This is a genomic window from Mesorhizobium huakuii (assembly GCF_014189455.1).
GTDB classification, from domain to species: Bacteria; Pseudomonadota; Alphaproteobacteria; order Rhizobiales; family Rhizobiaceae; genus Mesorhizobium; species Mesorhizobium huakuii_A.
Window position 1 is genome coordinate 625,398 of record NZ_CP050296.1, and the last position, 57,671, is coordinate 683,068.

Here is a 57,671-nt window from a genome sequence, read left to right on the forward strand (position 1 = left end):
GCGGCGACCTCCAGCATGCCGGCAAGCCCGGCGAAGCCACCGGCCAGCGCCGTGAAGCCGACGATGAGCGGCCCGACGGCCAGCCCCTGCACCTGTGCCGCCCGCACATTGCCACCGGCGATGCGGGCGGCAAAACCCCAGCGGGTCTTTTCGATGAGCACCCAGGACAGGACGCAGGCGACGACGCCGACGACCAGCCCCCAATGCACGTCCATGCCCGGTATGTTGCCGATACGGTAGATCTCCGCCAGCGGTTGCGTCGACGGCTTGTTGAGCGAGGCCGGGTCGCGCAGCGGCCCTTCGACCAGCTGGTTCATCAGCGCTATGGCGATGTAGGCCATCAGCAGGCTGGAGATGGTTTCGTTGACGGCCCGGTAGTGGCGCAGCGCGCCGACGGCACCGATCCAGATGCCGCCGGCGGCCAGGCCCGCCACGCCCATGGCAAGAATGACGATTGGGGAAGGCGCGCCGCTCAGCGTCACGCCGATGGCAGCGGCGGCAACACCGCCGAGCACGATGGCGCCCTCGCCGCCGATGACGACGAGGCCAAGCCGCGCCGGCAGCGCCACGCAGAGCGCCGCCAGAAGCAGCGGTGCGGCCCGCGACAGCGAGTTCTGGATGGAGAACCAGGAGCCGAAACCGCCGCGCCACATGGTTTCATAGAGCAGGACCGGCGACTTGCCGACGAGCGCAATGAACAGGCTGAACAGCGCCATGCCGACGACGAGTGCCGCCAGCGGAATGACGAAAGCCTCCGCCCGCCGCGCGATCCATTCCAGCGCCGCCGGATAGAACCTGGCGCCGAAGAGTGCCGGCACGCCGGCTTCTGTCACCGTATCCGTCATCGCCCCACTCCCCTCAGATCAGGCGGTCGAGCCGACGACGCCCTCGACGAGATAATCCATGCTTTCGAGCTCGATGGCGGTCTCGACGAAGGCCTGGCCCGCGGTGGCGACGACGGCACCCTTGTTGCTCTTCAGCGGCCCCTTGATGACGGAGAAGCCACCCTTCATCATTTCAGCCAGCGTGGCGTCGAACTGCTTGCGCGCCGGCTCGCCGACGGCGGGGCCGAGCGGGCTCATCTTGACGAAGCCGTCGGCCAGGCCGCCGCGGGTGAAGTTGGGCAGCGGCGTGCCGGCGACGAGGTCGTCGACGAACATCTTGTAGACCTTGGCCCAGTTCCACTCGGCGCCGGTCAGGTATTTTTCCGGCGCCAGCGGGCTCTGGTTGGCGTGATAGCCGCAGACGAAGGCGCCGCGGCCGGCCGCGGTCTCGACCACCACCTTCGGGCTGTCGACATGGCAGGTGATGACGTCGGCGCCCTGGTCGACCAGCGCGTTGGTGGCTTCCGCTTCCTTGACCGCCAGCGACCATTCGCCGGTGAAGATGACCTGGCAGGTGATGGCCGGATCGACCGAGCGCGCGCCGAGCAGGAAGGAATTGATGTTGAGCAGCACCTGCGGGATCGGCTTGGCGGCGACGAAGCCGAGTTTCTTGGTCTTCGAGGTGTGGCCGGCAACGACACCGTTCAGATACTGGCCCATGCCGATATAGCCGAAATAGGAGCCGGCATTCATCGGATGCTTGGCCTTGTCCCACATGCCGCCGCAGTGGCGGAACTGCACGTCGGGGAATTTCGCGCACATCGCCAGCATGTGCGGGTCGAAATAGCCGAACGAGGTCGGGAAGATCAGCGAGGCGCCGTCGAGATTGATCATCGATTCCATCGTCTTCTGGACATCGACCGTTTCCGGCACGTTCTCCTCCTCGACGACGGTAATGCCCTCGATGCCCTTCAGTGTCGCCGCCCCCTCGGCATGCGCCTGGTTGTAGCCATAGTCGTCCTTCGGCCCGACATAGATGAAGCCGACTGTGGCGGTGGCGGCAAAGGCCCGCGAGATGGGAAGGGCCGCCGAGGCAAGCCCGAATGCCGCCCCGGCGGCGGAGGTCTTGAGCAATTGGCGGCGGCTAAGCATGAATCTGTCGGTCATCTGAATGCTCCCCTGTAGGACCCTTTCCGGGTCGGTTAACGCCTTCTCAAGAAAGTGCATGCAATCGCCATGCCAGTTCAAATTTATAAATTTATCCAATAAAATCAATGACGGTTGCAACACGCCATGCACAAGCGAGAGGCAATTGCATGCACTTTTTGCCTTGAAAACAGCCAATTTGACATGCAGATTAAAACATAGGCATAGAGGGTGCGACCTGAGTCGGGATCGCGCCGTCTGGCCGCTGGATTTCATGGCTTGGGACGCCGGAGCACGGGAGGCGAAGCGGATTTGTCGGCAAAGCGCGGGTTGATCCGGTCGGGCACGACCGTCGATCAGATGGTGCGGGCGATCGGCGACCGCATCGTCACCGGCGTGCTGCGTCCGGGCGAAAAACTCGACGAGGTTTCGCTGGCCGCCCGCTTCGAGGTGTCACGCACGCCGGTGCGCGAGGCGCTCGGCCAGCTCAGCGCCATGGGCCTCGTCGAAAGGCGACCCAACAGGGGCGCCATCGTCGCCGTCGTTACCCAGGAGCATCTCACCTCGATGTTCGAGAGCATGGCCGAGCTGGAAGGCATATGCGCGCGCTTCTGCGCCGAGCGCATGACCGGCAGCGAGCGCCGCGCGCTCGAGACCGAGCACCAGGCCTCGGCGCGGCTGGTGCGGCTGGGCGCCGAGGAAGACTATGAATATTTCAACACCGAGTTCCACAGCCGGCTCTATCGCGGCGCCCACAGCACCCACATCCAGGAGCTGACGGCGACGACGCGCAGCCGGCTGGCCCCCTTCCGCCGCGCCCAGTTCAGGCTGGCCGGACGCCTGGCCAAATCCTGGCAGGAGCATGATGCCATCGTCACCGCGATCCTGCGTGGCGACGGCGCCGCCGCAGGCAAGGCCGCGCGCGACCACGTCTCCATCGTCAGCGAGGCAAGCGCCGTCTTTGCTGTCGGCGACCAGCCGAAGGCCGCCACCATGCGCCGGTGACGTCAGGCTGAGGGTCCAGCCAGCTTCAATGGCATCGGGGACATGGCCAAGCCGTGTCGCACAACCGGTGCGACAAGCCCCCTCACCAAAACCCGACCAGCGATCTAAGCATCGCAACCGGGCCAACCGCCTCGCGGCACATCTCGCGAAAGCCGGCCCGTCCCGTTGCATCGAGCACATCGTCGTCGATGGCGCGCAGGATGGTGCTCGCGTTGCGCCAGCCGATCCTGGCCAGCGCCGAGGCCAGCTCGGCGCGCGCCGGATCAAACGCGGCGCGCTCATCCATCATGCCCGCAACCTGGTCGAGATCATTGCTCGCGTCGAGCGTGTGCCGCGGATCTCCACCACGCTACGGACGTCGAAAGGCCTGGCAAAGCCGAGGAAATCAGAGATCAGATACAGCGACGTGGCCGCCGATGAGACGAGCTGCTCATAGCACATGAAATGCACCGGGGCGCCGGCGCGGCGAAGCGCATCCATGGCGAAGTAGAACTGGTTCCAGTAATCGGCTGGCGACCGGAACCTGTATTCCATTCGCCTTGCTCCGGTAAAATCCTGCCTGACCTCGAACGGGTTGCTGAGAAACGAGCCGAGATTTCCGTTCGGCTTGAAGATCGTGTCGTTCCTGGCAAGGCGATACCACGACAGAATCTGACTGACGGGATCCTTGCTCATGACGACAATGGGCAAGCCGCCATGGTCGATCTCGCGCCCGCTCATCAACGCGGGGAAGACCCCGTGTTTCCAGAACCCCTGATCGAAGACGACCGGGATTTCGAGGTAGCGTTCAATAAGGTGCTTGGCGAGGTTGGTGCCGGATCGCGGCGTCCCCATCACCCGGACGGCAATATTGCCGGGCCGCTCCCGCGCCCCGCCGAGCGTCGACATATCCACAATGGTTCCCATCACGCCCTGCGAAAAACTGGTTGTTCGGCCGCCAACGGGCCAGGCCCCCTGGCCTGCCCGGCCACCACCCGGTTCGGCCCATAAATCCTCGGCGCTAGATCATCTGAAGCGATGCCTGCGACAGGGTCGACGGCCGCGGCGTGGTCGGCTTCTGCGGCGTGGTCGATTGCCGCCACGTGGTCGACTATGGTGGCGAAAAACGCGCGCTCACGGATCGGGCGGTATCGTGTCGCGATGATGTGGCGCAATTCCGCCAGCCAGACCGGATCCGTGCAGGCCTTGGCGACCGCGGCGCACCAGCCTTCAACGTCGCGCGCGGGGATGGTCGGCATCAGCCCTTGCGTTGCCTCCGTCAGCGACGGAGCGTCCGAAATCAGCACCGGCAGCCCGAAATCGAGGCACTCGGCCGCTCCCAGGCCCCAGCCTTCGACCGCGGAAGGATAGACGCTGAATTCGGCGTCCCGATAGAGTTCCGCCAGTTCCCGGTCGCCGAGGTTGGAGCGGAACTCGACATGTTCGGCAAGCTCGGGATGCTGCGCCATGAAGGCGGTAAGCTCCTCATACATCCAGCCCCATCGGCCGCACAGCACGAGCGTCGGCAGCCGCTCACCCAGCAGCGGCAAAAGCCGGTGCCAGACCTTGAGCAGAAGGATGTGGTTTTTGCGGATCTCGATCGTCGAGCAGTAGAGGACGAATTTGCGCTTCTGATTTTGCCGTTCGACCGACATCTCCCGGTCGGTGACGCTTTCCCTCAGGAAGGCGCCGGGCGATGCAACCGCGACTTGGGGAATCCGGCGCAGGCCGGAGGCCTTGGCATGGCATCTCACCCTGTCGGCGGTGTATTTCGACACGCAGACGAGCAGCTGCGCATTTTCGAGCTGCCATGCCGTGTTGCGGGCGAAACCGCGCGCGTGATGCGGACCGACGAATTGCGGGAAGTCGATCGGAATGAGGTCGTGCATCAGGGTGAAGATGCCGCTTTTGGCTTTTCCCGTGAGCTTCTTGGCGGCCAGTTCGTGCACGCTTGCGCTGGACAGAAAGCATATGGCGTTTTCGTCTTTCAGCGGATCTCCGGTGTCGAGCCTGCTTGGCCGCAGCGCCGACTTCACGATCTTGAAAAGCCGGATGGCCGTCTTGGACAGCTGAAACCTAAGCCCGCGCCTCTTCTCGGAACCCGAGAGGAAGATCGCCGCCACGCGATCGAACTCGCGCCCACAGGCAAAGGGCGCCTCCCGCATGATCGCCAGCACTTTCCACAGCCGCGCCAGATAGGAGTTGCCCTCGCCGCCAATCGGCTGCGGCAAATCACCGTCGACGAGCCGCTTCAGATACCGAAGTTCGGTTTCATCGAGCCTCTGACCCTGCCCCCACGCGTCGACGATGAAGAAGCCGACCGGCGAGCCCTTCCAACGAAGCGCCTGGCGAATGAGCGCCGTTTCGACGCGCGGGATACCCACTGGTGGATGCGGCCCCCAGCGAAACGGCAGGGAGGCATCAATATACAGTTTTTTCAATGGTTTACCTTCGAGGTTGCTTCACCGAAATCAATCAATCCGGAGGCAACAAAATCCGTGGCGGTCAAAGCCGCATCCATTCGGATTGTTTGCCTTTGTTCCGAGGCCCGAGGGTTGCAAATGATCGTCCTCAGGTGTTGATTTCTTCTACGTGGGAAATTTACCCACGTCAAGCACACAGAGTTGACTTGTGGGTAATTTTCCCACATGTTGAACTGTCAGCGACTGTGAGAGGAAAGGAAGCCAGGACATTCCATCGAATTCAGCGGACCGTCCGCCCCCCGCATGGTCCGCGGAAGGCAGCCGTACCCAAAAAAGCTCACGCCCCTACCCCAACGAGCCCCGTACGGCTGTGCCGGCCGGTTCCGTCTATCGCAAAGGACGGACCGGCCGGATTATTGCTTCCGCACAGGAAGTGCGAGGGACTTCCCCCATCCGAAGATGCGCAAAGCTATAGGAAATGGAGGCGCTCAGCGTTTCGTGAAGCGATGAACCGCTCCAATTCCGCTGCGCAATAACGGCCAGCCGTTGGCGCTGCCCCCTCACCTGCCTGCCGGCATCCTCTCCCCGTATAGTGACGGGGAGAGGGACGCTGTCATCGGCGGCTTCGCCAATCTCCAGTGTTGCAAAAAAGGCGCCGCCGTTGCGGCCAGCCCCTCTCCCCCCGTCACTATACGGGGAGAGATGTCCGGCAGGACAGTGAGGGGCGGCGCCAACCGGTGAAGACTGCCGCGTTCCGCCGAGAGAAAGCATGTTGGACTAGGGCCCGCCTGGGCCGCCAGGCCCCCCAGGTCCACCAGGCCCGCCTGGCCCATTCGGTCCGCCGGGTCCACCCGGAGTACCTGGCCCATTCAGCCCGCCGGGAGGCTGACCGGGCAGACCCGGTGGGTTCGGCCCAGGCTGGTTGGGCGACGGCCCACCGGCACCGCGACCACGCGACGCCGACACGATATTGCCCTCGCGATCGAACCCAACCTCGATAAACGCCCTGACGGCACCAGTCGATTTCACATCGCCATTCAGATTGTCGACGGCGACGCCAAGACCCGATTCCAGCCGCTGCCCCCGGCGTTGCAAAAACGTCTCGTAGAGAACATCCGCGACATTGGCCTGCGGAACCGGCGCTTCCGCTTCCAGATGCACCACTCTGTATCCGCCCGTGGCCTTGGTGAGGGTCAGCTGAACGCGCCGATTTGCCAGCGGCGACGAACCGGCTCCGATCTTGAGCTGCCCGACCAGCAACGCGCCCGACCGCACGACCGCCAGGCCGCGAAGCAGATAGGTCTGCTCATCCGGCCTCGCCTCCACCAGGCTGGCGACGATTTTCCCGTCGGGCCGGCGAATGCCGTGAACCGCAACGATATCGCCCACCCCGACCTTCAATCCCTCCGCAAGCTGGCTGATGTCGACCTGCTGTCCCAGCACCCGCATCGATTTGGCTGTCTTGCGCTCGACCGGTCCCACCACCTCGCTGGTGACATGGATGGCTGAGGTCACGATGCGATCGGCCTTTTGCACCACCGCGACGCGCACGATATGCCCGATCTTCAGGCTATTCGGGGCGACGGGGACGTCGTCGATCCAGACCGGCACGTCAGGCTGGTACTGAACCCGCACGCCATTGACGAAAATGCTGCCGAAGCGCTGGATCGTCCCGACGATGCCGGTGCCGCCGATGCCCTGGTCGCCATCGGTCCCGGCCGTCCAGCCGGTGCCGCCAATGCCCTGGTCTTTCGACGGTTCGGTCGCCCGCGCAAGCAGACTGAAAAACACCGCCGGCACGGCGGCTGCGAGCGTCAGGAAACCCCGTCTCGTCGGCCTCCCGCTCATGCCGTCTCTCCGCCGGCATCCTTGTTCTCGGGCGTTTCTTCGGCAACGAGCGACGTGCCGTCGGAGGTGAGGATATAGACACCCCAGTTCCACCGGCTGGTCCCGCCCGGATCGCTCTGAATGGCCTGGTTTGCGTATTTGTTCAGGCGCAGCAGCGTTTCGACCGCGATCTCGCGGCTGTAGGCCTCGAGCGACCTGGCCAGCTCTTCCGACAGCCCGTCATAGTGGACGGCGCGCTCGAGGAAGGGCGGCGCGTCGGCCAGCACGTTCTGGACCGAGGCCGCCGCATGATCCCCGAGATTTCGGGCAAAATAGTAGAGCCGGACCTCGCCGTCGCCGCGCGGCACCATTGCCCCTTCCATCAGCACGATCCGGTCCTTGCCGTCGATTTCGACCAGCTTTCGGTCGAGCCAGTCGTCGAGAACCGCGCGCGGCCTGAGATCGCGGGTTACCGATTCCACCAGACCGGCAAAGGACGGCTCTCCCGCCTCACTCGTTCGCGCCAGCGGCAACGGCACGCCCTTGGCGTCGACGAACTGCGGATCGGCAAGCCAGCGCGCGACGATGGCGCTGGTCCTGGAAACGGAATCGGGCACCACCCGCACCGGAGCGCCCGCCCCTCTCAGCCGGCTGACTTCCTTCCTGTGCACGCCCGTCAGCAGGCTGACCCTCGAGTCGGTTTGCTGCTTGTCCGGCAGCGCGAATTCATGCTCCGCCACATTGACGTAGAGCTGGCGCAGCAGGTCGACGAAGGCCGGAAAGGTCACGCCGCACTTGATGGCCAACCGCACCAGCGGGCGAAGGACCCGGTTCAACGCGTTCTGGACCCCTGCGGCATCCAGATGTTGTCCCCCCGATTTGCTCATTGTCGTCCTTCACTTGCCAATCGTTAAATCGGTCATCCATCCCTCGGAAATTCCTGCCGAAAATAGCTTGTGGGAAATGCTTCCACAAGGGTGCCGACCAAAGAAGCGACATCGGCGATCCTTCTGTCGCGTCAGTTCCGGTTGCCCGCATCCCGACGGGGAACAACGCTTCGACTTGGCCGAAATCATCTTGCGACGCGTTTCACACCAGTTGACACGTGTGAAATTTTCCCACAACTATGTTCCGGCAGATGCATCAGCCAGCCCATGCTCGTCAAGGAGAAACCTTTTGAAGAAGCCTTATGTCAGACCAACCATAGTCCGAGCCGGGGGAATTTTCGAAGAAACGTCTGATGAAGTCACCGACGGCGCCAGCACATACGCCGGAAACGGAAAACATATCGACCCGGTTATCTCGATAACCGCCGATATTGTCTCGTCCTATGTCTCGAACAACCCCATTCCCGCCGCCGAGCTTCCCGACTTCATTGGCAAAATACACGCGTCGATCCGAAATATTTCGGATGGTGTTGCCGATGGCGGCCCCGACGAGATCAGATATGCCGTCCCCGTCAAAAAATCCGTGACGCCCGATTTCATCATCTGCCTGGAGGACGGCAAGCGCTTCAAATCGCTGAAGCGGCATATCGAGACGAACTATGGGCTGACACCGGACCAGTATCGCAAGAAGTGGAACCTGCCTTCCAACTACCCGATGGTGGCGCCAAACTATTCCGCGACCCGCTCGAAACTCGCCAAATCCATGGGGCTGGGCCGCAAATCAAAATAGCCGGCCGGAAGCGGCGCGCCCCCTCAGAGCGCCAGGCTCCCCTGCTCCGCCTCCTCGGCATTGGGGTCGCCGGGCGCCGTGGCCCAGGCGAGTTCGACCAGCGTCACGGTGCGCTTTCCCGTGCCGTCGAGCTGGCAGACGATGAGGCCCTGCTCCTCGATATAGGTCAGGAGACGCCGGGCACGGCGCAGCGAGTGCGAACCGTAGGCGCGTGCGATCGCGGCGTCGCTCGGGCACGGCCAGCCCTCCTTCGCCGCCCGCGCGATCATCATGAACACGCCCTGCATGTCGTCGGGCAGCAGCGAGGCGCGGACGGAAACGTCCCGCCACGCGTCATCCTGCGTCGTCTCGGAGCCGAGGCCGGCGCGGGCGCGCGTCAGCATGCGGCGGAATTCAGCGAGGTCCGGCACCACCGAGGCGAGGCCCTCGATGCGGCAGCGCACCACGAATTCCTGGTAGAGCACGCCGATGACGCGAAAACCCGCATCGGGCTGCGCCAGAATGGCGCGCAGCACGCGGTCGACCCGCTCGCGCCGCTCCGCCAGATCCTCGGCGCTGATTTGCGGCTCCGCCGGTTCGGGGCGGATTTCCAGCGCCGCCGATTTCGCCGCCATCAGCTGGTCGAGCAGGTCTGGTGACGCCACCCGGCGCGGCGTGCGCACCGTCTCGGGCGGCGGTGCCGCCAGGATGATCGCACGGGCGTCCTCGAGCGCTGATTCCGGCATCGCCATCAGCCGCGGCGTGCCGTTGCGCGGGCTGGTGTCGGTCGGGCCGATACGCAGGCCGAGCGGCCGCCGCGACAGCGCCGGCCCCAGCGCCATGAACTGCCCGCGCTCCAGATCGCGAAACGCTTCCGCCTGGCGCCGCTCCATGCCGAGCAGATCGGCGGCGCGCGCCATGTCGATATCGAGGAAGGTGCGGCCCATGAGGAAATTGGAGGCTTCCGCCGCGACATTCTTGGCAAGCTTGGCCAGCCGCTGCGTGGCGATGATGCCAGCCAGTCCCCGCTTGCGGCCACGGCACATCAGATTGGTCATGGCGCCGAGCGAGAGTTTGCGCGCTTCGTCCGAAACCTCGCCGGCCACAGCCGGCGCGAACAGCTGCGCCTCGTCCACCACCACCAGCATCGGATACCAATGGTCGCGGGCGACCTCGAACAACCCGCCCAGGAAGGCAGCGGCGCGCCGCATCTGGTTTTCGGCGTCGAGCCCTTCGAGGTTGAGCACGGTGGAAACGCGGTGGATGCGTGCGCGCTCGCCGGCCGCCTGCAGGCCGCGCTCGGTGTGCTCCTCGGCATCGATCACCAGATGGCCGTAACGCTCGCCGAGCGAGACGAAATCGCCTTCGGGATCGATGATGGTCTGTTGCACCCAGGGCGCGCTCTGCTCCAGCAGCCGGCGCAACAGATGCGACTTGCCGGAGCCCGAATTACCCTGCACCAGAAGGCGGGTCGCCAGCAGCTCCTCGAGATCGAGGTTCGCTGGGGCGCCCGCCGTGGTGTGTCCCATCTCGATCGCAACGGTCATGTCTCGACTCAAAAAGGTCTCCTGCGCGGCATGGGGCTTACCAACCCGGGCGCGGCCCGTCGAGCACCGATGGCCAAGCAGCGGGTGTTGCGCACAGTTGTGAGCAAGGGTGAAGCGCCGGCAAGAGCGGCCGCGCCGGCCGGCGCCTGTGGATAGTAACCACCTGTTCACCATAGGCCGGCGTTGCGATTGCAGAGGCCGGCCATCCGTTTAGCCTGACCTTGCATCGCGCCCCAACGAGATGCACCCCAACGCCCCAAATGGCGGCCGGCGCCTTCAAGTTTCCTTTGTGTATGCGCCGGTCGTCAGTTTTTCCCCAACGCTCTCAGCTTACGCGCCTTGCTGCGGCACCGGCGGCAAATGCGGCGCATCCAGCCCCGCGAAAGGGTCGCGCCAGGCATCGATGGCTTCGAGCCGGCGATACCAGCGCGCGAGCGCGGGATAGTCCTCAAGCGGCAGGCCGGCGACTTCGTTGAAGGGCAGGAACGTCGCCATGCGGAAATCGGCATAGGAAACCCGATCTCCCACCAGCCATTGCCGGTTGCCAAGCGCTGCCTCCAGGATTGCCGCCGTTGTGTCGAAGAGCCTCAGCCCCTCCTCGACCAGTTGATGATCGATTGGGCCTAAGTGATAGCGCTGCTTGGTGCCACGCTCGAAATGCACCATGTCGCAGGCCCGCGCAAAATTCTCCTTGCCCCAGCTCAGCCAGCGGATCATGTCGGGCTCGTCATCACCGGTGCGCCAGAAATCCGATCCGACGTCGCGCGACAGCCGGCAGGCTATGGCGTCCGCTTCCCAAAGGCTGCCGCCCGGCCATGCGAGGATGGGAATGGAAAGGTTGGGATTGAGCGGCCGGAATCGCTCCGCTTGCCCCGGCGCAAAGGGTGACGCGAATTCGAAAGTCACCTGCGCCTCGAGATGGCGTGCCACCGCGACCGCCAGGCGCGGATTGGGATTGCGGCTGAAGTACAGTTTCATTTCGCTGCCAGCCGGCATCGGCTCGACCCTGTCACGCATAAAATGCCTCTCCTTGTCCTGGCGAACATCGCCAGACCTAGGACGGAGGTGGCCGATGTAATCCGACAAAGTGTGGGTTGACCACCATCGATGGCGAGGCGACACTTCATCTCGCACCAAGGCAGGAGGAAATGCGATGGACGAGCCCGAACGGTGGCGCCACATGTCGACGGCGCCCAAGGACGGCAGCCGGATCCTGGTCACGGTCCGTCCCTCCGAACAGGGACCGGCGGAAGTCGACCTCGCCTACTGGGCGCGCGGCGACCAGTTCGCCGGGGAAGGCTGGCGGGCGTCGGATTCCTCGCCCGGCCGCGTCGTCGAATATGCCGAACCGGAGCTGAAATGCTGGATGCCCCTGCCCTCGGCCAATCTCAGCCGCGGCGGCTCGCTGCCGGCGCCCTGGGAAGGCGACGACGCGCAGCAGCTCGACGGGTCGGGGATTTAGCAAAAAGGGCGCAGCTGCCGATCTCCCCCCTCGTGGGGGTTGAGGAGTGGTCCGCATAGCGGACAGAAAGCCAATTGCTTGGCTTTCTGAACGACGAACGTCCGGCAGGACAGAAGTCCAGCTTGGGTTCCTCGCCCCACGAAGTGGGGAGAGGTGGCTCGGCGAAGCCGAGACGGAGAGGGGAATGGCACTGACCTGTGCTGGAATGCTCCGGCATGAGCGCCTGCGCCCTACGAAGGCCCCCTCTCCGACCGCTTCGCGGCCACCTCTCCCCGCTTCGCGGGGGCGAGGAACCCAGATCCTGATATGCCGGCGGGGCAGCGCCCCCCCTCAGTCCTGCCGGACATCTCCCCCACGAGGGGGAGATCGGCAGCGTCATCGCCGGCTCCTCAGAACAAAAAACGACGCCGTCGCCGGGTTCGGGCCGTCGCGTCCATCAGCCGAATCCATGCCGGCGATCGTCTTCAGGTCCTGCGCGTCCAGCTCGAAATCGAAGACATCGAAATTGGCTGATATGCGATCCTGGCGGACCGATTTCGGGATGACGATCAGCCCTTGCTGCAGGTGCCAGCGGATGATCGCCTGCGCCGCCGACTTGCCGTGCTTACCGGCAATGCCCGCGATGGTCGGGTCGCTCAGCAGCCGGCCGCTGCCCAGCGGGCTCCAGCTTTCGGTGTGGATGTTGTGGCGGGCGTGAAATTCCCTGAGCGCGCGCTGCTGGAAACGCGGATGCAGTTCGATTTGGTTGGCCACCGGAACCACGCCGGTCTCGCCGATGATGCGCTCCAGGTGATCCCTGTTGAAATTCGACACGCCGATCGACTTGATGCGGCCGGCCTGCTTGAGCTCGATGAGGGTCTTCCAGGCCTCGACATATCTGTCCCGGCTGGGCACCGGCCAGTGGATCAGGAACAGGTCGATCTGCTCGACGCCGAGTTTTTCCATCGTGTCGTCGAAAGCGCGCAAGGCGGCATCGCGCTGGTGGGCGCCGTTGCGCAGTTTCGAGGTGATGAACAGCTCGTTTCTCGGCACATCGGCGGAGCGGATCGCCTCGCCGACGCCCTCCTCGTTCTGGTAGCCTTCGGCGGTGTCGATCAGCCGGTAGCCGGCCTTAATCGCCCAGCCCACGACTTGGGCGGTGATGCCGTGATCGACCTGCCACACGCCAAGGCCAAGCTGGGGGATGGTGGCGCCGTCGTTCAGCGTGATCTGTGCGGGCATGGTCGGGTCCTTTGCGAAGAGATGTCCGGGCGGTCGCCCAACGCAGCCTATCTAGGCACGCGCTGGGGCGACGACCAGTCGCCGGTGGACAAATTCGCGAGGCTCGACTTCACAGCCCCGATGTCTGCGTCAGGGGAACCGGCTCATTTCGGCCGGCGCACCGCCCGCACCACCCCGGTGGATGTGCTGCCGCAGTAGAGGCGGTCACCGCCGTCGGATTCCAGTCCCGAGACGGTCATGCCGGCCGGCATGTCGAGCCGTTCCAGGAGCTTGCCGGTCTTGGGGTCGACACGACGCAGATCGCTCTCGTCGCCTTCCCAGGTGCCGTGCCACAGCTCGCCGTCCACCCAGGTCACGCCGGTGACGAAACGGCTGGATTCGATGCTGCGCAGGATTTTCCCGGTCTCGGGATCGATCTGGTGGATCTTGCGCTCGCGGTACTGCCCCACCCAGAGCGTGCCTTCGGCCCAGGTCAGCCCGGAGTCGCGGCCGCCGCCGGGCGCCGGGATGGTGGAGAGCACCGCACCAGTATCGGGGTCGATCTTCTGGATGCGGTCATCGGCGAGCTGGTAGAAATACCGGCCGTCATAGGCGGTGCCGGCATGGGCGGCGACATCGATCGAGCGCAGTGGCTGTCCGCTTTGCGGATCGAAGGCATTCAGCCTGTCGCCCGAGGCGAACCAGACATTCTCGCCGTCAAAGCTCACCCCATGTATCCGCTCCACACCGGGAAAGGGTCCGTATTCGCGCAGGATTTCGGCCGGTGAATGTTTCATGTCTTGATCCTCGATTGTGGTCATCCACCCTTCCTAACTGCTTGGCAGCGGCGCCGGGAGTAACAAGGTGGTCGTGAATCCGGCCACTGGCGGCGTCATCCAGCGGCGCGCCCGGCCGTGGCCGAAAGACTGCACCTTGCCGGCCTCGGCGAGCGGCTCGAGCGCCCGCTGCACGCTGCGCTGGCCGGTTCCGAGCGCCAGCGCCAGCGCCGAGCTCGACCAGGCTTCGCCGTCGGCGAGCAAGGCCAGCACCGCCGCGTGGCGTTCCTCGATCGGCCGCGCCAGCACCATCACCGCGCGCGCCTGGCGCGGCGCCAGCGTGAAGCCGCGCTTGGTGGCGCTGATGTCGGCCAGCGCGGCAAGCTCGACGCGCAGCCGGCCGATCTCGACGCGCAGCCGGGCGCGGTGCGATTCATCGGCATGCTTGCCGCCAAAGGCCCGCGCCACGAGCTCCTCGCGCGAGACATCCCCGGGCCAGGCTTCAGCGAGCGCACGCGCCAGCGAAAACAGCACCGGCCGGCTCGCCAGCGAGACCGTCCTGTCCCCGGCGCGCACGGCATAGCGAAAAGCATCGACGACCAGTGCCGTCGATGCCTGCAGCGCCTCGACCTCTTCGAGCAGCAGCGGTCGCTCCGTACCGTGGGTGATCAGCCGCGCCGCCGGCGTTTCCAGCGCCAGCGATGCGGTGGCGACCTCCGCCATCAGGCCGGGAATGCCGGCCTGGCGGGCGGCGTTGCGTGCCCATTCCAGCGCCGCGCGCGCCGGCCGGGTCCGCAGACGCCGCATGGCGATGCCGGCGACGGCGAGTTCATGTGCGGCCCGCGCGGCCGGCGGCAGCGGCGTCGGGTCGAGCCCGGCCAGCACATGCTCGGCCTCGTCGAGCCGGCCGATCAGCAGCAGGCGCCGCACCTTGAGGTGGCCGGCATGCGCCGCGTTCAGCCGGTCGCCATGCTTTTCCAGCGTGGTGCGTGCCGCGTCGAGCGCCTTGGCCGGCCAGCCCAGATCACGCGAGACCAGCGCGATCTCGGCCTCGGCGACGACGCATCTGGCGCGCGCGACGGCCTCTTTCGGGCTGAACGCGCGGGCCGCCCGGCGCAAGAGCAGCTTGGCGCGATCGAAATCGCCGAGCTGCGCCATGGCGATGCCGCGCAGCGCCAGCGCCGGCGCATCTTCGCGGAGCGCGACGCGGTCGAGCGCGCCGAGCGGATCGCCCGCCGCCAGCGCCAGCGCTGCCGCCGTGATCAGCGAGTCCATTCAAATCCCGTCACACTTGTAACTCCCACCCCCGCACCGCCCTAACTTAAATCACCACTGCCGGCCAGCAAGTCGCATCGAGCCAGGGGAGACCTAGCCATGTGGCTGAGGGCACCACCGGCGCGGTTGACGCCAATTCCGGCGCTAGCTAGCCTGAGCATCTCAGGTATTCATATTAAGCATCTCATTAGAGGTAGTTGAAAATGCCTGCAACCGACAATCTCGAACACGCCGCACGGCCCCACCACCCCTGCTGCGCCGGGCCGGAGGATGTAAATCCCGTCGCAGATGTAACTCACCCCACACCGCTTCATCGCTCTAGCCTGGATCCCCAGGTAGCCCGCGATGGCACCACTGGCAAAGGAGAAGACCAATGACCAAGCACATGACGATGCAGACCCCGCCGATCGTTTCCAGGCAGGATTGGGACGCCGCGCGCGAAAAGATGCTGGTGAAGGAAAAGGCGACGCTGCGCGCCAAGGACGCGCTTGCCGCCGAACGCCGGCGCATGCCGTGGATGGAAGTGGACAAGGCCTATGTGTTCGAAGGCCCCAACGGCAAGGCAAGCCTGCTCGACCTGTTCGAAGGCCGCCGCCAGCTGATCGTCTACCGCGCCTTCTTCGAACCGGGCGTCTATGGCTGGCCCGATCATGCCTGCCGCGGCTGCTCGCTCGGCGCCGACCAGGTCGGCCACCTCGCCCATCTCAATGCCCGCAACACCACGCTTGCCTACGCTTCGCGCGCACCGCAGGACGACATTGCGCGGCTGAAGACGCGGATGGGCTGGGAGATGCCCTGGTACACAATCACCGACAGCTTCGACAAGGATTTCGGCGTCGACGAGTGGCACGGCCACAACGTCTTCATCCAAGACGGCGACCGCGTCTTCCGCACCTATTTCATCAACAGCCGCGGCGACGAGGCGATGGGCACGGTCTGGAGCTATCTCGACGCCACCCCGCTCGGCCGCCAGGAGGTCTGGGAGGATTCGCCCGAGGGCTATCCCCAGACCCCGCTCTACAGCTGGTGGAACTGGCACGACAATTACGAAGCCGGAGCCGACAAGAAATGGGCCGAAGTGGCGGCCGCGGGCGAAGCCGCGTTCAGGGATAAGGGCGAGTAGCTGGGACTGACGAGAGCAAGCCCCCTTGTGCCGCGTTGGTCGACCCCCACTCCGTCTCGGCTTCGCCGAGCCACCTGCCGGGGCGAGCCACGGGTCTCGCCCGTCCTTCGGACCCCCGATCGACGGGGTAGAGGAAAGGCGCCTGGCTTTTTGCCGTCAACGCTCGTCCAGCAACGCTCCCTTCCTTTCCTCCGGAGGGGGGAAAGGTGGCGCTGCGAAGCAGCGACGGATTGGGGGAACCACCTGCCAATCAAGCATGGCCCTGATCAGTCACGCCAATCACCCATAGCCTAGACGAAAGTGGGGCGAGGAACGCAGATTCTGACGGGCCGCAACCATTAAGGGATTAAGATTATGAGCGATATCCATTCTGGCACCGGCAGCGCAACCCCTGAAAACACAGCCGCCCTCGGCACAGTCGACTGGCTCTGCCTCGCCGCCGCCCCGACTTTCGCGGTGATGGCACTGCTCTCCTGCCTTCAGGGCAGTGACGCGGCTATGCTGTGCATGGGCGCCTCGCCGCTGACCGGCCCGTCTTTGACCGGGATGCCGGCCATGTATCTCTTGATGAGCGCCTTCCACCTGGCACCCTGGCTGCGGGTGATTTCCGGACGCCAGATCCGATAGGCCCAGCCCCCGTATCGAAACACCCCACACATCGGAGAAGACAATGAAGCTCGTCAGGCTGAGAGCGCCGGGTGGCTTGGACAGGCTCGATCTGGTCGAGGAAGATCCGCCCCAGCCGGGGCCTGACGACGTGATGGTCAGGATCCGCGCCTGCTCGCTGAACATGCGCGACGATTTCGCGGTGCAGGGCAAGACGCCGCTGGCCGATGGCCGCGTGCCGCTGTCCGACGGCGCGGGTGAAGTGATCGCCGTCGGCAGCGGGGTCGATGCGCTCAAGCCCGGCGACAGCGTCGTCAGCACCTTCTATCCATGGTGGCTGGACGGCGACATGACACCCGCCACAAGGCGCGACATTCCAGGCGACAGTTTTGACGGCTTCGCCAGCGAGTATGTCTGCATGCCCGCGCAGGCCTTCACCAAAGCTCCAGCGGGCTATACGCACGCGCAAGCCGCAGCGCTGACCTGCACCGGCGTCACAGCCTGGCGAGGCCTGGTCGTCTGCGGCAAGGTGAAGCCCGGCGACACGGTCCTGGTCCTCGGCACCGGCAGTGTGTCGCTGTTTGCGCTGCAATTCGCCAAGGCCGCCGGCGCCCGGGTCATCGCCACCTCATCCGACGAGGAGAAGCTGGAGCGGCTAAGCCGCCTCGGCGCCGATGCCGTCATCAACTACAAGGCGGTGCCGGATTGGGGCCGCAAGGCCAGGGAGTTGACCTGCGGACGCGGCGTCGATCACGTGATCGAGGTCGGCGGCCCCGCGACGCTGGCACAGTCGATAGCCGCCTGCCGGACAGGCGGTCACATCGCCCTGATCGGCGTGCTTACCGGCTTCGCCGCCGACGTCTCGATCCCGGCCGTGTTTTCGAACCAGATCCGCATCAGCGGTATTTCCATCGGCAGCCGGGCGGACCAGCAGGACATGATCCGCGCGATCGAGGTCAACGGCATAAAGCCCGTCATCGACCGCCGTTTCCCGCTGCGCGACATCGCCGCCGCCTTCACGCACTACGGAGCCCAGAAGCATTTTGGGAAAGTCTGCCTCGAGCTTTAGGAAGTCCATCAGCAACAGCTAATTGACAGCCTGCGGGAAACGGCGCTCATTGGCCCCGTAAAGGTGGATCGCAGCATAGGCGGGCGATTTCGGCCGCCGGCGTCACCTTTGGGGAGGATGCCATGCCAACAGTCATCGGTCATCACAACATCACGAAAGACAGCAAGCACTGGTTGAGCTCACCCAAGCGCAAGGAGCTTTTCGGCTCGCTGGGGATCACCAACATCCGCACCTTCGTCGATCCGCAGAATCCGAAACGGGTGGCCGTAATGATGGACGTTCCGGACATGGATAAGATGGCCGCGCTGATGCAGAGCAAGGCGGCCGCCGACGCCATGGCGCATGATGGCGTGGTGCCGGAATCGCTGGTGATCCTGGTCGAGGCGAAAGCGTAGCCGCGCCAGATCAGGCACTTCAGGTCGCGATATCGTTCACCGGCAGCAAGGGCTTGGGCAGGTCAGCTTCGCCAAGTCCGGCGCGCAGTTCGATCTCGATGTCACGGCAGATCTGCGAGATCGGAACGTCGTTGGCGTTGCCCTCGAACGGGTTGGCGCTGCTCTCGCCGACCTGGTCGAGCGACATGTAGGCCCAGCCCAGCAGCGTGCTGAACGGGATCGTCAGCCAGATCCCGACCGTGCCGAGCACGCCGCCAAGCTTGCCCATCTCCGCGAACACCGGAACGACGCCGAACGGCAACAGCGTGCAGAAGACCATCACGAACATCGAACTGACGATGGCGTATTGGCGCGGATAGGGATTGTTCTTGATGCGGTCGCAGCGCGCCTGCTGATCATGGAAATCGCGGATCAGCTTGGTCAGTTCGACGTAAATCTGCGGGGGAAGCTTGGTGTCCTTGAACAGCGTGTTGACCTGGACCGATTGCATTTCGAGCAAAGCCAACGCCGGCTGCGGCGATTTCAGCACCTTGTCGGTCTGTTCCGCCAGCAGCGGCCGCAATTCGTCGGCGATCGAGCCCTTGTCCTCCCGGATATGGTAGCGCCGCCGGTACTCGATGTTGGCGGCCTTGCCCATGGATTCCCAAGGCATCGGCCGCCGCAGCGAAAGCGCAGTGCCGTCATCCAGGCGATGTGGCGGTAGATGAGTTGCCTGGCCGTCGACACGTCGAGGAAGTCACGGCAGAAATTGGACCACACCCGGCTGCTGGCGGTGATTTGCGTGAACGCCTGCAGCGCCTCGCCGCTGCGGGTGAACACCTGCGAATTCTTGAAGCCGGTGACCAGCGACACGGTGGTGCCGAGCACCAGCACGACCGACCATGGCACCGAGAACCCTGCAATGCCGGGAAGACGGTAAGCCGCGACGGCCAGTCCGCTCACCACGACCATGTAAATAACGCTGCGCCGCGACCACAGCGCAAAATCAGTCACCTTGTAGGAACGGCCCACATACATCGCATCCCCTCGAAAACATGGATAACAGGCAAATCAAGCTATCTTGCTGTGACGCCTAGCATACCGTGTGCGCGCGATGAATGGCCGTTCTGGCTCGGGGGCGCGGGATCTCTCCCGCGCCCATGTCACTGCCTCAATTGCACTTCGGCTTGGCGCTGTTGCAGGCGTCGACCAGTTCGGCCGGCGGGTCCTTGTGGAAAACCGTCTTGAAGGATTCCAGCACGTTGGACTGCACCACGGGCAACGACTGCACGCCGACCCAGGCGGGCGTGGGCTGCCCGATCAGCGCCTTCATCATGGCCAGCGCCTCGGCGACGCCCTGGTCATAGGGGCGCTGCGAACCGGTTGCCTTGAGGGGCCCGCCCTTGGCGATCTCGATTGCAGACTGCAGGCCGAGATCGACCGTGGTGATCGGAATGTCGATGCCTTGCGCGCGCATCGAGGAGAGCGTGTCGAGCGCCGGCTGGTCCCACACCGCGTACAGGCCCTTCACATCGGGGTTGCCGGTGAGGAAGTCGCCGGCGATCTGCGACACTTTCGAGGGATCGGTGAAATCGACCTGCTTCATGACGATGTCGGGCCGGTTCTTCTTCATCCACTCGCTGACACCCTTGGTGCGCTCATTGGTGCTGAAATAGTCGACGCCGAAATTCACCAGGCCGATCGTGCCGCCCTTGGGCATGCAGGACGCCAGGATCGTCGCCGCGATCTGGCCATTGCCCTGGCTGTCGGCCGAGATCATCGAGGCAAAATCCTTTGGCGATGAGAGGCCGACCGGAATGCTGTCCATGAACACCAGCTTGATGCCGGCCTCGCCCACCTTCTTGTAGGTCGGCGCCGTCGCGGTGAAATCGACGGGGATGGAAATGATGCCGTCGGGATGCTGCTGGATGGTGTTTTCGATATCGGCGATCTGCTTGTCGACCTGGTATTCGGCCGAGGCCACGCCGGTGACGGTGACGCCGTATTTGGCCAGCGTTTCGCTGATGCCCGCCACTTGCAGCTGCGACCAGTCGAGGTTCACCGTCTGCATGGAGATGCCGACCTTGAACTTGCCGGCCTTGACCTTGCCGGCTTCGTCGTCGGTCAATTTCAGCTCGTCGGGCGAGGCTGCCTTTTCGCCATGCGGGCCTTGCCCGACAATGCCCTTGGGGCCGAGCGTCGCGAGGTCGACGCCGGTCACGCAGGTATCGGGCGTTTGCGCAAAACCTGGGGATGTCGATAGCGCGAAGGCGCTGGCGGCGAGGCTCAATGTGCTGAACAGGATTCGTGCCGAGTGGTTCATGACTTTCCTCCGTTGATATTGATGTTTGTTTTGCCGTTTGGAGCCGGCGGTTTTCTGCTGATTTCCGCGTGCGCGCCTTACCTCCTCGTGAACGCGACCGCGGCGACGATGATTGCTCCCTTGATGACGAGTTGCAGCGACGAGCTGACGCCGAGCAGCACCAGACCGTTGTTGAGCGTGCCGATGATCAGGCTGCCGAGCAGCGTGCCGAGCACGAAGCCGCGGCCGCCGAACAGGCTGCAGCCGCCGAGGATGACCGAGGCGATGACGTCGAGTTCCATGCCTTGCACGACGTCGGGCCGCGCCGCGTGCGAACGTGCCGACAGGATCAGCGATGCGAGGCCCGCGAGCGTCCCGGTCAGCACGAAGGCCAGCGTCGTGACCTGCTTGATGTGGACGCCGGAATAGAGTGCCGCCGTCGGGTTGCCGCCCGCCGCGTAGACCCGCCGCCCGTAGACGCTGTAATGCAGCAGCAAGATGCCGGCGATGGTGACGCCGAGCGTCCACAGGATCGGCGCCGGGATGCCGAGCACCGAGCCCTCGCCGAAGATCGCGAAATAATATTCGTTGGTGATGATCACCGGCTTGGTGTTGGTGACCATCAGCGCCAACCCGCGCGCGCCGCTCAGCGTGCCCAATGTCACCAGGAAGGACGGGATTTCGAGCCGCGTGGTCAAGACGCCGTTGATCAGCCCGATCAACGCCCCGGTGCCCAGCCCCGCCACAGCGCCGACGACCCAGTTGTTGGCGACGAACGCCATGGCCAGCGACGCGCTCATCCCCGAAAGCGCCAGCGTCGAGGCGACCGACAGGTCGATCTGCCTGGAAATGATGACGAATGTCATGCCGACCGCAATGATCGAGACCAGTGTCGTCTGCCGGCCGATGTTGAGAAAATTGTCGATCGACAGGAACCAGGGCGACGCCAGGCTGAAGACGATCAGCATGATGGCGAAGGCGACATAGAGCATATAGGGACGCTCGCCCTGCAGCAGATGCCGCAAGGCCGAGCGACCTCCCGGCGGATCGACGGCAGCTTTTGCCGGGCTTTCAGTGTCGGTCATGCCGCGTGCTCTTCCGATGGCTGCGAAAGTTGAATGAGGTGATGGAGGTCCTCGGCGCTGCCGAAGTCCGGCCGCGCGATCGTCCTGGTGACGTGGCCATCGACGACGATCGAGATGCGGTCGCAAAGCTGCAGCAGTTCGGAGAGATCCGAAGACACCAGCAGCACCCCGCTTCCTGCCGCCGCCGCAGCACGAATGACGCCGTAAATCTCCTCGCGCGCGCCGACATCGACACCGACCGTCGGCTCGTCGAGCAACAGCACGCGCGGCCGTGGCTCGTTCCATTTGCCGAACACGACCTTCTGCTGGTTGCCGCCGGACAGGTTCTTCACAAGGGTCAACGCGCTTGGCGCCTTGACGGAAAGCCGGCGCATCGCGGCATTGGCATGTTCGCTCGCCGGACCGCGCTGCAGCCAGCCAAGGCGGGAGAAATACGGCAACCGCGGCAAAGTCAGGTTGCGCTCGATCGAATGTTCGAGAACCAGGCCCTGGACGTGCCGGTCCTCCGGCACCAGCGCGATGCCTTGCCGTATTGCTGCCGCCGGATCGATGTCTTTCAGCGAGACGCCGTCCAGGCTGGCCTCACCCGACTGGACGGGCCGCAGGCCGAAGATGGTTTGCAGGATTTCGGTGCGTCCGCTGCCGATCAGCCCGGCAAGGCCATGGATTTCGCCAGCGCGCAATTCGAGGCTGACCCCGTCGAGCCTGTCATTGCTGACGTTCTTCAACTCAAGCACGGGCTTTTGAGATGAACCAGGGGAAGCCGATGACGGCGTGCTTTGCCCGGCGCCGTCCGTCTTCAGCACAGCATGATCCGGCCCGACGATCGCACCGACCAATTGCCGCATATTGGTCTGCGCCGTGACGAAGGTTCCGGCGTTCTGCCCGTCGCGGAACACAGTCACCCGGTTCGAGATGCGGAAGACCTCGTTGAGGCGATGCGTGACGTAGATCACCCCGACGCCGCGCGCCGCGACCGCCCGGATCGCCTCGAACAGGATCTTTTCTTCGTCGTCGGTCAGCGCCGAGGTCGGCTCGTCGAGGATAAGCAGGCGGACGTCGCCCATCAGCGCCTTGGCGATCTCCGTCATCTGGCGATAGGCGAAGGGCAGCGACCCGACCATGGCGCGGGCATCGAGCGGGATATTCTGCGATTTGAGGAAGGCTTCTGCCTGCGTCACCAGCTGGCGTTTTTTCAGGAAGCCAAGCCGCGTCTTCGGCTCTCGCCCCAAAAGCAGATTGTCGGCAACCGAAAGCGATTCGACCAGGCTCAGATCCTGGTAGACGACCGCCACGCCGGCATCGCGCGACTTGGGCTGGCGAAGAAAACGAGACCGGCTTGCCGTCGATTTCGATCGCGCCGCCATCATGCACATGCACGCCGCTCAGGATCTTGATCAGCGTCGACTTGCCGGCGCCGTTTTCGCCGAGCAAGGCGTGGACTTCACCGGACAGGATTTCGAGACTGACGCCGCGCAGCGCATTGACGCCGCCGAACCGCTTCCTGACGCCCTCGACGCGCAGCAAGGGGGCATCGGATAGTGGCGCAATCGAACCCGGTTCGATCATGACGCCCGCACTTCCTCCCTTTGACGTCCCCTACCCCAGACTGTCGAGAGTCTCTTTTGAGACTTCTCTTACTTTTTTTGTGACTTTTCCATCACCTTGGGGAAATGTCAAACGGAGTCAGGCTGGCGGCCGGAATGAATCCGGCCCGACCTCGCCATGTTCGGTGACGATGGCGTCGAAGCCGTCCATGGCTGAGAAAAAGGCGCGCTTGAGCTTGCCGATCTTGCTGGAGTCGATGACCAGGTAGTTTTCGCGTGCCAGGCTCATCACCTTTTGCTTCACCACCGCCTCGTGGAAATGCTCGCAGGTGGCGCCGCGCTTGGCGTCGACGCCGGCGGCGGACAGGAAGGCGGCGTTGATGCCGACGCTGTTTAAGATGTCGAAATCATGCGTGCCCGAGAAAGACGCCGACGCCGGGTGATAGACGCCACCCAGCATGATGATCGTGACGTTAGGCTTACGGCTCAGGCGCTCCGCGACATTCATGGCGTAACATATTGCCGTTATTTGATAATTGTCGGGAATGAGATCGATCAGATGGATCAGCGTCGTGCCGCAGTCGATGAAGATCGTCTCGTCGGGCCGTATCTTGCGCACTGCATGCGCGCAGGCTTCGCGCTTCGCCGCCGCATGGCTGTCGGCCGCGGTCGCCAGTTCGTAGGGAACATCGGCCTCGATCTCGGCCGCCGCCAATATGTGACCGCCGAGATAGGCGATCTGCCCCGGGTTGGTGGCGATGTCGCGCCGCACCGTCATCTCGGAGACGCCGAGAAGTGCTGCCGCTTCACTGAGATGGATGACCCGCCGCTGCGACAGCAGATCGATCAGCCGGGCTGTCCTTTGCGCCTTGCGAGCACTCATGCGTTGGGCCTGTGTATCCCGTGAAATGTGAGGATTTTAACAACCGCTCTCATTCAGATGCAAGGCCGGTGTGCAGGTTCGCGCTGCAATGGCTAACGGACGCGCCTGTCTACGAGGTTTTGCTTGGCTGGGATCGGTCGCGGAAACCGTCAGGCCTTGGCGACCGCCCCGAACCGCAACCCGTCCATCAACAGCCTGACCAAGCGCCGCGAGCGGTCGCGCCATTCCGGGGTGTCGGGCGCCGAATAGATGCCCGACAGCGCGTGCAGCACGTCGGAGGCGTCGACATCGCCGCGGATGGTGCCGTCGGCCACCGCCGCCTCGACCAGTTGCCGCAAGGCCTGCGACACTCGGCCCGACGTGTCCGAGAACAGCGTCGAATTGGTGCTGAGCAGGATGCGCAGGCTGGTCGCCAGGCCGCGCTTGGTGGCGATGTAGTCGACGAAGCGCTGCATCCACTGCTCCAGCGCGACATCGGACGGATGTTTTGCCGCGAGATCACCGGCGGCCGCGCACAGCCCCTCCGCCTCGCGGCGGTAGACCACCTCGACCAGATGCTCGCGCGTCGGGAAATGCCGGTAGAGCGTGCCGATGCCGACGCCGGCGCGCCGCGCGATCTCCTCCAGCGAGGCATCGATGCCGCGCTCGGCAAACACGGCCGCCGCCACCTCGACCAGCCGGTCGCGGTTGCGCCGTGCATCCGCGCGCAGCGGTTTTTCCACTGCGGCCTTCTCTGCGGCGATGTCGGCGTCTGCCAATTTTTTCTCCACGGACCAAATATGGGGGCTTGAACCCGGCCGGGTCAGCTCCCACTTAATAAACGGAGGCGCCTCCGCTTTAGTGGAGTGCCTTTATCATATAAGAAGGGGAAGCGGTATGTCACGTCTTTCGAACCTGCAAGCCGACATCTCCCCTGCCCGCCTGTTTCCCGGGACATCCGCTGTCATCTCCACCTCCGCCCACACCTGACCTTAAGGTTACCTTGCCCTTCTCCGGCAAGGCACCAGTTCACGTCCCATCCGCGTCAAGCAAACTGGAGCCAGACGCCCATGACCAGCCTTCCCATCACCCTCACCATCAACGGACACCGACACGAGCTGGAGGTCGATCCGCGCGTAACCCTGCTCGACCTCTTGCGTGAGCGGCTTGACCTCACCGGCACCAAGAAGGGCTGCGACCGCGGCCAGTGCGGCGCCTGCACGGTGCTGGTCGACGGCAAGCGCATCAACTCCTGCCTGGCGCTGGCGGTCAGCCATGACGGCGCCGATGTCTTGACCATCGAAGGCGTGGCCCACGGTGAAGAGCTGCATCCGGTGCAGGCCGCCTTCATCGCCCATGACGGCTTCCAGTGCGGTTTCTGCACGCCCGGCCAGATCATGAGCACGCTCGGCCTGATCGCCGAGGGACAGGCCGGCGACGATCCCGAACGCATCCGCGAGGGGCTGAGCGGCAACATATGCCGCTGCGCGGCCTATGGCGGCATCGTCGAGGCCGTCCTGGAGGCCCAGGAAAAACTTGCCACAGCCGACCGGAGGGCAGCGGCATGAGAGACTTCGACTATATCAGGCCCGCCACCATTCCCGACGCCATCGCGGCGGCGGCCGAGCCGGGTTCGGCCTACCTGGCCGGCGGCACCAATCTGCTCGACCTGATGAAAGGCGGCATCGCCAGCCCCGAGCGCATCGTCGACATCTCGCGGCTGCCGGAACTCAACCGCATCGAGCGGCTGGACGATGGCGGCCTGCGCATCGGTGCGCTGGTCCGCAATGCCGATCTCGCCCACGACGCGGCGTTCGCAAAAGCCTATCCGGCGGTGGCCGAAGCGCTGCTGTCGGGAGCCTCGGCGCAGCTTCGCAACGCCGCCACGGTCGGCGGCAATCTCCTGCAGCGCACGCGCTGCAGCTATTTCTACGACACCGCCAGCGCCTGCAACAAGCGCGAGCCCGGCGCCGGCTGCGATGCACTGGGTGGCGAGAACCGCCTGCACGCAGTACTCGGCTGGAGCGATGCCTGCATCGCCACCCATCCGTCGGACTTCTGCGTGCCGCTGGTGGCACTCGACGCCGTCGTCGAGATCGAGGGCAAGGAGGGCCGGCGCCACGTCACGCTGGCGGAATTCCACCGGCTTCCTGGCGAAACGCCGCAGCGGGAGAATGCGCTTGAGCCCGGCGACCTGATCGTGGCGGTGCGCCTGCCGGCGGAGGCCGCCTCCTTCGCCGCCAATGCCCGTTACCTGAAAGTCCGCGAGCGCACCTCCTATGCTTTCGCCGTCGTCTCGGCCGCAGCGGCACTTGTCGTCGATGGCGGCAAGATCCGTGCCGCGAGACTGGCGCTCGGCGGCGTCGCGGCCAAGCCGTGGCGGGCGCGCTCGGCGGAGGCCGTCCTGCTTGGCGCCGATGCCAACGAGGCGACCTTCGCCAGCGCGGCGAACGCCGCCTTGGCCGATGCCAGCCCCTCCGGCGACAATGCGTTCAAGATCGAGCTTGCCCGCCGCATCGTGGTCAGGGCGCTGACGTCTGCCCTGGCGGGAACGCCCGAGCGGCTGCCGGCCCTCCCTGCCTCCCCCTTTTCCTCCGCTCCCGGAGCGCGCCATGACGCTTGAACTCAGCCTCAACCAGCAACCCGCCCATATCAGGCAGGGCTCCAGCATCGGTCAGCCACTGACACGCCGCGACGGCTTCCTGAAAGTTACCGGAGCCGCGCGCTACGCGGCCGACAACCATCCGTCCGGCATGCTCTACGCCGTGCTCGCTGTCTCCAGCATCGCGCGCGGGCGCGTTGCCTCGCTGGATATCGAGGCAGCCAAGGCGCACAAGGGCGTGGTCGAGGTGATGACGCCCAAGAACCGGCCGGCGCTCGCCGCCGACCCGGATGCCAAGGACCATCCCTTCATGTTCCGGCTCGACCTGCTGCAGAACGACCGGGTTCGCTACCCCAACCAGAGCATCGCCGTGGTGATCGCCGAAACGCTGGAGGCGGCGACCGAGGGGGCGGCGCTGCTTTCGCCGCGCTATGAAGCGCTGCCGGCGCGCGTCGGTCTCGACGATGCCGAAAGCTTCGTGCCGCGTGGGGTCGGCGTCGGCAATCCGGCCGTTCAGCACAAGGGCGATGTCGAGGCCGGCCTCAAATCGGCGAAGACGCGGATCGAGGCCACCTACGAGACGCCGGCCCAGTACCACAACGCCATGGAGCCGCACGCGATCGTCGCCGCCTGGGATGGCGACCGGCTGTCGATCGACACGCCGAGCCAGGGCCTGGCCATGGCGCAGGGCCGCATCGCCGGCCTGTTTGGCATCGCGCCGCAAAACATCCACATCCGCAGCCCTTTCCTCGGCGGCGGCTTCGGGTCGAAAGGCATGATTTCCGGGCCGCAGGTGCTGGGCATCCTGGCGGCGCGTCTCGTTGGCCGTCCCGTCAAGCTGGTGCTGCGGCGCGAGCAGATGTACGGGCCGGTCGGCCACCGCGCGCCGACGCGCCAGACCCTGCGCATGGGCATGGATGGCGAGGGGCGGCTGACGGCCATCGACCATCACGCCAAGACCACGTCGAGCACCTTCGACGATTTCTTCGAACCGGCGGCGGATGCCTCGCACACGCTCTATGCCAGCCCTGCCATCACCACTTCGCACGAGGCGGTGCGGCTCGACACCGGGACGCCGCTGTTCATGCGCGCGCCCGGCGAAGCCACCGGCTCGATCGCGCTCGAAAGCGCCATCGATGAGGCGGCGCATGCCTGCGGCATGGACCCGCTGGAATTCCGGCTCAGGAACTATGCCGAGGTCGAGCCGATGACCGGCAAGCCGTTTTCCTCCAAGGCGCTGCGCGAATGCTATAGCCAAGCCGCGAAGGCATTCGACTGGGCGAGCCGCCCGCTGCAGCCGCGACTGATGCGCGACGCCGACGGTTTCCTCACCGGCTGGGGCGTGGGCACGGCGACCTTCCCGGCCATCATGTTCCAGGCCGAAGCGCGAGCGGTGCTCAAGGCCGATGGCAGCGGCCTGATGGAGACCGGCGCGCAGGACATGGGGCAAGGCGCCTGGACCGCCTTCGCCCAGATCGCCGCCGATGGGCTGGGGCTCGACATCGACCAGGTCGACTTTAGGGCCGGCAGCTCCGACCTGCCCAATGCGGGCATTGCCGGCGGCTCCGGCCATACGGCGACGGCCGGCATGGCGATCCACAATGCCGGTGCCGCCGTGATCGCCAGGCTCGCCGATCTCGCCACCGGCAACGAGGCCTCGCCGCTGTTCGGCGCCGGCAATGAAGGCGTTGTGGCGCGCGGCGGCCGGCTGTATCGCAGCGACGACGAAAATCGCAGCGAAGGTTACGCCGAGATCCTCACACGCGCCGGCCTGACGGAGATCGAAGGCCACGGCAAGGGCGCTCCAGACCCGGCGTCCCAGGAGACCTATGCCAAGCACGCGCATGGCGCCGTCTTCGCCGAGGTCAAGGTCGATCCCGATTTCGGCCAGATCCGCGTCACAAGGCTGGTCGGCGCCTTCGCCGCAGGGCGAGTCATCAATCCCAGGCTTGTGCGCAGCCAGTATTATGGCGGCATGATCTGGGGCGTCTCCTTCGCGCTGCACGAGGAAGCCATCACCGACCGGCGCACGGGCCGGATCCAGAATGCCAACCTCGCCGAATACCATGTCCCGGTGAATGCCGACGTGCCGTCGGTCGAGGCGATCCTGGTCCATGAGGACGACCCTTACGTCAATGCGCTCGGCATCAAGGGCGTCGGCGAAATCGGCGTCACCGGCACGGCTGGCGCGGTTGCCAACGCGGTCTGGCATGCAACCGGCGTGCGGCCCCGCCGCTTTCCGATCCGCATCGAGGATCTGCTGGCCTGAGAAGTGGCGAACGCCCGGAGCGAAAGCGCCGGACGGACAGGTGGGCCTCCACCTGTCCAACATGAAATAATCCCACCAGCGTCAAGCAACTGGAGCCCGACGCCCATGACGAAAATCCCCGTACATCTCGACATCAACGGCCAGCACCACGAATTGCAGCTCGAGCCGCGCGTGACGCTGCTCGATGCCTTGCGCGAGCGGCTCGGCCTGACCGGCACCAAGAAGGGCTGCGACCATGGCCAGTGTGGCGCCTGCACCGTGCATGTCGACGGCGAGCGCGTGCTGGCCTGTCTGACGCTGGCGGCGCAAGCCGAAGGCCGCGCCATCACCACCATAGAGGGGCTTGCACGGGAGGGCGAACTGCATCCCGTGCAGGCTGCCTTCCTCGAACAGGACGCCTTCCAGTGCGGCTATTGCACGCCGGGCCAGATCATGTCGGCGGTGGCTTGCATCCGCGAAGGCCACGCCGGCTCGGATGAGGAAATCCGCGAATACATGGCCGGCAATCTCTGCCGCTGCGGCGCCTATCCGCACATTGTCGCCGCTGTCCGCCAGGCAGCCCTGGAGGTCGCATCATGAGGGATTTTTCATACCTACGCGCCGGCTCGCTTGATGCCGCACGCCAGGCAGCCACCCTGCCCGGCGCCATGCTGCTTGCCGGCGGCACGACGCTGATCGACCTCGCTAAATGCGGCGTCGCCGAGCCCGACACACTGGTCGACATCACCCATCTCAAGGGGCTCGACCGGATCGAACTGAACGAGCGCGGCGCCACCATCGGCGCGCTCGCCAGAATGGGCCATGTCGCCGACCATGCCGACATCAAGAGCCGCTTCCCCGCCATCTCGGAAGCACTCTGGCAGGCGGCGTCGGCGCAAATCCGTAACATGGCAACCATCGGCGGCAATCTGATGCAACGCACGCGCTGCCCGTACTTCCGTGATCCCGCGAATTTTTCCGCCTGCAACAAGCGGCAGCCCGGCTCTGGCTGTTCGGCCATCGGCGGCGTCACAAGGGGCCACGCCGTGCTCGGCACCAGCGACGCCTGTATCGCTATGTATCCCGGGGACCTCGCCACCGCTTTGGTCGCCTTCGACGCAACAATTCATCTCGGCGAGCGTAGGCTTCTGGTGGACGACTTTTTCCTGTTGCCGGGCACCACGCCCGACAGGGAACACGCCATCGAGCCGGGCGAGATGATCACCGCCATCGAAATCCCCGGCTCCGCCGCCGCCCGCCGCTCGACCTATCTGAAGATCCGCGACCGGCAATCCTATGAATTCGCCGCGGCGAGTGCCGCCGTCGGCATCGAATTCGAAGCCGATGGCCGCACCATCCGCGACCTGCGTGTCGCGCTCGGCGGCGTCGCGACCAAGCCGTGGCGAGCCCGTGCCGTCGAAGACGCGCTGAAAGGCAAGGTGCTGGAGCCGGAAACCGTCCGTGCCGCCAGCCTGCTCGCCGTCGAAGGCGCCGTCGACCATGGCGCCAACCACTACAAGATCGAGCTCGCGCCGCGCGTCGTCGCGCGCGCCATCCTCAAATTGGGAGAGACGGCATGACCGTTCACAACATCAGACATGGTGACGCGTCAGACGGCGCACTGGCGGAGGCCGTCGGCGGCCGGCTGTCGCGCGTCGACGGCCCGGCCAAGATCACCGGTGCGGCCAAATACGCCGTCGAGCAACAGCTCGAAGGCCTCGCCTATGCCGTGCTGGTCGAGAGCACGATCGCATCCGGCAAGGTGCGCGCGATCGACACCGCGCAGGCCGAGGCGGCACCGGGCGTGCTCAAGGTGCTGACACCGGACACCATCATCAGCCTCAGGACCGCATCCGACTGGTTCGGCACGCCGCCGCCCGACAAGCCCTATTGCCCGCTGGCACGCGACATCACCTTTTCGGGCCAGCATGTCGCCGCTGTCGTCGCCGAGACCTTCGAGCAGGCGGTCGCCGCCGCAGCCCTCGTCAAGGTCAGCTATGACGAGACGCCGGCAATCGTCGACCTCAGCGACGGCAAGGCCGGCGACGGCATTCCGATCGACGCCATGACCAAGGAATGGGGCGATGCGCCCGCAGCCTTCGCCGCCGCGCCGGTGCGCATCTGCGCTGCCTACAACACGCCGCGCGAATACCAGGCGCCGATGGAGCCGCATGGCCTGATCGCGCGCTGGGAAGGCGATCATCTGACCGTCTGGGAGCCGAGCCAGTGGCTGGACGGCATGGCCCGCACCTATGCCGAATGGTTCGAACTGCCATTCGAGAATGTGCGGCTGGTCTCGCCCTATATTGGCGGCGGCTTCGGCTCCAAGGCGCTGGCGCTCAGCCATGGCGCGGTGGCCGCGAGTGCCGCTAAAATGCTGGGCCGGCCGGTGAAGCTGGTGATGACGCGGCCGCAGACCTTTACCGGCTATGGCGGACGCGCCGCGACGCGCCAGACGGTGACGATCGGCGCCGACCATGACGGCGTGATCCAGTCGATCGTGCATCGCGGCGTCAATGAAACCTCCATCGACGGCATGTGGGTCGAGCCGCTGGGCTCGGTCACCTCGATCATGTACGCGACGCCGAATTTCTCCTCGAAACAGAATGTCGTGCGGGTCAATTCCGTGGTGCCAGGCGCCATGCGCGCGCCGGGCGAAAACCCCTCGGCCTTCGGCATCGAAAGCGCCATCGACGAACTCGCCTACGAGGTCGGCATCGATCCACTGGAGATCCGGCTGCGGAACTATGCCGAGCAGGATCCGCACGCCAAAAAAGCCTGGTCGACCAGGCAGTTGCGCGAGGCTTTTGCCGCGGGCGCCGAACGCTTCGGCTGGGCCAGTCGCTCGCCGGAGCCGCGCTCGATGCGCGATGGCAACCAGCTGATCGGCTGGGGCGTCGCCGCCGGCACCTATCCGGTGCGGCGCGCCTATGGCGAGGCTGTCGTGCGCATCCTGGCCAACGGCTCGGTCGAGGTCGAAAGCTCCTCGATCGACATGGGCCAGGGCACCTACACCATCCTGGCGCAGACCGCCGCCGAGACGGTCGGCGTGCCGGCCGACGACGTGGTGGTGAAGCTCGGCGATTCCCGCTTTGCCCGCGCCGGCGTCAGCGGCGGCTCGCGGCTGGCCGGCGTGATGACTGGGGCCGTCTACAAGGCGGCGACCTCGGCGCTCGACCAGCTGGTCGGCCTGGCGATCAGCGATCCGCGTTCGCCCTTCCATGCGCTGCAAGCCAACACTCTGGTCGTCGCCAATGGCCGCATCGGCTCACCGCGCGGCGACGGCCCCGATCTTTCGATCACCGAACTGCTAAAGAGCGTCGGCCGCACCCACATCGAGGCCACCGGCGACACCATGCCGGCCAATTCGACCGCCGAGGACCGCTACAAGAACTACACCACCATCGCCATGGCGTTGCCGCACACCGAGGGCGACTATTCGCGCCACTCCTGGTGCGCGCATTTCATCGAGGTGCGCGTCGATGAGGACTTCGGCACGGTGCGCGTGTCGCGTGTGGTGTCGGCGCTGGATTCCGGCCGGCTCTACAATCCGAAGCTCGCCGAAAGCCAGTGGAAGGGCGGCATCATCATGGGCATCGGCCAGGCGCTGCTGGAGGAAGGCATCATGGACCGCCGCCACGGCCGCATCGTCAACAACAACCTCGCCGATTATCTCGTACCGACCAATGCCGACATTCCCGACATCGAGGTGATCTCGGTCGGCATTCCCGACCTGCACTCCTCGGTGCTCGGCGGCAAGGGCGTCGGCGAACTGGCGATTGTTGGTGTGGCGCCGGCGATTGCAAATGCGGTGTTCCACGCGACGGGGAAAAGGGTGCGGGATTTGCCGATCACGCTGGAGAAGCTGATCTGAAGGGCGGTGGCTGATCTCCCCCTCGAGGGGGAGATGTCGCCAAAGGCGACAGAGGGGGTCGCCGCGCGGAAAGCGCCAACCTCGTCTGAAGCGCAGCAGTCCGAGCCCAGTCGGACCGACCCCCTCTGGCCTGCCGGCCATCTCCCCCCAAGTGGCAGGGGAATCGCATATGGCGATTTTGGGCTTGAAGTTGGTTTGAGAAGGGATTCTTTGGGAAGGCAGTCCAGCGAGGAGTGACTGCCATTACCAGCCTTGAGAGCTATTTCGGTACGGTGCCTGATCCGCGCGCGGCCAACGCCACACATCGGCTTGGCGACCTGATCGTGATGATGATCGCTGCGAGCCTGTGTGGCGCGACCAGCGCAACGGAGTTTTCGTTGTTCGCGCAAGAGCGCAAACAGGCGCTGTCGCGCTTGATCGACTATGAGGAGGCGCCTAGCCACGACACCTTCTCGCGGCTGTTGCGCCTGCTCGATCCGGAGGCCTTCGGACGGGCGTTCGCCGCCTTTGCCGCAGGCTTTGCCCAGGCACGTCAGGGTGTGGTCGCACTTGATGGCAAGGCGCTGCGGCGGGCCTATGAGAAAGGCCTTGCGGCCAGCCCGCCCCTGACGGTGTCGGCCTTTGCCAGCCAGACGCGGCTGTGTTTGGCGGCGGTCTCGCCCGGCGACGAAGACAATGAGGTCGAGGCTGCCCTCAAGGTCGTCGAACTCATTGATCTTACTGGCCGATTGGTCACGGCCGATGCCCTCCACTGCCACACGCGCATGGCCAAGGCCATCATTCAGCGCGGCGGCGACTATCTGCTTGCACTCAAGAGAAACCGCCGGCATTGGTTGGCTCGGGCCAATCAACAACTGGCCCAGACCACTCCCGCCGTCACTGAGCGGACCGAGACCAGCCATGGCCGCAACGAATGGCGGCAGGCAGAGGTCGTGGTGGCGGCTGAACCAATGATGCCGGGGCACAAGGCCTTCATCCGCATCACCAGCCGGCGCGATCAGGCCGAGCCGCTGACGCGCCTGTTCATGGCCTCAACGCTGCTGTCGCCACAGCAGGCGATCGACCTCACCAGAGCCCATTGGCAGATCGAGAACGCACTGCACTGGATGCTCGACGTTCATCTGCACGAGGACCTCAGTCGTGCCCGCAAGGACAACGCTCCCGCCAACACCGCCCTCATCAACCGCATCGCCAGAAATATCCTTCAGGCCGCCGACATCGACAAAGTCCCCATTAGCCACCGCATCAAGAAATGCGCTTGGAATGACGACTATCTCATCCAGGCAATCGCTCATATGCGATAGCCCTGCCCTCGAGGGGGGAGATGGCCGCTTCGCCGATCACCACTCCAACCCGAACACCAGCTTGCCGAAGTGCAGGCCGCCGGCGGCCATGTGGGCGTAGGCTTCGGCCGCATCATCAGGTGAAAACACCTTGTCGACGACCGGTTCGATCCCGGCTGCACCGACGGCGCGGGCGGCGTCGCGAAGGTCGGACACCGACCCGGTGTTGTTGCCGACAATTTTCAGCGCCTTGATGATGATCGGCAGCAGGTTGACCGTGGCCTCGGCGCCGGTGACGAAACCGATGGTGAACAGCGTGCCGCCGGGTGCGGTGGCGTTGATGGCGCGGGCGAAGGTGGCGGTGCCGCCGGTTTCGACGACGAGGTCGGCGCCGAGGCCGCCGGTCAGCTCCAGCACCTTGCCGTCCCAGTCTGATGTCGCGCGGTAGTTGATGAGATGATCGGCGCCGAGCGCCTTCGCCCGCTCCAGCTTCTCGTCCGACGACGAGGTGATGATGACGGTGGCGCCGGCGGCTTTCGCCAGCTGCAGGGTGAAGATCGAGACGCCGCCGGTGCCGAGCAGCACGACGACCGAGCCCGGCCCGACATTGGCGGCGCGGATGGCGTTCCAGGCGGTGGTGCCGGCGATCGGCAGCGTCGACGCCGCCTCGAAGGAGAGATGCGCCGGGACCGGCACGAGCGAATTGGCCGGCAACGCGACATATTCGGCCAGCGACCCCGGCAGCGATATGCCGCGCATCTGCGTCATCTCGTAGGGTCGCGGCCGGCCACCGATCCAGCGCGGCTTGGCATGGGCGACGACACGATCGCCGACGGCGAAATTCGCAACGCCCTCGCCCAGCGCGACGATCTCGCCGGCGCCATCGGCGACGGGGATCAGCGGAAAGCTCGGTCCGGGATAATTGCCGCTCGCCACCGCGACATCGACGAAATTGAGGCTTGCCGCACGCTGGCGGATCAGCACCTCGCCGCGCTGCGGTTCGGGGGTGGCGAGGGTGGCGGCGCGGAAGGCGTCGAGCCTGGGTTGGCTCAGTTCGATGGCTTTCATGGTTTCACTCCGGTGGGACGATTGAGGATTGAGTGAACCTATCTCCTGCGCTATTTATGGATAATCATTCCATTTTGCATTTGAGTACTGCGAAACATGCAGCAATCTCACGAACCTGCGGCCCTTGCCGAAATGGCGGCCTTCGCGGCCATCGCCGAGGCCCGCTCCTTCACCAGGGCGGCAGCGCGCGTCGGGCGCGACGCGACCATCCTGTCGCGGCGCCTGCAATCGCTGGAGGAGCGGCTGGGGGTCAGGCTTCTCCATCGCACGACGCGCAGCGTGTCGCTGACCGAAGCGGGCGCCGAATTCCTGGTGCGCGTGCGCGCCATCCTCGCCTCCGTCGACGAGGCCGAGGCCGCCGCGTCGGCGCATGCCGATGGGGGCCCGCGCGGCCTGCTCAGGCTGGCGCTGCCCGGCACGTTCGGGCGCATGTGGATCGGACCGCTGCTGCCGCAATTCCTTGCCGAATTTCCCGATATCCGCATCGAGGCAGAATTCTCCAACCGTTTCGCCGATCTGGTCGCCGAGAATTTCGACGTCGCCGTGCGGCTCGGCGCGCTGGAGGATTCGCGCCTGGTGGCGCGCAAGGTGGCGACGCGGCGCCGGCTGCTTTGCGCCGCCCCCTCCTACCTCGCCCGAAGGGGCCGGCCGGAGACGCCGCAGGCGCTGCTCGACCATTCCTGCCTGGGCTTCAGCGGCTTCCAGACCTTTCCGGCCTGGGAGATGACCGACCGCGAGGGTCGGAGCGCACGCGTCGAGGTTTCCGGACCGCTGGTCAGCGACGATGCCGAGGTGCTCGTCGAGGCCGCCGTGCAGGGCCTCGGCCTGATGATGAGCACCGACTGGCTGATCGGCCGCGAGCTCGCCGACGGACGGCTGGTGCCAGTACTCGAGGAGTGGACGCTGGCCGACGAAGGCGCGGTCTATGTCGTCGTGCCCTCAGCCAAGGGACAGGCCGCCAAGACCCGCGCCTTCGCCGACTGGATCGGCAAGCGCTTCGCGCCGGAGCCGCCGTGGCGAGGGTGACGTTGCTGCAACGCTCCCCTTTTCCCCTTGTGGGGTCCGAAGGACGGGGCGAGACAAGCGGCTCGCCCCCGGGCGGTGTCGCCGTAGGCGACGGATGAGGGGTGCTCCAGCTTGGCGCCGACGGCGATCCTTCACGCACCCCTCATCCGTCTCGGCGCTGCGCGCCGATCCACCTTCTCCCACAAGGGGAGAAGGGAAGGCCGCAGCCTCACTTCCCCTGCCCCTTCATGAACTGGCTGAGCAGATCCACCGGCAGCGGGAACACCACAGTGGACGAGCGCTCGCCGGCGATGTCGTGCAGGGCCTCGAAATAGCGTAGCTGCATGGCCTGCGGTTCGGCCGCCAGCATACGGCCCGCCTCGACCAGTTTCGCCGCCGCCTGCTGCTCGCCATCGGCATTGATCACCTTGGCGCGCCGCAACCGCTCGGCCTCGGCCTGCTTGGCGATGGCGCGGATCATGCTTTCGTTCAGGTCGACATGCTTGATCTCGACATTCGACACCTTGATGCCCCAGGCGTCGGTGCGCTGGTCGAGGATTTCCTGGATATCGCTGTTGAGCTTGTCGCGCTCGGCCAGCATTTCGTCGAGCTCGTGCTTGCCGAGCACCGAGCGCAGCGTGGTCTGCGCCAGCTGGTTGGTGGCAGCCATGTAGTCCTCGACCTGGATGATCGCCCGCTCGGCGTCGACGATGCGGAAATAAAGCACGGCGTTGACCTTCACCGAGACGTTGTCGCGCGAAATCACGTCCTGCGGCGGGACATCCTGCACCACCACCCGCAGGTCGACCTTGACCATCTGCTGCACGAAGGGGACGAGGAGGATGAGGCCGGGCCCCTTGACCCCGGTAAAGCGGCCGAGTGTGAAAACCACGCCGCGCTGATATTCCCTGAGAATACGGATGGCCGCCGACAGAAACACGACCACGACCAGTGCAAGCAGCAGATAGGCGACGTAACCGATGCTCATTGTCTTGCTCCATTCCTTCCCGGATCGCGCCGCCGCACGGTGAGCACGAGATCGCTGATGTCGGTGACCTCGGCGCTGTCGCCGGCCGCGATCGGTTCGTCGGCCTTTGCCCGCCAGCGCTCGCCCAGGGCCAGCACATGGCCCTCGCCACCCTGCCAGTCGAGGATCTCGACGGGCAGGCCGCGCATCGCCTCGCCGCCGACGCGCGGCGGGTTCTTGCGCGCCGCCCAGACATAGGTGCCGGTCAACAGCGCCAGCCCAAGCGTCAGCGCGGCGGCGGGACCGATGACGGCCCAGGACATGGCAAAGCCCGGCCCCTCTGCCCGCAGCAGCATGGCGGCGCCGAACAGAAAGGCGGCCACGCCGCTTAGACCAAGCACGACGGTGGGGTTGAAGGCTTCGATGACGAGGAAGGCGATGCCGAGCAGCATTAGCGCAAGGCCGGTATAGTTGATCGGCAAGAGGTTGAGCGCATAGAGGCCGAGCACGAGGCAGATGGTGCCGATGACGCCGGGCGCGACCGCGCCGGGACTGGTGAACTCGAAGACGATGCCATAGACGCCGACCAGCATCAGGATGACCGCGATGTTCGGATCGGTGATGACGGCAAGCAGCCGGATGAACCAGCCGGGTTCCAGCGTCTCGACCGGCAGCCCCCTGGTCGCCAGCACCACTTTCTTGCCGGCCACATCGACGGTGCGCCCATCGGCCAATTGCAACAGCTCGGTGGTGTCGTGGGCGACGAAGTCGATGACATGCTCCTGCAGCGCCGCATTGGCCGACAGGCTTGCCGCCTCGCGCACAGCCTTCTCGCCCCAGTCACCATTGCGCCCACGCAGTTCGGCCAACGAGCGGATCAGGGCGACCGCGTCATTGGTCACCTTGGCCATCATCGCGTCGCCTGCCGGCCGCCCGCCCTGGCCCTTCTGATCGCCCTGGTCCTTCTGGTCGCCCTGGTCCTTCTGGTCGCCGTTGTCACTCTTGTCGCCGCCCGGAAGCGACGGCAGCCCGCCGATCTCGACCGGTGTCGCGGCGCCGATATTGGTGCCGGGCGCCATCGCCGCGACATGGGTGGCGTAGAGGATGTAGGTGCCGGCACTCGCCGCATGGCCGCCGGCCGGCGCGACATAGCCGATGACAGGCACCGGCGAAGCCAGGATGTCGGCGATCATCTCGCGCATCGAGGTGACCAGCCCGCCGGGCGTATCGAGTTGCAGGATCAGGACTTCGGCGTCCCGCTTGGCGGCGACATCAAGCGCTTCCTCGAGCTGCCTGGTGCTTGCCGGTCCGATGGCGCCGTCAATAGCGACGCTCAGCGCAACCCTCTCGCTCCCGGCCGAGGAGAAGGGAGAAAATGCAGCCATGGCGACAAAGGCCACGACGAGAAGGGCCACCCGCGCGAAGGACACGCTCAAAGCTCCATGGACTCAATATGGGTGGTGTCTTGGCGAAGTCCAATGGGGGCGAAGTCCAATGGGGGAGCTGACGTCGGCGATTGGCGACCACGGCCGAGCGCGCATCTCCCCTCGTCGGGGAGATTTGCAGCTTCAGCCGGCTCACCACTATGATTCGGGAGCCACCAGCGGCGTGCGTATGTCCGAAACGAGTTTGACCAGATCGGCTTGGCGTCTCGTGCCGGTTTTGGCGAAGATACGGTTGAGGTGGGTCTTCAAGGTGTTTTCGCCGATGCCGAGCGACACCGCGCTTTTCGACCCGGACAATCCGCTGCCGATGCGCAGCAGCACCCGCGCCTCCGTGGGCGTAAGGTCGAACAGCGTGGTCAGAACGGCCTCCGGCAGTGGCGAAGAGGACGTCGTGGTCGAGACGAAGACGGCGGCACAGGCGGGCCGGAAAGCCGCGCGCGCGGTGCCTTCGGTCAACGGCAGCACATAGGCGACCGCGGGCGGCTGGCCCGGGGCCGAAATCGGCAGGCCTATGCCGCGGGCGCCAAGCGAGGCATCGGCATGCCCGGCACTGGCGATCGCTTCCAGCAAGGCGCGGGCCACCGCTGGATTCTGCGGCTGGAGCTGGCCCTTCCTGGAAAGAATGGGACCTTGCTCGGAAAACATCCGATCGGCAGCCGCATTCGCATGGAGGATTGCTCCGTCGGCGCCAGTAAGAACAACAGGCACAGCGAAATGGTCGAGCGTCTGGCGATAGAGATTGGCGGTAATGCGGGTTTGATCGAACAGATCTCCGATCAGGGAAGCACGGCGCAGATGCGGCGAGAGCAAGGCCAGGAAACGCTGTTCTTCAACTGATATTGCCCCCCTGCTGGCCCGCGTGGTGCAGCCCAGGAGCCCGATTCGGTCCGGCGTATGAACGAATTTGACGATACAGCCTTCGCGCAATCCCTGCGGTCCGGCCCAATTCCGAAAAAATGCCGTCAGCTGGAGCTCGGCTTCACTCATTAGCGAAAGCGTCGTAACGGGCGTGTCGATGTCGCCGACGACCGCCGCCTTCAGTCCAGGAATTCCATCAAAGTCATAGTCTTCCTGGAGAACCCGCATTTGCGCAGGATCCCAAGGCGACTGGGCCATGAAACGGCCATGATTATCGGCAGTTCTGGCAAGAGCAATTGTGGAATAGGCCGCATCGACAGCTTCTGTGATACGGGTCATTACTCCAGACCAGCCCTCCGGATTCAAAACACAATCATATATATCAGCGATAATCGAAGAAAGTACTTCGATCCCCAGCCCTTCTACCACCACCCCTCTCCCTAACATGCCCCGATCTCGCTGCTCAAGATTTCGCGGCGTCATACTTTCGGGTGACGCCACGCGTGATTGAGCTCGACTAAGGAGTTAAGCTGATAAGCTGAACACCAGGTGACTAATGTTGCTGGTTGTTCCGGGAATGGGAAGCATCGCGTTCGATTTTTTTGAAGCCGTGGGGGCTTTGCCGGGGTCTTCGATTGTCGCGAGAGACGGGGTTTTCGTCGACTGATTTGCCGTCGCATCTCAGCGAACGCGATCGATTTCCCCTCTGGCAAGACATCCATGTCGCGGAGATTGCCGGTCGAATACGGCATATCGGAAGACCTGCCTTTCGAAGCTGCGATCGAAGCCACGGCTGTCGGATCACTGGTTCTTCAGCAGATGTCCGGGACGATCAGGCACGCGACGAGGAAGGCGAGCAACATCGCCCGTGACAGCAATGGATAACAACGATGATGGATATCTCCTGCTGATCAACAACACCGACACCGTGTTGAGTGGGGCACAAGCCGGCCGCGAATATGGTGTCGGCCCAGGAGAAGCGGTCCTGGTCACAGCATCGGAAGCGCTGAAATCGGAAGCGCTGAAAATGGCCGGCGCCGACTGGAATGTGTGGACGACCGTGGTGGTCCCACGTGCTGCCCTCATACAGACCTTCCCGCAGATCGATGACAGGCTGGCGTTGAAGATCGGCGCCGACAACGAAGCTCTCGATCTTCTCAAACGGTATTGCCAGTTGCTTGAAACCGGCCGCCCCCTTGTCTCACCCGATCTCATATCGCACGCAACAGAAACGATCGTCGATCTGATCGGGCTGGTGACAGGCGCGAAGGGCGAGGCTGCCGAACTGGCCGGCCCGCGGGCCTGCGGGCAGCCAGGCTGCAGGCAGTCCTGGCCAAGATCGCGGACAATTTCGCCAGTCCCGGCATCTCCGCGCAAGGCGTCGCAAAGGAACTCGGCCTGTCGGCGCGCTATGTCCAGGATTTGCTTCAGGAGACAGGCATCAGCTTCTCCGAGCGCGTTCTCGAACTGCGCTTGCAGAGCGCCCATAGGATGCTGTCGCAGAGGAATAGTGTCGAGATGCGGGTCGGCGAAATCGCCATGACAAGCGGATTCAGCGATGTGTCTTACTTCAATCGCTGCTTCCGTCGTCGCTTCGGCTATACGCCAACGGGCGCAAGATAAACCTGGGCACGTCCGACAACGGCCAGGCGACGCGATTTCCGGTTTCCCTCTCCGTCAGAAGCCGATGCCCAAAGCGCCTGGGGCGATCGATGATGCAATTTCACCACAAGTGCGCAGAAATGCGCTCGGCACCTCTTTCCAGTCCAATTCCAGTGCGGTCCTGCCCAAGACAACGCCTGGCCGTAATGACATGTCGGCTGTGGGCAAACGACTGTCGCGTCGGGGGATTGAATGCAGCAGAATATGTTCGGAAGCCGCAAGGCGTCGCTGACTTTCGTCGCGCCGACGAGTTACCTCAACCTACGCGACAACCTGCGCTCGCAGGCGAGTCGGCTTGCGCTGCGATCCGCAATCGGCATCGCCACGGCTGCGGGCGTGAGCCTGCTGGCACCCGCCCAGGCCTGGGCGGATTGTCTCGTCGGCGCGACCACTGTCCAATGCGACACGACCTCCACCACCGACACGACCTTTCCCGCCAACGCACCCAGTGACCGCGCCTATCAGGGCTTGTTGCCCGTGCCGGTCGACGTGACCGTCGATGCGGGAACGACGATAAGCGGGAATGGCCTTGCGGTCACCAACACCGGCACCGGCGGCGTCACAGTCACCAACAATGGTACGATCAGTGTCGATACCGGCAACACGCCGACCGCGGGCGGCACGGCGGCGCTGTCGATCTCGGCGGCCGGCGGCGCGATCACCTACACGGGTGGAAACATCATCAACCATGGCGCCGGCAACGCGTTCGATGTGTCGCAAACGGCCGGCGCCGGTTCGGTGAGCATCAACGTCTCCGGCAATATCTTTTCGGCGACAGGCGAAGGCATCGTCATCCGCGACGTCGCGACCAGCACCGGCATTTCGGTGACCACCAACGATGTCACCGCGCTGACGGCGGGCAAGGACGCGATCGACGCCCAGAGCCAGTCGTTGACAGGCAATGTCGTCGAGGTCGCCAACGGCAACCTCCAGGCGGGCAATGCCGGCATGGTGGCCGCGATCCTCAACGCCGCGGCGACCGGCAACATCGACGTGACCGCCAACGGGTCGCTCGACGCCCGCTTCGGCATCGATGCCGAGAACTTCGGCTCGGGCTCCACCAGCGTCACCACGGTCGGCCCGGTCAATGTGACCACCGGCAACGGCATCTTCGCGCTGTCGACCGGCGGCAATGTCATCGTGAACGCGGGCGATGTCACCTCGACCGGCAACACCGCGATCATCGCCCAGCAGACCAAGGTCGCTGGTACGGGCTTGATCGGCGTGACCGCGGGCAACGTCTCGGGCACGACGGGCATCGATGCGCACAACTTCGGTACGGGCGACATCGGCATCGTCGCCAATGGCACGGTGACCGGCACTGCCGCCGAGGGCATCAAGGCTGTCGGCAACGCCGGCGTGTTCGTGTCGGTGAACCAGACGGTGACTGGCGCGACGCTTGGCCTGAGTTTGGTTGGCGGCACCGGCGGCACGGGGAACATCTCGGTGACCGGCACCGGCGGGTTCGTCGGCGGCAGCGGCGACGCGGCAAACATCCTCAACAACGGCTCGGGCACGGTCACGGTCGACATCTCGGGCGCGAGCAGCTCGACCGGCGGCGAAGGCATCTTCGTGCGCGACGTGGCGACCAGCACCGGCATCAGCGTGACCACAGGCGCGGTCACCGCGCTGACGGCGGGCAAGGACGCGATCGACGTCCAGAGCCAGTCGTTGACAGGCAATGTCATCGAGGTCGCCAACGGCAATCTCCAGGCGGGCAACGCCGGCATGGTGGCCGCGATCCTCAACGCTGCGGCGACCGGCTATATCTCTGTGACCGCCAACGGGTCGCTCGACGCCCGGTTCGGCATCGATGCCGAGAACTTCGGCTCGGGCTCGACCAGTGTCATCACGGTTGGTCCCGTTACCGCGACCACCGGCAACGGCATCTTTGCGCTGACGACCGGCGGCACCGCCGTCGTGATCGCGGGGGATGTCACCTCGACCGGCAACACCGCGATCATCGCCCAGCAGACCAAGGTCGCTGGCACGGGCTTGATCGACGTGACCGCAGGCAACGTCTCGGGCACGACAGGTATCGATGCGCACAACTTCGGCACGGGCGCGACCAGCGTCACCGCCAATGGCACGGTGACCGGCACGCTCGCCGAGGGCATCAAGGCGACCGGCAACGGCGCGGTGAGCGTATCGGTCGCCGACACGGTGACCGGCGCGACGCGCGGCCTCAGTCTGGTTGGCGGCACCGGCGGCACGGGGAACATCTCGGTGACCGGCACCGGCGGGTTCGTCGGCGGCAGCGGCGACGCGGCAAACATCCTCAACAACGGCTCGGGCACGGTCACGGTCGACATCTCGGGCGCGAGCAGCTCGACCGGCGGCGAAGGCATCTTCGTGCGCGACGTGGCGACCAGCACCGGCATCAGCGTGACCACAGGCGCGGTCACCGCGCTGACGGCGGGCAAGGACGCGATCGACGTCCAGAGCCAGTCGTTGACAGGCAATGTCATCGAGGTCGCCAACGGCAATCTCCAGGCGGGCAACGCCGGCATGGTGGCCGCGATCCTCAACGCTGCGGCGACCGGCTATATCTCTGTGACCGCCAACGGGTCGCTCGACGCCCGGTTCGGCATCGATGCCGAGAACTTCGGCTCGGGCTCGACCAGTGTCATCACGGTTGGTCCCGTTACCGCGACCACCGGCAACGGCATCTTTGCGCTGACGACCGGCGGCACCGCCGTCGTGATCGCGGGGGATGTCACCTCGACCGGCAACACCGCGATCATCGCCCAGCAGACCAAGGTCGCTGGCACGGGCTTGATCGACGTGACCGCAGGCAACGTCTCGGGCACGACAGGTATCGATGCGCACAACTTCGGCACGGGCGCGACCAGCGTCACCGCCAATGGCACGGTGACCGGCACGCTCGCCGAGGGCATCAAGGCGACCGGCAACGGCGCGGTGAGCGTATCGGTCGCCGACACGGTGACCGGCGCGACGCGCGGCCTCAGTCTGGTTGGCGGCACCGGCGGTTCGGGCGACATCTCGGTGACCGGCACCGGCGGGTTCGTCGGCGGCAGCGGCGACGCGGCAAACATCCTCAATGGCGGCTCGGGCACGGTCACGGTCGACATCTCGGGCGCCAGCAGCTCGACCGGCGGCGAAGGCATCTTCGTGCGCGACACTTCGGCCGGCGGCAAGATCAGCGTCACCACCGGCGCGGTCACCGCGCTGACGGCTGGCAAGGATGGCATCGACGTCCAGAGCCACTCGGTGATCGGCAATATCACCGAGGTCGCCAATGGCGACATCAAGGCCGGCAATGCCGGCATGGTGGCCGCCTTCCTCAACGCTGCGGCCGTCGGCAACATCGACGTGACCGCCAACGGATCGATCGATGCGCGGTTCGGCATCGACGCCGAGAACTTCGGCTCGGGCTCGACCAAGGTGACCACGGTCGGCCCGGTGACCACGACCAACGGCAACGGCATCTTCGCGCGGTCGAGCGGCGGCGACGTGACGGTCAACGCCGGCGATGTCACCTCCACCGGCAACACCGCCATCGTCGCACGACAGACCGGCGTTGGCGCGATCGCCATCACCACCAGCGGCACCGTCGAAGGCTCCCTCGCGGCGATCGACGCACAATCAAACGCCGGCCACGCCATCGGCATCACTCTTTCCGGCGCGACGCACAACAGCGCTCAGACGGCCACAGCGCTGGCCATCGTCACGGCCGGCGGCGCCACCACGCTCACCAATGACGGCGCGCTGCTTGGCCGGGTGACGCTTGGCGACTTCGTCGACAAGGTGACCAACAACGCCACCTGGACGACCGGCGGCACCAGCCAGTTCGGCGCCGGCTTCGACAGCTTGATCAACGCGGCCTCGGCAACGCTCGTCACCGCCAGCATTGGCGCATCACTCGAGACCACGACCTTCAGCGGCCTCGAATCCCTGTCGAATTCCGGACTTTTGACCATGCAGGACGGCGGCGCCGGCGACCGCACCCTGGTTTCGGGCAATGTGACGCTGGCGGCCGGCTCGACCTACGCCATCGACATCGGCGGGGCTCAGTCGGATCTGCTTCATGCCTCCGGCACCGCCGACATCACCGGCTCGACGCTGGCGGTCAATATACAGGGCGGCCTGCAGTTCGGTTCCCACTATACGGTGCTGACCGCCGATCTCGGACTGGCCGGCCACTTCGCCGACGTGACAGGAATCACCAACACCGCGTTCCTGTCGGTGATCGATACCTATGACTTCAACAACGCCTATCTCGACGTGTTGAAGACGCAAACCTTCGCCGATGCCGGGCTGACGCCCAACCAGATCGCCACCGGCCAAGGGCTCGACAGCATTCCGGCATCCGGATCACTGTTCAATGCCGTCGCCGGCCTGGCCACCGACGCCGAGGCACGCGCCGCCTTCGACCAACTGTCGGGTGAGATCCATGCCTCGGCCAAGGGAATGCTGGTGGAGGACTCGAGCTTCATCCGCGACGCCGCCAGCAACCGCATCGCTGCAGCCTTCGGCGATGCTGGTGCCGCCGCATTGCCGGTCATGGCCTATGGCGAAGGCGGGCCGGAAATGGTCGCCGCCGACACCGACCGCTTCGCCGTCTGGGGCCAGGCCTTCGGCTCCTGGGGCAACACGGATTCCGACGGCAACGCCGCCGCCTTCGACCGCTCGACAGGCGGCCTGCTGGCCGGCGCCGACACGCTGGTCGGCGGCTGGCGCGTCGGCCTGCTCGGCGGGTACAGCCATTCCTCCTTCAACGCCGACGATCGTAATTCCTCCGGCAAGAGCGACAACTACCATCTCGGCCTCTATGGCGGCACCAACTGGGGCGCCATCGCCTTCCGCACCGGTGCGGCCTATAGCTGGAGCAGCCTCTCGACACATCGCTCCGTTGCCTTCAACGGCTTCGCGGATGCGCTGTCGGCCCACTACGATGCCGGCACCGCGCAGGTCTTTGGCGAACTCGCCTACAAGGCCGATGCGGGCCGCTTCAAGTTCGAGCCTTTCGCCAATCTCGCTTATGTCAGCGTGCACACGGACGGCTTCACCGAAACAGGTGGCGCTGCCGCACTGACCAGTGCCGGTTCGACCACCGACGCGACCTTCACCACGCTCGGGTTGCGGGGCTCGACCGACTTCGCGCTGGGCGGCATCGACGCCACCGCGCGCGGCACGCTCGGCTGGCGCCATGCCTTTGGCGATGTCACGCCGACCTCCAGCTTCGCCTTCGCTGGCGGCAACGCCTTCACCATCGCCGGCGTGCCGATCGCCAGGGACAGCGCGATCATCGAGGCTGGTATCGACATGAAAATGTCGCCCAATGCGACGCTCGGCCTGTCCTATACCGGGCAATTCGGCGGCGGCACGGTCGATAACGGCGCCAGGGCAAACCTCAGCGTCAAGTTCTGACGACAGCAGGCCACCGGGTCACCGCCAGATTGACGTCGCCGTGCGGCCGATGCGTCCGTCCCTACTCCGGCGACGGCACCGGCGGCCTCGAGGTCAGCGCGGTGCCGGCGGCCGCGACAATGACGGCGGCGATGCCCGCCAGTTGCGGCGAGGTCAGGCCCCCGTGCAGGAACAGGAAGCCGGCGAGCGCGCCAAGCCCCGGCTCCAGGCAGGTCAGCGTGCCGTAGATGCGGGCCGGCATGCCGGTCAGCGCCACCATCTCCAGGAAGAACGGCAGCGCGCTTGATAACAGGCCGACATGCCGACCCGGTCCGTCGGCTGCTTCCCGGCTGCTCCGTGAACTGGGCCTATAAGCGCGCTGTCCAGACTTCTACCCGCCAGAACGGGTCCCACACAAACAGCCGGACAACCGAAGGGCGATATTCTCAAAAAAGGCCGGGCGGACTCGCACAAGATACTTCCGTCAATGTGTAATCGTCGGAGAACAGTTCTCTGCTGCAAATAAATACCCTCGACACACAACTTCTGTTGATTTCCCGGAAAAAATTTCTCGCGTATAGTGCCAATCCGAGGGTCATGGAAGCCGTAGAGAGCACCCATGCCTGAAACAGGGGATTTTCAAACATCGAGTTGTAACTGGGGGGGACGGGACATGCTTGAAGGATTGACGGGGTTCAGGGACAAATTGACGTCGCGGTTTGCGGCCAAATGTTTCGCGATCGCTGGTAGCTTGCTGCTGATTTTATGCCTGGGACGGACCGCATGGCTGGAGCATATTGCCGCGCCGACCCAGTCACTTGCAATGGCCTGGTTACGCCTGACGGCAAGGTTGTGCCTGAGACACCGCCGGACGACAAGGTTCCGCCTGAGACACCGCCAGACGGCAAGGTTACGCCTGGGACGCCGACAGACGAACAGAAGGCGGCGATGGCCGATGGTGCCTTGCAGTTGCTGGCGGTCCGGCCGACGTCGACGGTCATAAATCACCACATCTGCATCGTTGTCGGCGGTGTCGTGCCACAAGTCGCCGAGGCGCGTCTGGCGGACGACATCATCCAGAAGCGCAAAACGCGTGATGAAGCGCAAGCCGATTACGAAGCCGCAAGCGGATCGGCGCGCGATGGGGCGTGGAACACGCTACAAGCAACCGACACGGCTCTGCAGAAGGCGCTCACTGCTGCCGCCACCAAGCCGCAACCGATCACCTTGTCGGTGTTCCTGAACGGCAAGACCTCTTCCGACCTGACGGTTCCGGCCGAAGCCAAGTCAGGCCCGCAGGCCCTTCTGTTCGGCTTGGAGGTTCCCAACGATGCAGAAAAAGCGGTGCGACCTTCTGGCGCGAACTGCTGAGTGCCCCGACGCCGGACAAGGACTGGACCAAAATTGGTCAGAAGGCCCTCGCCATTGGTCTGTCGCGAGGCACAACCACCTTGCCGGATACGACGACCGAGACGGTCACGGTCATGGTCTACGATCTCCTGACGCTGGCGATCGGCACCCTTTCGCTTCTGTGCTTTACCGCTAGCTTCTGCGGACTGGCCAGGCAGACGACGATGCTGCGCGACAACAAGCGCACCCAGAACGACGTGCAGATCGCGACCGACGCGTTGACGGCGGCGCAGACGGCAGATCAGGACGCAAAAGCAAAGCTGAAGGACTCCGTCGATGCCGCCGCGGCGGCAAAGACCGGTGTTGCCAACGCAAACGACGCGGCCGCCAAAGCCGCCGACGATGCCGCCAAAGCCGCCGCTGCCGACGCCGTGGCAAAGGCTGCCGCCGAATCCGAAAGCGCGCAGACAGCCGTGGTCACCGCAACGGCTGCCGCCAACAATGCGGCCAGCACGTTGAAGGCGGCTCAAGCCAAGGCCGATGAGGCGGCCAAGACTGGCAATATCGAACGGCCGATAGGCCCCTACAGCCTCGCCCGCACGCAAATGGCCTTCTGGATGTTCCTGACAGTGGCCGGGTTCGTGTTCATCTGGCTGACCATGGGCATCTATCTCGGGCTGATCACCAGCGGCATTCTTGTGCTCTTGGGAATCAATGCGACATCCGGAATGGCGGCCATCGGCCTCAACGATGGGAACGACGACACAAGCACCTCGAACTCGTTCTTTCTGGATATTCTAAGCGATGGCAAAGGACCCGTGCTGCATCGTATCCAGGCGGTGGCGTGGACTTGCATCCTGGGAATCCTGTTCATTTGGAACGTCGTCTGGAGCTTCACCTTCGTCAACTTCGACACCAATCTGCTGCTGCTGGTCGGTGTGGCGCAGAGCATGTACGTCGGTTTCAAATGGCAGGAAGCGCCGGCCGCGCCGCCCGATCAGAATTGATCTGTCGAAAGCATTACGGCCGGGGACTTCCCCCGGCCGGGCGGTTCGGCACGAGCATCGCCGCCCCCTACTCCGGCGACGGCACCGGCGGCTTCGAGGTCAGCGCCGTGCCGGCGGCCGCGACAACGACCGCGGCAATGCCGGCCAGCTGCGGCGGGGTCAGGCTCTCATGCAGGAACAGGAAGCCGGCCAGCGCGCCCAGTCCCGGCTCCAGGCAGGTCAGCGTGCCGTAGATGCGGGCCGGCATGCGGGTCAGCGCCACCATCTCCAGGAAGAACGGCAGCGCGCTCGAAAACAGGCCGACGAGCAGCGCGCTGACCAGGATCGACGGTGCCAGCAGCCCCGTTCCCGCCTGCGCCACGCCGAAGGGCAGCACCAGCACGGCGGCGATCGCCATACCGTAGGCGGTGGTGCGGGTGCCGAGCTCGGCACCCGCCTTCTGCGCCAGCACGATGTAGAGCGCCCAGAACCCGCCGGCCGCCAGCGCCAGCATCACCCCGATCGGATCGAGCGGCTGCAGCGAATGAATGAAGGGCGACAACAGGATGATGCCGGCCACTGCCAGCGCGATCCAGGCAAAATCGCTGGCCCGCCGCGAGGTCAGCGTCGCCACCAGCAGCGGCCCGGAAAATTCGAGCGCCACCGCGACACCGAGCGGGATCCTGGCAAGGGCTGCATAGAACAGCAGGTTGAGCGCGCCGAGCGTCACGCCATAGGCGACCAGCCACGGCAAGGTGGCGCGCGTCGGCCGCATCTGCCAGGGCCGCAGCACCGCGATCAGCATCAGCGCGCCGATGACCAGCCGCAACGTCGTTGTGCCCTGCGCGCCGATCTGTGGGAACAGCGTCTTGGCGAAGGTGGCGCCGATCTGGATCGACACCATGGCCCCCATCAGCGCCGCGACAGGCAAGGGCGCTGCTTCGCGACGGGCAATTGGCGTCGATGTCACTTGGGTTTCATCCTTCCCTGCCGGGCATCCGCGCGACCCGGCGGCATGGCTGGCAGCTATGGCCTGCCCGGGCGGGCCTGTCGTGAGGCACGGGACGACAGTCGGCTGGGGCAAGCGCTGGCATCGGGTCCGGAAGTCGGGGAACACCCTTCCGGCCATTCACGGCATGCTTGGGGCTGCCTGCCTAAGCGGCGGCGGCAACAGAGCGCTTGAAGACGATGGTGACCCGCGTGCCCTTGCCGGCGCTCGAATTCACGTCGAATTCCGCCTTGGCGTTCTCGGTCAGCGAACGCGCGATCAGCGCGCCGAGCTTGCCGGGCTTGGGCCAGGTCTCGCCTTCGGGCAGGCCGATGCCGTCGTCGGCGATCACAATACGGCAGCCATCGCCGTTGACGATGCTGTGCAGTGTGATCGTGCCGCCGTCGCGCCCTTTGAAGGCATGCTTGAGCGCATTGGTCAAAAGCTCGTTCACCACCAGCCCGGTTGGCATGGCGACGTTGACCGACACCGGATAGGTATCGACCTTCATGTCGAGGCGAATTCCCTCGACCGCATGCGAGTTCATCACCGCCGATGCGATCTGGCTGAGATAGACGCCGAGATCGACCTCGTCCTTGTGATCGTCGCCCGACAGCGTCTGGTAAAGGATCGCCAGCGCGTCGACGCGGCCGGCCAGCCTCTCGAACCGCTTCTGGTCCGGCTCCATCGCATTGCGCGTCTCCAGCCGGATCAGCGCGGTGATCATCTGCAGATTGTTTTTCACCCGGTGCTGCAATTCGCGCAGCAGCGTGTCCTTCTCGCGCACGAGTTCCTCGACCGAAGCTGCATCCTCGGTCTCGCCATGGGCCGAGACGTCGACCAGCGCAACCAGCCGGAAGCAGACCTTGCCATTGTCGTCCTCGATGACGTTGGAATAGGCGTCGACGATCGCCGGCGTGTCCTCGGCCCGCTCCAGCCGGAACGTACCGACAAAATCGGTCTCCTCGACCAACGCTTCGAACAGTGCGCGGTCCTTCTGCTGGTGCAGGCCGGTGCCGGAAAGTGCCGCCCAGTGCTTCTGGGCGAGCCTGGCCGCCTTCAGCCCTGACAGCTTCTCGAATTCCGGGTTGGCATAGACGACGCGCTCCTTCGCGCCGAGGTCCGAGACGGCAATGGCGATCGGCACCTGGTCGAGGAACTTCTTGAACTGTTCGCTTTCCAGCGCGCTGGCAAGGTCCGGCGTATCGAGCAACTGCTCGACCGCTTCGGCCTTCTGTGTGTCGGATGTCATCTGCGGCGCCTGTGCTGTGCGTGAGCGCCATCAGTATCAGCGATAGGGTGCGCCTGCCATCACAATGCAGGAGGAGGCTGGCACCTGCCTCCGCGTCAGGGCGCCAAATCGGTCGCCCGCCCCCGGTTCAGGCGCTGAACGACACGCCCCTGCGGCGCATTCCGGCCTGCACGCCGCGCACGATCAGCCGGGAGAGCATTTCCATGTCCCAGGGCATTCCCGGACGCCAGACATCCAGCAGCAGGGCTATGCGACCTTCATCGGCGTTGTTCATCACCTCGTGCGGGTAGGTGTCGTCCCACAACATGCCTTCGCCGTCGGTGATCCGCTTCTCCTGATGGTTGATCATCATGATGGTTGCCGGGCGGCCATCGGCCTGGCGCGGGATGACCAGGCCAAGGTGGAACCGCATGATGCCGCGGAACGGTCCGCGGTGGGCGGGTATGTGCTTGCGCGGCGCGAGGAACGAGATAGCCGCCGATTTGACTTCGGGGCATTCGGCAAGCAACCGGCTGAGAACCGGCATCCGCGCCAGGTTCTCCGGAACAGTCATGTCATAGGCCTTGAGCACGAACATGCGCCAGTCGAGCCCGTCATTGGCCGAGATATCGGCCTGCTCGGGCATGATGTCGTGGAAGCGCGGGACCTTGCCCAGATGCACGCCCAGCGCTTCGTCGCGGATGTCGCGCCAGGCATTGGTGAATTTCGCCGCGTTCGGAAATTCGGTGGCGGTATCGAGGATCGCCGGCGCGTCTATGCGCTTTTCATAGACACGCCGGATCACATCGGATGCAAGATCGTAGGTACGGGACATCGCATTGCCTCCACGACATTTTAAACGGACGGCCCCCGGTTTTGCTTACACATTTAGTTCACTGCGACGTCATCGTGGCCAGCCGTGGCCCGGTCTTGACGTCGACGATCTCGGGCTTGCTGCTGTCGACCGCACCATCCCAGCCGCCGCCGAGCGCCTTGTTGAGGGCGATGTAGTTGGTGGCCAGAAGGACGCGGCTTTGCAGCAGGGAATCCTCGGCTGAGTAGAGCGAGCGCTGGGCGTCGAGCACGTCGAGCAGGCTGGTCTCGCCGGCCTTGTAGAGCGTGCCTTCGAGGCTCGCCGCCTCGCCATAGGATTTCGCCGACGCGGCAAGCTTGCTGATCCGGATGCGCTCCTGCGCCATCAGCACCAGCGCATTCTCGACATCCTCGAGCGCGGTCAGCACCGAGGCGCGGTAGGCGATGAAATACTGGTCGCGCTGCGCGCGGGCGACGTCGGCGGCCGCCTGCAGCTGCCCTGCATTGAACAGCGGCACGCTGAGCGACGGCCCGAAAGACCAGCCGATCGACGAATTCTTGCCGAGATCGCCGAGATTGAGCGCCGCCGTGCTGATGTTTCCCGTCAGGCTGACCGAGGGATAGCGCGCCGCCTCGGCCTGGCCGACCTTGGCGGTGTATTGCGCATATTGCCGCTCGGCCATGCGCACATCGGGGCGCGACAAAAGGATGTCGGCGGGAATCCCGGTCGGCATCGGCAGGCGCGGCGACGGGATCGGCTTGCTGCGCTTCAGCCGCTCGCTGAGTGCCGCCGGCGGCCGGCCGGTGAGCACCGACAGGCGATGCACCGCCTCGGCATAGCTTGCCTCCAGCGTCGGCACCGCGCCTCGGTGCTGGCCGCCTGCCCCATCGCCTTGGCGACGTCGGCGGCCGTCGCCGACCCCGCCAGCGCCATGGTGCGGGTGAGTTCGGCGGTCTGCCGCTGCGACACGGCCGAACGCCGGGCGAGCGCGATGCGGGCCTGGTAGCCGCGCGCCTGGGTGTAATAGGACGCGACATCGCCGACCAGGGTCAGCAGCGTCGAGCGCAGCTCCTCCTCAGACGCGTCCACACCGTAGCGCGCCGCCTCGACGCCCCTGCGGTTGGCGCCGAACAGGTCGAGCTCCCAGCTGGCGTCGAAGCCTGCCTGGTATTCTGCGTAGATGGAATTGGTTCCCGATGTGGTCTCGGCCGACTTGTTGCGCGTCACCGAGCCGGAGCCGTCCACCGACGGCAGCAATGTGCCGGCGCTCTGGCGGTAGCTGGCGCGCGCTTCGCGGATCTTGGCCTTAGCGGTGGCGACGTCGAGATTGCCGGCGACGGCTTCCTCGACAAGCGTGTTGAGCTGCGGATCGCGCAGCCGCTGCCACCATTGCGACAGTTGCGCCGGCTGGACGGATTTCGTCGGCTTCTCACCGCTCCAGTTCGCCGGCATCGGCAGGATGGGCGTGCGATAGTCCGGGCCAACGACGCATCCGGCGAGCAAAACAGCCGTAATCATGGGCACAATGAGCCGCCCCGCGCCACCGGGCCACGTTCAAAACCTGTCATGGAAAGTTTCCTTATTGCTGGTTGGCCGTCGCCGGCTTCTCGTCGCTGCCCTGCCCAGAATCTTGTTTGGCCGCGCCGCCCTTGAAGATGCGCCGCACCGTGACGAACAGCAGCGGCACCAGGAACACGCCGATCACCGTCGCCGCGATCATGCCGCCCATGACGCCGATGCCGACCGAATTCTGCGCGCCGGAGCCGGCGCCGCTGGCAATCGCGAGCGGCGTGACGCCGAGGATGAAGGCCAGCGACGTCATCAGGATCGGCCGCAGTCGTTGTCGCGCCGCCTCCAGCGTCGCCTCGACCAGCCCCATGCCCGCCGCCTGCCGCTCGATGGCGAACTCGACGATGAGGATGGCGTTCTTGGAAGCCAGGCCGATCGTGGTCAGCAGGCCGACCTTGAAATAGACGTCGTTGGTCTGGCCGAAGAGTGTCGCCGCCGCCAGCGCGCCGAAAATGCCGATCGGCACCGACAGCATGACCGCGAACGGGATCGACCAGCTCTCATAAAGCGCCGCCAGGCACAGGAACACGACCAGCGCCGAGATCGCATAGAGCGACAGTGCCTGGTTGCCCGAAAGCCGTTCCTGATGCGACAGGCCGGTCCACTCATGCGAATAGCCGGCCGGCAGCTGCGCCACCAGCCTGTCGATCTCATCCATGGCCGCACCCGAGCTTACGCCCGCGGCCGCCGCGCCCTGGATCTCGACCGCCGCCGAGCCATTGTAGCGTTCCAGCCGCGGCGAACCGAATGTCCAGTGGCTGGAGGTGAAGGCCGAGAACGGCACCATGGCGCCGCTGGCATTGCGAACCTGCCATTTGTCCAGATCTTCCGGCTGCATGCGGAAGTTCGCGTCCGACTGCATATAGACCGGCTTCACCCGCCCGCGGTCGATGAAGTCGTTGACGTAGTCGCTGCCCCAGGCGCTCGACAGTGTGTTGTTGATGTCGGCGAGGCTGACGCCGAGCGCGCTGGCCTTTTCCTGGTCGATGTCGACAGAGAATTGCGGCTGGTCCTCCTGGCCGTTGGGCCTTGTGGCGGTGAGCAGCTTGCTCTGTGCCGCGAGGCCCAGAAGCTGGTTGCGCGTCTGGATCAGCGCGTCATGGCCGGCGCCGTTGACGTCCTGGAGGTAGAAATCGAAGCCGTTGGTGTTGCCAAAACCCTGGATCGCGGGCGGGGCAAGCGCGAAGACCTGCGCGTCCCTGATCTTGCGGAAGGCACCCATGGCACGGCCGGCGACCGCTTGCGCCGCCAGGGCCGGCGATGAGCGCTCGCTGAATTCCTTCAGCGGCACGAAAGCAATACCAACATTCTGCCCGGCGCCGCCGAAGCCGAAGCCGGAAGCGGTGAAGACGCCTTGGACAGCGTCCTTTTCCTCCTTGAGATAATGATCGGTCACCTCAGCCAGCACACGCTCGGTCCGGTCCTGTGTCGCACCGACCGGCAGCGACACGCTGGTGATCAGGATGCCCTGGTCCTCTTCCGGCAGGAACGAGCTCGGCAGCCGGGCAAACATCCAGCCCATGGCGATGACGATGGCGAGGAACACGGCGAGGAAGCGCCAGGACCGATTGATGATCCCGTGCGAGCCGTCGCGATAGGCCGTCGTGCCGCGATCGAAGACGCGGTTGAACCAGCCGAACGGGCCGGTCTGCGTCGCATGGTCCTTGGGCCGCCGCAGGATCGTGGCGCACAGCGCCGGCGTCAGCACAAGTGCCACCAGCACGGACAGCACCATGGCCGAAACGATGGTCACCGAGAACTGCCGGTAGATGATGCCGGTCGAGCCGCCGAAAAAGGCCATCGGCACGAACACCGCCGACAGCACGGTGGCGATGCCGACCAGCGCGCCGGTGATCTCGTTCATCGATTTTCGCGTCGCCTCCTTAGGCGATAGATCTTCCTCCTGCATGACGCGCTCGACATTCTCGACGACGACGATGGCGTCGTCGACCAGCAGGCCGATGGCCAGCACCATGGCGAACATGGTCAGCGTGTTGACCGAATAGCCGAACAGCGACAGCACGCCGAACGTGCCGAGCAGCACCACCGGCACGGCGATGGTCGGGATGATCGTCGCCCGCAGATTCTGCAGGAAGATGAACATCACCAGGAACACCAGCACGATCGCCTCGGCCAGTGTCTTGACCACCTCCTCGATCGACAGCCGCACGAAGGGTGAGGTGTCGTAGGGATAGACGACCTCGACACCTTGCGGGAAGGTCGAGCTCAGCCGGTTGATCGTCGAGCGCACCGCTTCCGCGGTGCTGATGGCGTTGGCGCCGGTTGCGAGGTTGATGGCGACGCCGGCCGCCGGCTGGCCGTTGTATCTGGCTTGCGTCGTATAGCTCTCGGCGCCGAGCTCTACGGTGGCGACGTCGTTGAGGCGAACCAGCGAACCGTCGGTCTGGCTTTTCAGGATGATGTTGCGGAACTGTTCGGCGGTCTGCAGCCGGCTCTTGGCCGTCACCGTGGCGTTGAGCTGCTGGCCCTTGCGTTGCGGCATGCCGCCGAGCTGGCCGGCCGAGACCTGCGTGTTCTGCGCCTCGATCGCCGAGGCCACGTCGCTCGGCATCAGCGTGTATTTGGCGAGCTTGTCGGGATCGAGCCAGATGCGCATGGCATAGCTGGAGCCGAACAGCTGCGTCGAGCCGACGCCTTCGACGCGCTTCAGCGTGTCGTTTATGGTCGAGTCGACATAGTCGGCAAGGTCGGTCGAGTTCATCTTGCCGTCGCTGGAGACGAAGCCGATGACCATCAGGAAGCCGGTCGAGGATTTCGAGACGGTGATGCCGTTGCTCTGCACCACTTGCGGCAGCTGCGACTGCACCAGCTGCAGCTTGTTCTGCGTCTGCACCTGGGCGGTGTCGGGATCGGCCGCACTGGTGAAGGTCAGCGTGATCGTGGCCGCACCGGTCGAGGTCGAGGTCGCCGTCATATAGTCGAGATTGTCGATGCCGGTCATGCCTTGCTCGATGACCTTGGTCACCGAATTCTCGACCGTTTGCGCGTCGGCGCCGGGATAATTGGCGCTGATGTTGACCGTGGTCGGCGCGATCTGCGGATATTGCGAAATCGGCAGCGTGGTGAGCGCGAGCAAGCCGCCCAGCATGATCACGATGGCGATCACCCAGGCGAAGATCGGCCGGTTGATGAAGAATGCTGACATCGCTCAGTTCCCGGTCGACTGGCTGCTATCGGCCATCTTGGGCGTGGAAGATATGGAAGAAGAGGTCTGTGCCCGGTCCTTGACCTCGCCGGTCGTCTCGTCGATCGTCACTTCGACGCCCGTCGCGTCGCCGCCGGGGCGCACCAGTTGCAGGCCCTCGACGATGACGCGGTCGCCGTCGCCAACGCCTGAATCCACCAGCCAGTTGTTGCCGACGCTGTTGCGCACGGCCAGCACGCGCGTCTCGACTTTCCCTTGCGCGTTGATGACCATGGCGGTCGCCTCGCCCTTGGTGTTGCGGGTGACGCCGCGCTGCGGCACCAGGAAACTGTTCTGGGCGACGCCCTCTTCGACCAGCGCCCGCACATACATGCCCGGCAGAAGCAGGCGGTCGGGATTGGGGAACTCGGCCCGCAGCGCAAAGGTGCCGGTGGTCTGGTCGACATTGGCGCCGGCGAATTCCAGCTTGCCGGTCTGGTTATAGATGGTGCCGTTCTCGAGCTTCAGCTTGACGCTGACATTGGGGCCGCTGAACTTCAGCCGGCCCTCATTGATAGCCTGGCGCAGATTGAGCAAATTGGTGCTCGACTGCGTGACGTCGACATTGATCGGATCGAGCGAACGGATGGTGGTGAGCAAGGTGTCCTGATTGGCGGTGACCAGGGCGCCTGGCGTCAGCGACGACTTGTCGATGCGGCCGGCGATCGGCGCGGTGATCTTGGTGTAGTCGAGATTGATGCGCGCGGTTTCGACACTGGCCTTGGCAGACGCCACATCCGCATTGGCCTGGGCCAGCGTTGCCGCGGCATCGTCGTAATCCTGTTTGGAAACAACGTTCTGCTTCAACAAGCCGGCATAGCGGTCGAACTTGGCCTGCGCCGTCGGCACCGCCGCTTCGGCCTTCTGCTGGGCTGCCTGCGCGCTGTCATAGGCGGCCTGGTAGCTCGCCGGATCGATGAGGTAGAGCGGCTGCCCGACCACCACCTCGCTGCCCTCTTTGAACAGCCGTGCCTGGATGATGCCGTTGACCTGCGGGCGCACATCGGCGGTGAGCGAGGCTGACGTGCGTCCCGGCAGTTCGGCCGTGATCGCCACCG

The 57,671-nt window shown here is 65.2% G+C and carries 48 protein-coding genes and 2 pseudogenes (2 of these 50 cut by a window edge); 19 read left to right on the top strand and 31 right to left on the bottom strand.

Annotation, left to right across the window (positions count from 1 at the left end; translation table 11 throughout):
- Both HB778_RS03095 and HB778_RS03100 read right to left on the bottom strand, forming a co-directional pair.
- Window positions 1–845 carry the 5' portion of an ABC transporter permease gene (locus HB778_RS03095; RefSeq protein ID WP_183461397.1) on the bottom strand. It extends 298 nt beyond the left edge of the window, so only the first 845 of its 1,143 coding nucleotides appear in the window; it begins with the start codon at window positions 843–845; its stop codon lies beyond the left edge, outside the window.
- A gap of 18 nt (window positions 846–863) precedes the next feature.
- On the bottom strand, window positions 864–1,991 hold the full coding sequence (locus HB778_RS03100) for a BMP family ABC transporter substrate-binding protein (protein WP_183461399.1): 1,128 nt from the start codon (window positions 1,989–1,991) through the stop codon (window positions 864–866).
- Window positions 1,992–2,330: 339 nt separating this feature from the next.
- Between HB778_RS03100 and HB778_RS03105 the strand changes: the two genes are divergently transcribed.
- Complete coding sequence (locus tag HB778_RS03105) at window positions 2,331–2,975, top strand: GntR family transcriptional regulator (protein WP_244661956.1); 645 nt, start codon at window positions 2,331–2,333, stop codon at window positions 2,973–2,975.
- 82 nt (window positions 2,976–3,057) lie between these two features.
- Here the strand turns inward: HB778_RS03105 and HB778_RS03110 are convergent, their stop codons facing one another.
- From HB778_RS03110 to HB778_RS03130, 5 genes are all read right to left on the bottom strand, one after another.
- Window positions 3,058–3,264 (bottom strand): hypothetical protein, encoded by a 207-nt coding sequence (locus tag HB778_RS03110; RefSeq protein WP_183461403.1) that lies wholly within the window; start codon window positions 3,262–3,264, stop codon window positions 3,058–3,060.
- On the bottom strand, window positions 3,261–3,881 hold the full coding sequence (locus HB778_RS03115; RefSeq protein WP_183461405.1) for a hypothetical protein: 621 nt from the start codon (window positions 3,879–3,881) through the stop codon (window positions 3,261–3,263). Before HB778_RS03115 ends, HB778_RS03110 begins: the two co-directional genes overlap by 4 nt.
- Window positions 3,881–5,395 carry a glycosyltransferase gene (locus HB778_RS03120; protein WP_183461407.1) on the bottom strand — a complete coding sequence of 505 codons (1,515 nt, stop codon included), beginning with the start codon at window positions 5,393–5,395 and terminating at the stop codon, window positions 3,881–3,883. The genes HB778_RS03115 and HB778_RS03120 overlap by 1 nt, the downstream gene beginning before the upstream one ends.
- A gap of 759 nt (window positions 5,396–6,154) precedes the next feature.
- Complete coding sequence (locus HB778_RS42735; protein WP_183461409.1) at window positions 6,155–7,225, bottom strand: DUF5666 domain-containing protein; 1,071 nt, start codon at window positions 7,223–7,225, stop codon at window positions 6,155–6,157.
- On the bottom strand, window positions 7,222–8,091 hold the full coding sequence (locus HB778_RS03130) for a DUF6502 family protein (protein WP_244661784.1): 870 nt from the start codon (window positions 8,089–8,091) through the stop codon (window positions 7,222–7,224). Before HB778_RS03130 ends, HB778_RS42735 begins: the two co-directional genes overlap by 4 nt.
- A gap of 400 nt (window positions 8,092–8,491) precedes the next feature.
- On the opposite strand from HB778_RS03130, the gene HB778_RS41185 reads away from it, so the two are divergent.
- Window positions 8,492–8,881, top strand: coding sequence for a MucR family transcriptional regulator (locus HB778_RS41185; RefSeq protein WP_244661957.1), 390 nt, complete (start codon window positions 8,492–8,494; stop codon window positions 8,879–8,881).
- A gap of 23 nt (window positions 8,882–8,904) precedes the next feature.
- Here HB778_RS41185 and HB778_RS03140 read toward each other — a convergent pair whose 3' ends face one another.
- Both HB778_RS03140 and HB778_RS03145 read right to left on the bottom strand, forming a co-directional pair.
- Window positions 8,905–10,407, bottom strand: a complete 1,503-nt coding sequence (locus tag HB778_RS03140) for an ATP-binding protein (RefSeq protein ID WP_096448070.1) — start codon at window positions 10,405–10,407, stop codon at window positions 8,905–8,907.
- Window positions 10,408–10,737: 330 nt separating this feature from the next.
- Entirely contained in the window at window positions 10,738–11,385 is a 648-nt protein-coding gene (locus tag HB778_RS03145) for a glutathione S-transferase family protein (protein WP_183464979.1), read from the bottom strand.
- Window positions 11,386–11,560: 175 nt separating this feature from the next.
- On the opposite strand from HB778_RS03145, the gene HB778_RS03150 reads away from it, so the two are divergent.
- The gene (locus HB778_RS03150; RefSeq protein ID WP_095203923.1) at window positions 11,561–11,869 is read left to right on the top strand and encodes a hypothetical protein; all 309 of its coding nucleotides are present in this window, start codon (window positions 11,561–11,563) and stop codon (window positions 11,867–11,869) included.
- Between the two features lie 375 nt (window positions 11,870–12,244).
- On the opposite strand, the gene HB778_RS03155 is transcribed toward HB778_RS03150, so the two are convergent.
- From HB778_RS03155 to HB778_RS03165, 3 genes are all read right to left on the bottom strand, one after another.
- Window positions 12,245–13,090, bottom strand: a complete 846-nt coding sequence (locus HB778_RS03155) for an aldo/keto reductase (RefSeq protein ID WP_183461410.1) — start codon at window positions 13,088–13,090, stop codon at window positions 12,245–12,247.
- Between the two features lie 143 nt (window positions 13,091–13,233).
- The gene (locus HB778_RS03160) at window positions 13,234–13,866 is read right to left on the bottom strand and encodes a Vgb family protein (protein WP_183461411.1); all 633 of its coding nucleotides are present in this window, start codon (window positions 13,864–13,866) and stop codon (window positions 13,234–13,236) included.
- Window positions 13,867–13,899: 33 nt separating this feature from the next.
- Window positions 13,900–15,120 (bottom strand): helix-turn-helix domain-containing protein, encoded by a 1,221-nt coding sequence (locus tag HB778_RS03165; protein WP_183461413.1) that lies wholly within the window; start codon window positions 15,118–15,120, stop codon window positions 13,900–13,902.
- A gap of 373 nt (window positions 15,121–15,493) precedes the next feature.
- Here HB778_RS03165 and HB778_RS03170 point away from each other — a divergent pair, with 373 nt between their 5' ends.
- The 4 genes from HB778_RS03170 (at window position 15,494) to HB778_RS03185 (ending at window position 18,313) form a co-directional block, all read left to right on the top strand.
- Window positions 15,494–16,243, top strand: coding sequence for a DUF899 domain-containing protein (locus HB778_RS03170; RefSeq protein WP_183461415.1), 750 nt, complete (start codon window positions 15,494–15,496; stop codon window positions 16,241–16,243).
- Window positions 16,244–16,597: 354 nt separating this feature from the next.
- On the top strand, window positions 16,598–16,870 hold the full coding sequence (locus HB778_RS03175; RefSeq protein ID WP_183461417.1) for a hypothetical protein: 273 nt from the start codon (window positions 16,598–16,600) through the stop codon (window positions 16,868–16,870).
- 43 nt (window positions 16,871–16,913) lie between these two features.
- Complete coding sequence (locus tag HB778_RS03180) at window positions 16,914–17,918, top strand: zinc-dependent alcohol dehydrogenase family protein (RefSeq protein ID WP_183461419.1); 1,005 nt, start codon at window positions 16,914–16,916, stop codon at window positions 17,916–17,918.
- 122 nt (window positions 17,919–18,040) lie between these two features.
- Entirely contained in the window at window positions 18,041–18,313 is a 273-nt protein-coding gene (locus HB778_RS03185; RefSeq protein WP_032930995.1) for a hypothetical protein, read from the top strand.
- A gap of 19 nt (window positions 18,314–18,332) precedes the next feature.
- On the opposite strand, the gene HB778_RS41190 is transcribed toward HB778_RS03185, so the two are convergent.
- The 8 genes and pseudogenes from HB778_RS41190 to HB778_RS03215 all read right to left on the bottom strand — a co-directional run bounded on the left by HB778_RS41190 (window position 18,333) and on the right by HB778_RS03215 (window position 24,879).
- Window positions 18,333–18,950 carry a bestrophin family ion channel gene (locus HB778_RS41190; protein ID WP_244661785.1) on the bottom strand — a complete coding sequence of 206 codons (618 nt, stop codon included), beginning with the start codon at window positions 18,948–18,950 and terminating at the stop codon, window positions 18,333–18,335.
- Entirely contained in the window at window positions 18,836–19,330 is a 495-nt protein-coding gene (locus tag HB778_RS41195) for a hypothetical protein (RefSeq protein WP_244661786.1), read from the bottom strand. The genes HB778_RS41190 and HB778_RS41195 overlap by 115 nt, the downstream gene beginning before the upstream one ends.
- Window positions 19,331–19,463: 133 nt before the next feature.
- Window positions 19,464–20,615 (bottom strand): substrate-binding domain-containing protein, encoded by a 1,152-nt coding sequence (locus HB778_RS03195; protein ID WP_183461420.1) that lies wholly within the window; start codon window positions 20,613–20,615, stop codon window positions 19,464–19,466.
- Window positions 20,616–20,692: 77 nt separating this feature from the next.
- Window positions 20,693–21,679, bottom strand: a complete 987-nt coding sequence (locus HB778_RS03200; RefSeq protein WP_183461422.1) for an ABC transporter permease — start codon at window positions 21,677–21,679, stop codon at window positions 20,693–20,695.
- Window positions 21,676–22,974: a sugar ABC transporter ATP-binding protein gene (locus tag HB778_RS41200; RefSeq protein WP_280515949.1), complete on the bottom strand. Its 1,299-nt coding sequence runs from the start codon at window positions 22,972–22,974 to the stop codon at window positions 21,676–21,678. Before HB778_RS41200 ends, HB778_RS03200 begins: the two co-directional genes overlap by 4 nt.
- Before the next feature lie 91 nt (window positions 22,975–23,065).
- A pseudogene (locus tag HB778_RS42740) lies at window positions 23,066–23,248 on the bottom strand (ATP-binding cassette domain-containing protein); the annotation flags it as partial.
- Between the two features lie 117 nt (window positions 23,249–23,365).
- Window positions 23,366–24,109: a DeoR/GlpR family DNA-binding transcription regulator gene (locus tag HB778_RS03210; RefSeq protein ID WP_183461424.1), complete on the bottom strand. Its 744-nt coding sequence runs from the start codon at window positions 24,107–24,109 to the stop codon at window positions 23,366–23,368.
- A gap of 149 nt (window positions 24,110–24,258) precedes the next feature.
- Window positions 24,259–24,879: a TetR/AcrR family transcriptional regulator gene (locus HB778_RS03215; protein ID WP_183461426.1), complete on the bottom strand. Its 621-nt coding sequence runs from the start codon at window positions 24,877–24,879 to the stop codon at window positions 24,259–24,261.
- 279 nt (window positions 24,880–25,158) lie between these two features.
- On the opposite strand from HB778_RS03215, the gene HB778_RS03220 reads away from it, so the two are divergent.
- The 7 genes from HB778_RS03220 (at window position 25,159) to HB778_RS03250 (ending at window position 34,116) form a co-directional block, all read left to right on the top strand.
- On the top strand, window positions 25,159–25,656 hold the full coding sequence (locus HB778_RS03220) for a (2Fe-2S)-binding protein (RefSeq protein WP_183461428.1): 498 nt from the start codon (window positions 25,159–25,161) through the stop codon (window positions 25,654–25,656).
- Entirely contained in the window at window positions 25,653–26,711 is a 1,059-nt protein-coding gene (locus tag HB778_RS03225; protein ID WP_183461430.1) for an FAD binding domain-containing protein, read from the top strand. Before HB778_RS03220 ends, HB778_RS03225 begins: the two co-directional genes overlap by 4 nt.
- The gene (locus HB778_RS03230) at window positions 26,701–28,959 is read left to right on the top strand and encodes a xanthine dehydrogenase family protein molybdopterin-binding subunit (protein WP_183461432.1); all 2,259 of its coding nucleotides are present in this window, start codon (window positions 26,701–26,703) and stop codon (window positions 28,957–28,959) included. Before HB778_RS03225 ends, HB778_RS03230 begins: the two co-directional genes overlap by 11 nt.
- A 105-nt stretch (window positions 28,960–29,064) precedes the next feature.
- Complete coding sequence (locus HB778_RS03235; RefSeq protein ID WP_183461434.1) at window positions 29,065–29,538, top strand: (2Fe-2S)-binding protein; 474 nt, start codon at window positions 29,065–29,067, stop codon at window positions 29,536–29,538.
- The gene (locus HB778_RS03240) at window positions 29,535–30,518 is read left to right on the top strand and encodes an FAD binding domain-containing protein (RefSeq protein WP_183461436.1); all 984 of its coding nucleotides are present in this window, start codon (window positions 29,535–29,537) and stop codon (window positions 30,516–30,518) included. The genes HB778_RS03235 and HB778_RS03240 overlap by 4 nt, the downstream gene beginning before the upstream one ends.
- Window positions 30,515–32,812 carry a xanthine dehydrogenase family protein molybdopterin-binding subunit gene (locus tag HB778_RS03245; RefSeq protein WP_183461438.1) on the top strand — a complete coding sequence of 766 codons (2,298 nt, stop codon included), beginning with the start codon at window positions 30,515–30,517 and terminating at the stop codon, window positions 32,810–32,812. Before HB778_RS03240 ends, HB778_RS03245 begins: the two co-directional genes overlap by 4 nt.
- A gap of 233 nt (window positions 32,813–33,045) precedes the next feature.
- On the top strand, window positions 33,046–34,116 hold the full coding sequence (locus tag HB778_RS03250; protein ID WP_244661787.1) for an ISAs1 family transposase: 1,071 nt from the start codon (window positions 33,046–33,048) through the stop codon (window positions 34,114–34,116).
- A 36-nt stretch (window positions 34,117–34,152) separates the two neighbouring features.
- On the opposite strand, the gene HB778_RS03255 is transcribed toward HB778_RS03250, so the two are convergent.
- Window positions 34,153–35,163 carry a zinc-dependent alcohol dehydrogenase family protein gene (locus HB778_RS03255; RefSeq protein WP_183461440.1) on the bottom strand — a complete coding sequence of 337 codons (1,011 nt, stop codon included), beginning with the start codon at window positions 35,161–35,163 and terminating at the stop codon, window positions 34,153–34,155.
- Window positions 35,164–35,259: 96 nt separating this feature from the next.
- On the opposite strand from HB778_RS03255, the gene HB778_RS03260 reads away from it, so the two are divergent.
- Entirely contained in the window at window positions 35,260–36,189 is a 930-nt protein-coding gene (locus tag HB778_RS03260; protein ID WP_183461442.1) for a LysR family transcriptional regulator, read from the top strand.
- A gap of 208 nt (window positions 36,190–36,397) precedes the next feature.
- Here HB778_RS03260 and HB778_RS03265 read toward each other — a convergent pair whose 3' ends face one another.
- The 3 genes from HB778_RS03265 to HB778_RS03275 form a co-directional block, all read right to left on the bottom strand.
- Window positions 36,398–37,156, bottom strand: coding sequence for a slipin family protein (locus HB778_RS03265; RefSeq protein WP_183461444.1), 759 nt, complete (start codon window positions 37,154–37,156; stop codon window positions 36,398–36,400).
- Complete coding sequence (locus tag HB778_RS03270) at window positions 37,153–38,565, bottom strand: NfeD family protein (RefSeq protein ID WP_183461446.1); 1,413 nt, start codon at window positions 38,563–38,565, stop codon at window positions 37,153–37,155. The genes HB778_RS03265 and HB778_RS03270 overlap by 4 nt, the downstream gene beginning before the upstream one ends.
- A gap of 153 nt (window positions 38,566–38,718) precedes the next feature.
- Window positions 38,719–39,867 carry a helix-turn-helix transcriptional regulator gene (locus HB778_RS03275; protein WP_244661788.1) on the bottom strand — a complete coding sequence of 383 codons (1,149 nt, stop codon included), beginning with the start codon at window positions 39,865–39,867 and terminating at the stop codon, window positions 38,719–38,721.
- A 993-nt stretch (window positions 39,868–40,860) separates the two neighbouring features.
- Here HB778_RS03275 and HB778_RS41210 point away from each other — a divergent pair.
- Both HB778_RS41210 and HB778_RS41215 read left to right on the top strand, forming a co-directional pair.
- Entirely contained in the window at window positions 40,861–41,061 is a 201-nt protein-coding gene (locus HB778_RS41210) for a helix-turn-helix transcriptional regulator (RefSeq protein ID WP_244661789.1), read from the top strand.
- Window positions 41,062–41,292: 231 nt separating this feature from the next.
- Window positions 41,293–46,491, top strand: coding sequence for an autotransporter outer membrane beta-barrel domain-containing protein (locus tag HB778_RS41215; RefSeq protein WP_244661790.1), 5,199 nt, complete (start codon window positions 41,293–41,295; stop codon window positions 46,489–46,491).
- Between the two features lie 61 nt (window positions 46,492–46,552).
- Here HB778_RS41215 and HB778_RS03290 read toward each other — a convergent pair whose 3' ends face one another.
- Window positions 46,553–46,747 carry a hypothetical protein gene (locus HB778_RS03290; protein ID WP_244661791.1) on the bottom strand — a complete coding sequence of 65 codons (195 nt, stop codon included), beginning with the start codon at window positions 46,745–46,747 and terminating at the stop codon, window positions 46,553–46,555.
- Window positions 46,748–47,253: 506 nt separating this feature from the next.
- Here HB778_RS03290 and HB778_RS03295 point away from each other — a divergent pair.
- Together HB778_RS03295 and HB778_RS03300 are read left to right on the top strand one after the other, a co-directional pair.
- Window positions 47,254–47,841 carry a hypothetical protein gene (locus tag HB778_RS03295; protein ID WP_183461448.1) on the top strand — a complete coding sequence of 196 codons (588 nt, stop codon included), beginning with the start codon at window positions 47,254–47,256 and terminating at the stop codon, window positions 47,839–47,841.
- An 80-nt stretch (window positions 47,842–47,921) separates the two neighbouring features.
- Complete coding sequence (locus tag HB778_RS03300) at window positions 47,922–48,827, top strand: hypothetical protein (protein ID WP_183461450.1); 906 nt, start codon at window positions 47,922–47,924, stop codon at window positions 48,825–48,827.
- A gap of 67 nt (window positions 48,828–48,894) precedes the next feature.
- Here the strand turns inward: HB778_RS03300 and HB778_RS03305 are convergent, their stop codons facing one another.
- From HB778_RS03305 to HB778_RS03330, 6 genes and pseudogenes are all read right to left on the bottom strand, one after another.
- Window positions 48,895–49,776 (bottom strand): EamA family transporter, encoded by an 882-nt coding sequence (locus HB778_RS03305; RefSeq protein ID WP_183461452.1) that lies wholly within the window; start codon window positions 49,774–49,776, stop codon window positions 48,895–48,897.
- A 184-nt stretch (window positions 49,777–49,960) separates the two neighbouring features.
- Window positions 49,961–51,046 (bottom strand): sensor histidine kinase, encoded by a 1,086-nt coding sequence (locus HB778_RS03310; RefSeq protein ID WP_095203948.1) that lies wholly within the window; start codon window positions 51,044–51,046, stop codon window positions 49,961–49,963.
- Window positions 51,047–51,173: 127 nt separating this feature from the next.
- Window positions 51,174–51,860: an aspartyl/asparaginyl beta-hydroxylase domain-containing protein gene (locus tag HB778_RS03315; RefSeq protein ID WP_095203949.1), complete on the bottom strand. Its 687-nt coding sequence runs from the start codon at window positions 51,858–51,860 to the stop codon at window positions 51,174–51,176.
- Between the two features lie 58 nt (window positions 51,861–51,918).
- Window positions 51,919–53,407, bottom strand: a pseudogene (locus HB778_RS03320) (efflux transporter outer membrane subunit).
- An 11-nt stretch (window positions 53,408–53,418) separates the two neighbouring features.
- Window positions 53,419–56,574: an efflux RND transporter permease subunit gene (locus HB778_RS03325; protein ID WP_183461453.1), complete on the bottom strand. Its 3,156-nt coding sequence runs from the start codon at window positions 56,572–56,574 to the stop codon at window positions 53,419–53,421.
- Window positions 56,575–56,577: 3 nt separating this feature from the next.
- On the bottom strand, window positions 56,578–57,671 hold the 3' portion of the coding sequence (locus HB778_RS03330) for an efflux RND transporter periplasmic adaptor subunit (protein WP_183461455.1). It continues 166 nt past the right edge of the window; 1,094 of the gene's 1,260 nt are visible here — the last part of the coding sequence; its start codon lies off the right edge, out of view; it ends in the stop codon at window positions 56,578–56,580.

Bases quoted from the DNA above. Each gene is read 5' to 3' on its own strand.
- HB778_RS03235 (WP_183461434.1), top strand. From the start codon at position 29,065: ATGACGAAAATCCCCGTACATCTCGACATCAACGGCCAGCACCACGAA.
- HB778_RS03195 (WP_183461420.1), bottom strand. From the start codon at position 20,615: ATGAACCACTCGGCACGAATCCTGTTCAGCACATTGAGCCTCGCCGCC.
- HB778_RS03260 (WP_183461442.1), top strand. From the start codon at position 35,260: ATGCAGCAATCTCACGAACCTGCGGCCCTTGCCGAAATGGCGGCCTTC.
- HB778_RS03145 (WP_183464979.1), bottom strand. From the start codon at position 11,385: ATGAAACTGTACTTCAGCCGCAATCCCAATCCGCGCCTGGCGGTCGCG.
- HB778_RS42735 (WP_183461409.1), bottom strand. From the start codon at position 7,225: ATGAGCGGGAGGCCGACGAGACGGGGTTTCCTGACGCTCGCAGCCGCC.
- HB778_RS03170 (WP_183461415.1), top strand. From the start codon at position 15,494: ATGACCAAGCACATGACGATGCAGACCCCGCCGATCGTTTCCAGGCAG.
- HB778_RS03160 (WP_183461411.1), bottom strand. From the start codon at position 13,866: ATGAAACATTCACCGGCCGAAATCCTGCGCGAATACGGACCCTTTCCC.
- HB778_RS03245 (WP_183461438.1), top strand. From the start codon at position 30,515: ATGACCGTTCACAACATCAGACATGGTGACGCGTCAGACGGCGCACTG.
- HB778_RS03210 (WP_183461424.1), bottom strand. From the start codon at position 24,109: ATGAGTGCTCGCAAGGCGCAAAGGACAGCCCGGCTGATCGATCTGCTG.
- HB778_RS41195 (WP_244661786.1), bottom strand. From the start codon at position 19,330: ATGTATGTGGGCCGTTCCTACAAGGTGACTGATTTTGCGCTGTGGTCG.
- HB778_RS03200 (WP_183461422.1), bottom strand. From the start codon at position 21,679: ATGACCGACACTGAAAGCCCGGCAAAAGCTGCCGTCGATCCGCCGGGA.
- HB778_RS41190 (WP_244661785.1), bottom strand. From the start codon at position 18,950: ATGGGCAAGGCCGCCAACATCGAGTACCGGCGGCGCTACCATATCCGG.
- HB778_RS03315 (WP_095203949.1), bottom strand. From the start codon at position 51,860: ATGTCCCGTACCTACGATCTTGCATCCGATGTGATCCGGCGTGTCTAT.
- HB778_RS03295 (WP_183461448.1), top strand. From the start codon at position 47,254: ATGGCTGGAGCATATTGCCGCGCCGACCCAGTCACTTGCAATGGCCTG.
- HB778_RS03115 (WP_183461405.1), bottom strand. From the start codon at position 3,881: ATGGGAACCATTGTGGATATGTCGACGCTCGGCGGGGCGCGGGAGCGG.
- HB778_RS03185 (WP_032930995.1), top strand. From the start codon at position 18,041: ATGCCAACAGTCATCGGTCATCACAACATCACGAAAGACAGCAAGCAC.
- HB778_RS03240 (WP_183461436.1), top strand. From the start codon at position 29,535: ATGAGGGATTTTTCATACCTACGCGCCGGCTCGCTTGATGCCGCACGC.
- HB778_RS03310 (WP_095203948.1), bottom strand. From the start codon at position 51,046: ATGACATCCGACACACAGAAGGCCGAAGCGGTCGAGCAGTTGCTCGAT.
- HB778_RS41215 (WP_244661790.1), top strand. From the start codon at position 41,293: ATGCAGCAGAATATGTTCGGAAGCCGCAAGGCGTCGCTGACTTTCGTC.
- HB778_RS03220 (WP_183461428.1), top strand. From the start codon at position 25,159: ATGACCAGCCTTCCCATCACCCTCACCATCAACGGACACCGACACGAG.
- HB778_RS03175 (WP_183461417.1), top strand. From the start codon at position 16,598: ATGAGCGATATCCATTCTGGCACCGGCAGCGCAACCCCTGAAAACACA.
- HB778_RS03165 (WP_183461413.1), bottom strand. From the start codon at position 15,120: ATGGACTCGCTGATCACGGCGGCAGCGCTGGCGCTGGCGGCGGGCGAT.
- HB778_RS03110 (WP_183461403.1), bottom strand. From the start codon at position 3,264: ATGATGGATGAGCGCGCCGCGTTTGATCCGGCGCGCGCCGAGCTGGCC.
- HB778_RS03180 (WP_183461419.1), top strand. From the start codon at position 16,914: ATGAAGCTCGTCAGGCTGAGAGCGCCGGGTGGCTTGGACAGGCTCGAT.
- HB778_RS03265 (WP_183461444.1), bottom strand. From the start codon at position 37,156: ATGAGCATCGGTTACGTCGCCTATCTGCTGCTTGCACTGGTCGTGGTC.
- HB778_RS03150 (WP_095203923.1), top strand. From the start codon at position 11,561: ATGGACGAGCCCGAACGGTGGCGCCACATGTCGACGGCGCCCAAGGAC.
- HB778_RS03140 (WP_096448070.1), bottom strand. From the start codon at position 10,407: ATGACCGTTGCGATCGAGATGGGACACACCACGGCGGGCGCCCCAGCG.
- HB778_RS03230 (WP_183461432.1), top strand. From the start codon at position 26,701: ATGACGCTTGAACTCAGCCTCAACCAGCAACCCGCCCATATCAGGCAG.
- HB778_RS03225 (WP_183461430.1), top strand. From the start codon at position 25,653: ATGAGAGACTTCGACTATATCAGGCCCGCCACCATTCCCGACGCCATC.
- HB778_RS03155 (WP_183461410.1), bottom strand. From the start codon at position 13,090: ATGCCCGCACAGATCACGCTGAACGACGGCGCCACCATCCCCCAGCTT.
- HB778_RS03105 (WP_244661956.1), top strand. From the start codon at position 2,331: ATGGTGCGGGCGATCGGCGACCGCATCGTCACCGGCGTGCTGCGTCCG.
- HB778_RS03255 (WP_183461440.1), bottom strand. From the start codon at position 35,163: ATGAAAGCCATCGAACTGAGCCAACCCAGGCTCGACGCCTTCCGCGCC.
- HB778_RS03100 (WP_183461399.1), bottom strand. From the start codon at position 1,991: ATGACCGACAGATTCATGCTTAGCCGCCGCCAATTGCTCAAGACCTCC.
- HB778_RS03325 (WP_183461453.1), bottom strand. From the start codon at position 56,574: ATGTCAGCATTCTTCATCAACCGGCCGATCTTCGCCTGGGTGATCGCC.
- HB778_RS03130 (WP_244661784.1), bottom strand. From the start codon at position 8,091: ATGAGCAAATCGGGGGGACAACATCTGGATGCCGCAGGGGTCCAGAAC.